Here is a 57,671-nt window from a genome sequence, read left to right on the forward strand (position 1 = left end):
ACCTCCTTGCCTGATGAAAAATATTCAAGGCAACCTTGGACCTGTTATTTATTTTTATGTTCCTAAAGTCATATTTTATATTCGTTGCAATTAATAAATTTATGGGGGAAGAGTTATGAGAAGATATTGGGATATTTTATTGGGAGGCTTATTAATTTTATATGTGATAGATGTGAACTTAATAAGCAGTACAAAAATTGCATTTAGCTATCCAGTTGTAGCTTTAGGTATTATTATTGTAGTATATCATTTTATTAAAGATAAGTTAGCTTTATTGAAAATATTTCAAACGGCTAAAGTGATTATATGTATTTTCCTCGTTTGCTTTTTAGGAATAGAAGTTGCAATAATAAGTTATCCAAAAAGCAATCTTCAAAACACTGATTACATTTTAGTGCTGGGGGCGGGACTTTCAAATGGAAAAACACCAAGTTTAATACTTCAAGGAAGGCTTGAGGCAGCAATAAAGTGCTTAAAGCAAAATGAAGATGCTTATATTGTTTTGTCTGGTGGAAAGGGAAATGATGAAGATTTGCCAGAAGCGCATGCTATGAGTATATATTTGCAAGATAGAGGAATAGATAAAAATAAAATACTAATTGAAGATAAATCTCAAAATACAAATGAAAACTTCAAGTTTTCTAAGGAGAAAATAGAAGAATTAAGTGGAAAAACATTGAATGAAATTAGTGTTAAAATAATTACAACAGATTTTCATGCTTTAAGAAGCAGTATTTTAGCTAAAAGAAATGGTTATGTAAAATTTGATAATTATTCAAGTACAACAGTATGGTATTTAATTCCTATAACCTATACGAGAGAAGCTTTTGCAATTGTGAAAAGCCTAATATTTGATAGATAACTATTCTATATATAAGTCTAATTTATAGTGTCCCTATCTTCATATGGATAAAATAATGTTAACTTGAAAGGATAAATATCAAAATGCGGATTAATAAATTATTTAGTAATTATGGAATTTGCTCTAGAAAGGAAACAAATAAATTAATAGAAGAAGCGCGGATTAAGGTAAATGGAAAAAACTGCGTTTTAGGTCAGTGGGTAGAGGAAAGTGATGAAATTCTTCTTGATGATAAACCAATTTTAAGAAGAGAAAAAGTATATATTGCACTTAATAAACCAGTTGATATTATGTGCACAGCTGAAAAGGTGCAAGGAAATATAATTGATTTTATGAATTATCCTGAATATATTTTTCCAGTTGGCAGATTGGATAAGGAATCTCAAGGACTTATAATTATGACTAACGACGGAGAATTAGCTAATGTAATTCTAGAGGCTGATAATATGCATGAGAAAGAATATCTTGTACAAGTTGATAGAAGTTTTGATGAAAAGTTTCTTGAAGTAATGGCTTCAGGAGTTGAAATAGCAGGAGAACAAAGTTCAGGTGTTAAAAGAATATCAGATACATTAGGCATATATAAAAATTCTAAGGAATTTTCAAGTCGCAAGTCTAGGATAAAGGATTGTGAAACCGTTCCTTTAAAAGAGTTAAGTATAATAAAAGAAGATAAAAAAACTAAGATAATGACTAGAGCCTGCAAGGTAAATAGGGTTAATAAAGATACATTTAAAATAGTTCTAACTCAGGGGCTAAATAGGCAGATTCGTAAAATGTGTGGTGCTTTAGGATATAAAGTAATAAAGCTTGAGAGAATTAGAATTATGAATATTACTATAGATAATATAGAGATTGGTAAATGGAGATATCTTAAAAAGGATGAACTTGTAAGACTTAAAAGTGAATTTAAAGTTATTGGAGAATGAGTACTTAAAAATGAATTGTATATAAGATCATATCATGTGAGTTTATATTAAACTCAATATTGAAATGAGTATAGCCCTATGAGATAATTATTTAAATATTAACATACGAGGAGAGATAAGATGAATAGAGAGTATATTAATGCAAATAAAGCAGCTGAAAAGTATAACTTATTTTTAAAGGTTGTTACATCAGTAAAAAACTTTGATTCATATAATAGCTTTTTTAATATATATGATATGAATGAGGAACCGTGCAGAAGAATTGCAGTTCTTACTAAGAATAAAGAATTAGAAGAGGTTTATGACGAAGAACCTAATATTACAATTAGTGAATGCAGAATAGTTGATGAAATTCTATGGATTAAGGATTATTCTTTACTTACTAATCCAGAAAAAATAGACTTATCAAATTTGCTCGTAGATAAGACTTTAGTCGAGGAATTATTATGAAAATAAAAAAGAGATTAACAATTTCAAATATTCTTATGCTAATTGTTCCAGTGGTTATTATTTTTATTATCGCAGGTATAATGAATATACCATTTTCAGCAGCATATGAAAGAAAATTTGAAAGCGATAGAGAAGTGGATCAAAACCCATATTTCATTCAACAGAATCTAAGACCAGATATGAGAAAAATTCAAAATAAAGATGATATTCAAAATTTGACACAAAACTTACAGAAATTTCTTGAGCCTAAAGGATATCATTTAATAATTACATATGATGGAACAATAATGTCATCTAATATTACTGACAAAGACCAAGAAGCACTTTCAAACATTGGTGATAATATGATTTTTCAATCTAATTCGTTAGTATTAGAAATGAATTCAACATCATTAGTTAAAAACAGTTTTAAAAAAGATGATAAAATTGTAAATATTATAGCAATAAATTCTGATTACAAACCAATAAGGTTTGATATGAAAAGTGAAATGTCAACATTTGTAATCAGCTATATTATTATCGTTATTATTATATCATTAATAGTTGTAACCATAACTAACATCATATTATCAAGTAAAATTTATAAAAAGCTGATTATACCTTTAGAGCTTTTAAGCTATGGAGCTGAACAAATTAAAAACGGAAATTTAGATTTTGAAATGAATTACGATAGTGATGATGAGTTTAAACAAGTCTGCGGCGATTTTGATGAAATGAGAATGCGTTTAAAGGATTCTATTGATATGCAGCTAAAATATGAAGAAAATAGAAAAGAGTTAGTTGTAGGGATATCACATGATTTGCGTACTCCATTGACTGCAATTAAAGGTTATGTTGAAGGACTTAGGGATGGAGTAGCAAATACACCAGAAAAGCAAAAAAAATATTTAGATACTATTTATACTAAAGCTTGTGATATGGATGGATTAGTTGATAGTTTATTCTTATTTTCTAAATTAGATACAGGGCAGTTTCCGTTTAAATTTAACATAGTGAGTATTAATGGGCATATAAAGAAGTTTTACGAATGTGCTAAGGAAGAATTTCTAGGCTTAGATGTAGAAATATTCTTTGACAGTACATGTGATGATTCAACTATGATAAAGCTTGATCCTCAAGAAATTAACAGAGTTCTTTTAAATATATTGAATAATAGTGTAAAATATAATAAAAATAGAAAGGTTAAAATTCAAATATATTTATATGAAAAAGAAAATTTAGTGGTATTAGAGATAAGTGACAATGGCATAGGCGTACCAGAAGAAGATCTTTCAAAGTTGTTTCTGAGGTTTTACAGAGGTGATTCCTCACGTACAAAACCTAATGAAGGAAGTGGACTTGGACTGGCTATATCTAAGCATATTATTGAGGCACATAGCGGGAAAATTATGGCTTACAATAGGAACGGACTTACAATAAAAATAACTTTCCCTAAGAATTATAGTAATCGTAATTAGGATTTAACTAAATTAGCTCAGAAATGAGATTAAGAGACAATCAAATAAATAACAATAAGTAAGGAAAGATATAGATATGTATATTGTAAATTAATTCTATGGTTTGGAGGAAAATAAGTGAAAAAGATACTAATTATAGAAGACGATGAAAGTATTGCTGAGTTGGAAAGGGATTATCTTGAGATAAGTGGATTTAAAACTGAAATATCTCAAAATGGATATGAAGGTCTTGAACTTGCATTAAGTGAGGAGTTTGATTTAATTTTATTAGATGTTATGCTTCCAGGTAAAGATGGGTTTAGAATTTGTCAAGAAGTAAGGGATGTTAAGGAGATACCTATCTTAATGGTAACTGCAAAAAAAGAGGATATTTATAAAATACAAGGATTGGGAATTGGAGCAGATGATTATATTGTAAAGCCATTTAGTCCAAGTGAACTTGTGGCAAGAGTAAATGCTCATATATCGCGATATGAAAGGCTCACAACCATGGAGAAAAGTGTTAAAAATGAGAAAAGTTCGATAATAATCGGAAGAATTAAGATTTTATTAAAAGCAAGAAGAGTTTATGTTGGAGAAGAAGAGGTTAAATTAGCCAATAAGGAATTTGAGTTATTAATGTTTCTAGCGTCAAATCCTAATATTGTGTTTTCAAAAGATACATTACTAGATAGAATTTGGGGAGAAGAATCCTTAGGTGATAGCTCAACTGTTACTGTACACATAAACAGAATAAGAGAAAAGATTGAACTAGATAGTAGTAATCCTGAATACATAGAAACTGTATGGGGAGCAGGGTATAGATTTAATATGTAAAACTTTTACAAAGTAGAAACTATATTTATAACTTATATTTTTTAATTAAAATAGCTATAAATATAGTTTTTTTAATCAAGAATTCATAATTACTTGTAAAAATAGATCATGGAATTTAAGAAGAATCTAATCATAGTTATAAATCATTAATTTAAAAATCCATAGTTGATAGTAAAAATAAAAATTTAACATAAATTTAACATAAGTTTATACATTGTTTATATTTGTTTTAGAGTAAAGTTAGATTTGTTAGATATACTAAAATTGTAATTAAGTAGCTGATTGTCTATAATAAATTAATGTTGTAAAAAATATTTTAAAAATAACAGGAGGGAAGACTTTGAAGAGAGTACTAATAAGTTTTTTTGTAGCAATGGTTTTAATGGGAAGCAATATACCGAGTGCAAATGCAGCTGAAAGCATTAATTCAAATACAGTTAGTAATACCAGTAGTTCAAGTACAGCTGAGGATGCGAACACGATTAAAATATCACTAGTTAATATACAGGATATCATTCTTGAATATAATCAGCAGGCTAAGATATATGATAATACTAGAGATAATACAAAGTTATCTTATGATATTGCTAAAGATAAGTATGATACGGAAGAATCTGATTACAATACTGCAGTAGATAATTATAATACTGAATTATCTGATTATAATACTGCACTGGCTAAATATAATGAAGATCCAGCTAATAATGCTAAGCCAACAGCACCAACAGCTGTTGATAAAACTGCACTAAACACCGCAAAAGATTCGCTAGATTCGGCTAGGAATGACTTGAGAAAAGCTAATATTACTTATAATAACAGCTTGCAGAATTTAGTTAAAACAGCACAAAGTGATTACATATCGTATGTATTAGGGGATTTGCCTAACAAAGAGTACAATACTGCTAATGTAGACTTATTAAAAAAACAAGCAGATATTGCAAAGGTACAGTATGATAGTGGATTCTTATCAAAGAACGATTATACAACTGCACAGCTAAATTATACTACAGCACTTAATGCTTCCAGTAAAACAAACGATGCGGAAGAAAATGATAAAACAAAATTACTTTATGATTTAGGATTATCATCAGGAGAAAATGTTACTTTTGATACAAACTTAGATCAGGATCTTAACGATGTATCTACAATAAATTATAATAATGACTTGACAGAAATGTTCAATAATAATTTAACTTTACAAAGTGACAATATTTCGCTTGAACAAGCATCTGATGATAAAGATAATTATGAAGATGATAATGACGATAGTAGTGATGAGTATGATAATAAGGATGAACAATATGATAACTCATTGAAAAATGAACAGTCCCAGTTAGTATTAGATAAAAATAATGCAGAAAAAGATTTTAAAACAAAGTATGATGCCCTTATGAATTCATATGCTGCCATGAAAAACGGTGCTAATAGCTTAAGTCAGCAGAAAGATCAATATAATGTTAAAGTAATCCAATATAATTATGGATTTGCATCACAACAGGATGTTAATACAGCTAATGTTGATTCCATAAAAGAATCTCAAAGCTATCAAAGTGATAAATCCGCATTTTATCAGGCTTATTTAAGTTATATTGAAGCGAAAGAAGGGTATTAAAATTGAAGCTATTAAATAAGATAAAATTAGGCAATAATAAAAAAATTGCCAATAAAGAAGTAACAACAAAAAAGTTCTTTAATAAGAAAATAATAAGTATAATATGCATAGTGCTAGTGGTTGTCGTTGGAGGCGGGATTTTTTATAAACTCAAGTTTTCTAAACCTAAGACAACTCAGGCTAAAGTTAAGTATACGACTTTGGAAAAAACAAAAATTGAAACAACTATTAGTTCTTCAGGAGCTATAAAAAGTGGACAGGGTACAAATATATATTCAAATTTAGAATATAATGTTGCAAGTATTAATGTAAAAGTTGGAGATACAGTAAAAAAAGGAGATGTTCTTGCGACAATAGATACATCCGAATTAGAGGAACAAATTGCTGAAGGACAGCAGACTCTTGATGCAAATAAAGCCAAAAATGCGGCATCACTAGCACAAGCGCAAAAAAATTATGATAATGCAAAGTATCTATATGATAATAATTTAAATACAGATATAGTGAGTGCACAAACTAATCTTAATAAAGCCAAGCTTACACTTGATAATGATACTAAGGTTTATGAATATGACAAGGTAATGCTTCAAAATGGAAATATGTCTCAGCATGATGTTGATACTGCTGGAACAACCGTAGATAATGATCAAAAAGCTTATAATCAGGCTCAAGTTGCTGTACAAGCTGCGCAAGCTTCAGCTGAAAAAGAAATAGAAAATGATAAAACAGCATTAGATAGTGCTCAGGCTGCTGCAAATGATCAAACTTCTGAATTAGCATTAGAAGATAAGAAAAAGAAACTTCAAGATGCACAAGTAGTTGCAACAGTAGATGGTACAATAACAAATGTAAACTGTGAGGTCGGTGTTCAGGCAGCAGGAGCATTATTTGTAATACAAGATTTAAGTAATTTAATCGTTGATGCAGATGTTGATGAAACAGATATTAATCAAATAGCTGTTGGGCAAAAAGCAGAATTAAGTACAGATGCATCAGGTAGTGAAGTTATTCAAGGAGCTGTTACAATTGCAGAACCAGTTTCTACAGCTGCAAGTCAGAGTACTAGTTATAGTAATAGTAGCAGCGGTAGTAGCAGTAGCAGCAGTAAGAGTAGCAGTAGTAGTAGCAGTGATTCTACAAGTAGTGATGTGACATTTAAAGTGGAAATTCAGCTTTCAGGCCAAAGTGATAAGGTCAAAGTAGGTATGAATTCAACAATAAAGATTATTACAAACGAAAAAGATGATGTTTACTCAGTACCATATGGAGCAGTAGTAACTCAAAAGGGACAAAATTTCGTGTATGCAGCTGTAAAACAAGGAAATCAATATGTTGTTAAGGAAATTCCAGTAACTAAAGGCTTGGAATCGGATACTAATGTTGCAATTGATGGAGCAGATCTTACTGATGGTATGATTATACTTAGTGAACCAGCAAGTTATACAGTAGGGAGTACAGTAATGATAAGTAAATAGGGAGGTGAGTTTTTGAGTAAAAACGTAATAGAGATGAAAAATATTATAAAAAGTTTCTATATAGGAACTCCAAATCAGTTAAATATTTTAAAGGGACTGGATATTACTGTAAAAGAAGGCGAGTTTGTATCGATTATTGGAACGTCAGGTTCAGGTAAAAGTACATTGATGAATATTATAGGTGCACTTGATAGGGCAACATCTGGAGAATATATATTAGATAGTACTAATATTAATGATATATCAGATGATGGTTTATCAGAAGTAAGGAATAAGAAAATAGGCTTTGTATTTCAAACCTATAACTTAATACCAAGAAGTACAGCTTTGTCTAATGTTGAATTACCAATGCTTTATAAAGGTGCAGGTAAAAAGGAACGGAGAGAGCGTGCAGAAGAACTTTTGGAGCTTGTTGGAATGAAAGAGAGAATGACCCATCAACCTAGTGAATTATCAGGAGGGCAAAAGCAAAGAGTTGCAATAGCTCGTGCGCTTGTAAACAATCCTAGTATAATACTTGCAGACGAACCTACTGGAGCTCTTGATTCAGCTACTGGAAGGATGGTTATGGATTTATTTCATAAAATTCATGAAGAAGAAGGAAAAACAATAGTACTTATAACCCACAATAATGAACTTGCTGAAGAGACAGAAAGAATTATAACTTTAAGAGATGGAAACATAACATCGGTAGAGCAAAATGAAAAGTATTATAGAAGATACCAAAAAGAGGAAAAAGGATGTTTATAAAAGAAAATATTATGCTTGCAATAGCAGGCCTTAAAGCTAATAAAATGCGTGCATTACTTACTATGCTTGGAATAATAATAGGTATAGCATCAGTAATTGGCGTTGTTACGGTGGGGAATACAATGACTTCTTCTGTAGAAAGTTCCATGGCTTCAATGGGTGCTACAAACATTACAGTTAATGTTCAAGAAAAAAGTTCAGCAGATAAGGCAATAGCATTGGCTAAAAAGAATCTAACTGATGCAAAAAATTCAAGTGTGGCTTCAGGTTCAACTGATAATTCAAGAAGTAACAGGCAACAAGGTAATGGAAATGGAAGGCAAAATGGCGGCGGTCAAAATGGCGGTGGTGCCCCAGGTGGCGGTGCTGCTGGAATGTTTGGCGGCGGTGGAATGCCAGGAGGCGGGAGACCAGGCGGAGGCGGCGGCGGTAGAATGGGAAGCTCAAGTAGCTCCCAAAAGGATACTGACCTTATGACTATGAATCAGATAAATGAGTTAGAAGATAATTTTAGTGATAAGATAAGTGCTATAAGTCTATCTGAAAATGGTGATTCTGGTAAAGTTAAAAGTGAAACATCCTATGCAAATATAAGTACAATTGGTACAAATGTAGGATATCAAGAGGTTAAAGATATTACAATTACTGAGGGAAGATATCTTAATCAAAATGATATTGATAATGCAAAAAATGTTGCAGTAGTTTCAGATAAATTAGTAACAAAAATATTTGGTGATGGCGTTAATCCTATAGGGCAGCAAATAAAAGTTTACACATCAAGCAACATTTTCACATACTATGTGGTTGGTGTATATAAATATCAAGCATCTGGTTCAAGTAGAACAACGTCAGATGAAAATTTATCTACAAGTTTATATATTCCTATAACTGTAGAAAAGAAAACAGCAACGAATAAAAATTATCAAATGTTTCAAGTAGAACCTAAAGATAATGTAGATGTTGCAGCATTCACAACTGAGTTATCAACATATTTAGCGAATCTCTATTCTAAAAATATAAATTTTGTAGCTCAGGCAAGTAATATGGAAAGTATGCTTGAATCAAGGACATCAATGATGAATACAGTTGCAATTGCTATATCTGGAATAGCAGGAATATCACTTGTAGTTGGTGGAATTGGAGTAATGAATATAATGCTTGTATCAGTTACAGAAAGAACAAGAGAAATAGGAACAAGAAAAGCCCTTGGGGCTAAAGGCAGCCATATAAAGATGCAATTTATAGTTGAGTCTGTTATAATATGCTCCATAGGTGGTATTTTAGGAATAGCTCTTGGGCTGGGGGCAGGTACAGTAGGATCAAAGGCAATGGGATATTCAATGTCAATATCACCGATAGTAATTTTAATAAGTTTTTCATTTTCAATGTTTATTGGTGTATTCTTTGGATATTATCCAGCCAAAAAGGCAGCAGAACTTGATCCGATAGAAGCACTTAGATATGAATAAAATTCAGTAAATAAAAAACACTTTCTTTTAGTAATTCACTATAAGAAAGTGTTTTTTACTATATGATATATAGTAAATAGCTATATAAATGATTCGAGTATTCCTAGAAGTATTAAAATTACTCCAGAAATTAGATGAGAATATTTTCGGAGCAATCTAAAAGAAAGCCATCTAAAGCAATATGAACCTAGGCATATTGAAATAATAGAAATTAGAAAATAAAAGAGTAAACTTAAATTAATGTTTACACCTGTCAAACCTCCAGCAAAAAATGTTAATGCATTATTTAATGAAAAGGCTACGCAGAGATTAAGACATTCTTTTATATCTATATGATTTGATTTATCTGCATCGACAACTATAGGATTATCCAATATATTTTTGTATCCAAATGGATTTTCGTAAAAATAGGAGGTATCATATCCAATGCGTTTTTTTTCTATTCTTATATATTCAATTATAAATGAAACTCCAATAAAGCATAATAAAACGGCACCAAATATATCAGCTAATTGAGGACCAAAGAAAGGTAGAAATAATTTACCAATGTGCATAGAGATAAATGCAGAAATTGAGGTTAAAATTGAAAGTAAAATTATAGTTGATTTTGGTAAATTAATTTTTTTAATCCCATAAGATAAAGAAGCTGATAATGGTTCTAGATTTGAAGATATAGCTAGTAAAAGTGGTGATATGAAAATCATATGGAACTCCTAAAAATTGATTTAATATAGTATATTCTCTTCCATTAAAAAGGATTGCGAATTGATAAAATTTCAAAAAAATATATCAAAATACTATATAATCAATTATAAATAGGGAGTATTACACATGATGCATATGTCAGAATACGTCGTATATTTAATTATGAGATATAATGGCGGGATGAATCATTTATTTTATTCAGCGATTTGATTATTCCATTTTTTAAAATTAATAAAGTTAATTACTATTACAAGTATAAGCATAAATAGAAAAACATAAATAGAGTACTTTGCACTTATGCCTAAGAAAGTATATAAAAGGATGACAGGAGTATCGGCTAACAATATTGTTATAATATATTTTAATAAAGTGATTTCAGCAAGCACTGAAAAGAAACAAACTATATCACTAGGTACTACAGGAGAAGAAACGCCTAAAGCTAAAATTTGTACATTGTTCTTTTTTATCATAGTATATATTTTAGGATGCTTTTCTATTATTTTGTTTTGGTAACTCATACCAAATGTGAGTTTTGCAAAGAAAAATAATAAAATTTCACTAATCAAATTAGCAGTTGCAGTAAGTAGAAAAGCTTCAAATGGATTAAATAGAACACCACCAATAATTATAAAAACAGTACATGGAATAAGGGTAAAGATTCTAAGTGATGCTATTATGAGAAATAATATTACGCTATATTCACTGTATGTATTTAAAAAGTTTATAACTTTATCAACTCCATCAACATATAATTTATATTTAAAAAATAAAAATAGAATTGCAACCCAAAATATTAAAACAATAATTTTAAATAATTTATCCATTACGCACCTCATTGTATATCATCAGTCAAAGATAGATATTATAATTTGACTATTAAAATTCCTAATATATATTATACCAATAAAGCTTACTTATATGTCAATAATTATGAACATTTTATGCATATTGGAAGAAAACCATATAGTAAATTTAATATATGATTAAATTTACATTCAAGCCAATATTTATGATATAATTATTGAGAAATATACACATAAAGGGCGAGGTGTGTATATATATTTTATAGCATATATAAGATAGCAGCTTTTTAATGTATGAAAGAAGGATTGGGGGAATTGTTTTGCAAAAAGAAACACCAGTTACACTTTGTGCAGAGTTTATTTAAAGCTTAGGCTTATAACTTGGCATAAAGTCATTAATTATAAAAATTATGGCCTAATATTTTAAAATAAATTCTGCACCCTTAGATTAAAAAATTTCTAAGGAGTAGAATTAATATGAAGTATATAAGTGCAGAAAATATATTGCCTAAAGAATTAATTGAAAAAATACAAAGGTATTGTCAGGGAAAATATATTTATATCCCAAGAGAAGAAGGACATAGACGTAAATGGGGAACAATATCAGGATCCAAGAAGGAACTCGAAATTAGAAATAATGAAATTAAAGTAAAGTTTAAGCTGGGAGAGAGTAAAGAAGCTTTAGCTGAAGAATATTGTTTGTCAATTTCAAGCATAAAAAAAATAGTATATTAAAATTAGATACTTGCAAAAAGTGATGCTGGTTTTAGATAACTAGCACCATTTTTTTATATAAATGTTTGAATTTTAGCTAAAGAGTAGTATAGGTTATTTCGACATATATATTATGAAAATACAAATGAATTGTTAAAAGTGATAAAATTAATGTAGAATTATAGTAAATATAGTATAGAGAGAGTTGGTGGAATATTGAAGAAGATATCGTTGTTATTGCCTTTGGCACTGTGTATAAATTTATTAAGCTGCAGCAGTCAGCAAACAGCAAGCAAAACTAGTCAAAATCAAAGTACAAGTGCTCCAAGGCAGATAAGCGTAAACAGTAGTAGTAATAATAGTGCGGCCACTAATGGCAGTGCTGCTTCCAATTTAGATAAAGATGCCTTTAAAAATGGATATACACCTTTTTCATTAAAGAACTCAGCAATGTATACAAGTTTGTTTCAGGTGAATGGGACTACAACGGTTTTTCCAAATTGGGATGATAATAATAATCTCTCAATTATAAAAGAACCATATCCCAAAGATGTAGTTAACACATCTAATGTTAGTGATTTTTATAATTATCCAGTAAATTCATTGGCAGTTGTAAATAATATAGCTTATTTTTCTGATGCTAATAATAAAAGTACTTTGTCATCAATCGACTTATCTAATAGAGCATATAAGCCTAATTTAAGCTTAGGAGAAGTATATAATATAATAGCAGCAGGTAGTATAATATATTTTGTGGATCCAAGGGATGGAAATAAGCTCCACGCATTTGATACAACCAATAATATAGATAAAATTATTTCTACTGATAATATTGGGAACTATTTAGTGGATGAAGATACTATTCTTTATGAAAATAAAAGTGATAATTCAACTTTATATAAGATAAGTATTGATGGTACACAAAAACAAAAGCTGTCAAATTTCTCTGTAAATAGCTTTGGTCCTTATTCAGGACAAATATTAGCTATAAATTCTGCAGATAACAATAATTTGTATTCAATAAATCTAACTGATTTATCGACAAAAAGATTGGCAGTAATGGATGGAGAAGATATGAAGATTATTAATGGAACAATATATTTTATAAATGTAAGCAATAACAGGCATCTTTCTAAAATGGCTGTAGATTTAACGAAATCAACTCCAAGTGTGAATTTTACAGATATTTCTGAATACGAGATAAATGAATATTATCCAACTAGCAAAGGTATCTTTGCACGAAAAGGAGTTAATGTCAATAATGGATATATGTTCTTACCAGCATAAATATATTTTTATGTATAGTGAAAGTGGCGTATTAAAGTAAGTTTCATAGTGATGATATCGGTAAAATATCATCACTTTTTTATGCTTTAAACAAGATCATGTATCTTTAAATAGGATAAAAAATAAGGTGGAATAATTTTTGGGCTTGAATAGATATAAGAAAAAAATATATAGTAAAGTTAATGCTAATGGAAATAAGAAAGGTTATAGTTTAACGTAGCAACTAATAACTTTAGATTTGGTTATACTGGACTAGTATTTCTTAAAAGATTGAAGTATTAAGTAAATTGCAAAAAGAATAGGAAAAATAAGTATGAAAGCCTAGGGGGAAATTATGAATATTTGTATAGAAACAGAAAGACTTATATTAAGAAAGTTTAATATTGATGATGCGGTAAAGCTGCAAGAAATATGTAGTGAGCAATACATATTAAAATGGATGCCAGACTGGGGAGTTTCAATGGAAGTCAGAAAAGAGTGGCTGAAGGCGTTGATTGATCAATATAAGAGCATAGATAAAGAAAATATAAGAGTATGTCTTGCTGTAACTCTTAAAGATAATGGAAGATTAATAGGGATGATAGCGATACAAAATAAGGAAGAAGTTAATAATGAGATTGAGCTCGCATATTTCATAACAGAAAATTTGAGTAATAAAGGATATATTACAGAAGCTTCCAAAGCCATAACTATATGGGCACTGAATAATTTTCAGCTAGATTATATAATGGCAATAATAGAACCAGATAATTTTCAATCTCAAAGGGTAATTGAAAAATGCGGGTTCATAAAACAAGGAACAAAATATGTTGTAAATACTGGGGAAGAATATGAAAAATCTTATTATTATTATAGATTATATAATAAATGTTGATAATCTCTAATGAAAGTATTGACATTATAATAAAACAAACATATACTAATCCTATAGGAAAAAACGAAAATTAAATAACTTATCAAGAGTGGTGGAGGGACTGGCCCCGTGAAACCCGGCAACCGATTATAAAATACAAATAATTAGGTGCCAAATCCTGCAGTTTAGGCTGAAAGATAAGAGAGTAAATTTTTATGCGATGAAGCACTAGAGTTTAATCTCTAGTGCTTTATTTTTAATAAGCTTTAGGCGCAAAATAATAAACATAGTATAGAATGAAGTATTTTACATAAATTTCAATCTATTATTTACTTTCATGCATTCAATCTTTATTTTGCTGTTAATGTGAAATGGAGATTTTTATATAAAAATATATGTGACTATTTTGATAAGAATTATTAAAGTATAGAAATAAATAAAAATGGAGGAAAGAATATGCCAGAATTAAGCAATAGGTTAGATTGGTTTTCAGAATCTATAATAAGAAAAATGACAAGAATAGCCAATAAATATGGAGCAATAAATCTTTCACAAGGATTTCCAGACTTTGATCCACCAAAAGAAATATTAGATGGGTTAAAGGAAGTTTCAGATAAAGGACCTCACCAATATTCAATTACATGGGGAGCACAAAACTTTAGAGAGAAATTAGCATTAAAACAAGAAAAGTTCATGGGAATTAAGATAAATCCTGAGGAAAATGTACTGGTGACCTGTGGAAGCACAGAAGCAATGATGTGCGCAATGATGAGTGTATGCAATCCAGGTGATAAGGTTATAGTATTTTCACCATTTTATGAAAATTATACTGCGGACACGATTCTATCAGGTTCAAAACCTATATATGTTGAACTAAAGCCGCCAGCCTTTAAATTTGATAAAGAAGAATTAAGAAATGCCTTTAAGCAAAAACCAAAGGCACTTATACTTTGTAATCCATCAAATCCTACAGGTAAGGTATTTACTGAAGACGAGCTTTTATATATAGGAAGTCTTGCTAAAGAATATGATACTTTTGTAATTACTGATGAGGTTTATGAGCACATAATATTTAAGCCATACAAGCATACCTATTTAGCAGCGCTGGACGGAATGTTTGAAAGAACTATATCCTGCAGCTCTTTATCAAAAACATATTCAATTACAGGCTGGAGGCTTGGATATATTATAGCCAGTAAAGCAGTAATAGAAAATTGTAAGAAAGTTCATGACTTTTTAACAGTAGGAGCAGCAGCACCTCTTCAAGAAGCGGCTATTAAGGGATTAGAATTTGGAGAAGAGTATTATGAAATGCTAAATGAACTTTATGAAAAGAAGAAAAAATTATTTTTAAGTGGATTAGATGAAATAGGGCTTAAGTATTATGAACCTCAAGGAGCATACTATGTCATGGTTGATATATCTGAATTTGGATATGAGGACGACTATGAATTCTGCAAATGGCTGGCAAAAGAAATTGGAGTAGCAGCAGTTCCAGGCTCAAGCTTCTTCAGAGAGAAGGTAAATAATTATATAAGATTTCATTTTGCTAAGAAGGAAGAAACTTTAAAAGAAGCTCTTAAGAGACTTGAAAAACTTAAGGAATATAAAAAATAAATAGTTAATTACACCAATGATAAAAGCTATAGTTACAATACATTGGGGATTAAATACAATAACAATAAATTTCAGGGGGAATAAAAAATGAAGATTTTAAAAAAGTTAGCAGCACTAGTTGTTTTAGGAACAATAGGAGCAAGCTTAGCTGCTTGCGGAAGTAGTAAAGAAAGTGCAAAAACAGATAGCAAAGAAGGAAATAAGAATATTGTAGTAGGTGTTTGCCCAGGACCTTATGGGGATATGGTTAAGGAAGCGTTAGCTCCAGCGCTCAAAGCTAAGGGATATACAGTTACAACTAAGGAATTTAGTGATTACATTCAACCGGATAAAGCATTAGATAACAAGGAAATAGATGCAAATTTGTTTCAACATACTGAGTATTTAAAAAAATTCAGCGCAGATAATAATTTGAATATTTCACCAGTAATAGTTGTACCAACTCTTGGAATGGGGATATTCTCAAATACAATAACTTCTTTAGATCAATTAAAGGATGGAGCAAAAGTAGCAATACCAAATGATGCATCAAACTTAGCAAGAGCCTTAAAATTATTAAAAGACAATGGAGTTATTAAATTAAAGGATAATATTGATGAAACAAAAGCAACTGAAAAAGATGTTGCTGAAAATCCTAAAAATATCAAATTTACTCCAATTGAAGGAGCGCAGCTTGCAAGAAGCATAGATAGTGTTGATGCTGCAGCAATTCCTGGGAATTTTGCTTTTGCCTCTAAATTTGATTATTCTAAAGCTTTAGCTGTTGAAAAATTATCAGAAAACTATAAAAATGTAATAGCAGTAAGAACTGATGATTTAGATAAAGATCTTGGAAAAGATTTAAAAGAAGCTGTAGAATCTAAAGAATTTAAAGAAGCTATAGAAAACGGAGAATTTAAAGATTTCAGTAAGCCAGAGTGGTGGAAATAATACTGACTGTTAATTATAAAGGAAAATATATGACTTGATATATTTTCCTTATTCAGTGATTTAAATAGGTGGTGAAAGTGATGATTGAATTAAGAAATATAAATGTAGATTTTAAGTTAAAAGGAAACTTAGTAAGTGCCGTAAAGAATGTAAACTTAAAAATTAATAAAGGTGAAGTTTTTGGAATAGTTGGATTAAGCGGAGCTGGAAAGAGTACTTTGGTTAGAGTCATTAATTTATTGCAAAAGCCATCTTCAGGAGAAGTTTTTGTTGATGGAAGAGATATTACAAAATTAAGCAGAGTGCAGCTTAGAAAGACAAGACTTAAAATAGGTATGATATTTCAGCATTTTAATTTAATAAGCGGAAAAACAATTTATGAAAATATAGAATTTGTATTAAAAGCAGATAACTATCCTAAGGAAAAGAGAAGAGAGAGGATTTACGAACTTTTAGAGCTTGTAAATTTAAAAGATAAGGCTGAAGCTTATCCATCTAATGTAAGCGGAGGGCAGAAGCAGAGGGTCGGAATTGCAAGAGCTATTGCTAATAATCCTGAAATATTACTTTGTGATGAAGCAACCTCAGCTTTAGACTTGGAAAATACAGAAGAGATACTCAAACTTTTAAAGGACATAAAAGATAAAACAGGAATAACAATAGTATTCATAACTCATGAAATGGAGGTGGCTAAGAAATTATTTGACAGAGTAGCGGTAATGAGTGAAGGAGAAATTGTTGAAATTAATGATGTATATTCGATTTTTTCAGAACCTAAGCATGATGTGACTAAATCTTTGATAAATAGAAATTCTAATTTAGATGTACCGAAAGAGATATTACGATCAATAGATAAAGGTGAAGTTATCAGAGTTTATTACAAGGGAGCGAATAGTTTAAAACCAATTATTTCAGAAGCAGCTAAGAATTTTAAGACGGATATAAGTATTATTCACGGAAAGATAGAGTATATCAGCGGAAAACCAATTGGAACTTTAATTATTAACTTGACAGGAGATAAAGAAGAAATATCTAGAGCAAGAAAATACATTAATGAAAATGTAATAAAAACTGAAAGAATTGTTAATGAACATCTGGAGGTGATATAAAATATGGATTCTACAATTGATATCTTAAAAAGTGAACTTGGGCAAGCTGTTTTAGATTCCGGAAAAATGATTGGAATAGCAATTATTATATCTTTAATTATTGGAGGAGCTTTAGGACTTATATTATATTTAACTTCCAGCAGATTGTTTTTTAAAAACAAATTAGTTAATTATATCGCAGGTTTTATTATAAATGTAATTCGTTCGCTCCCATTCATAATATTATTAGTGTTACTACTTCCGCTGACTAAAGTGATAGTTGGAACTAATATTGGACCTGAAGCAGCAACTGTTCCTATAACAATTGCAGCAATTGCATTTTTTGCTAGGTTATCAGAGGGTGCTTTTAGTGAAGTTGATAATGGAGTTATAGAAGCTGCAATTTCTTCTGGAGCAAGTATGCGTCTTATTATATTTGATGTGCTTATAGTGGAAGCACTTCCAAGCTTAATAAGAGGGATTACAGTAAATCTAGTTAGTTTAATAGGATATTCAGCTATGGCTGGAATTGTTGGAGGCGGCGGTATAGGTGATTTAGCTATACGATATGGATATTATAGATATGAAACAGGAGTAATGATTGTAACTGTGATTATATTATTAATATTGGTGCAGGTAATTCAGCTTACGGGAGATGCTCTTGCCAATAAATTATCTAGAAAATAGCTATCTCATTTTGTGTATTTAAGCATTAAATTGAACTAGTAGGAGGCAGAAATATGGATTATTCAGATTTAAAAAATATAATTAAAGATAAAGAAAGAATTATATTTGGAAATGAAATAGATAAAAAATACTTAACGGATGGACTTAATTTAGATTATGGGGATGCAGATGCTTTGGTTTTTGCAGAAAACACTAAAGAAATAGCAGAAGTAATTAAATTTGCAAATGAAAATTCAATTCCAGTTACACCTAGAGGTGCAGGCTCTTGTCTTACAGGCGCAACTATACCAAATAAAAAGGGAATAATTTTAGATTTATCAAAAATGAATAAAATACTGGAGATAGATGAAGAAAATCTCCTTGTAACTGTGGAGCCAGGAGTCTTATTGAAGGAAGTTCAGAAGTATGTTGAAGAAAAAGGCTTATTTTATCCTCCAGATCCAGGTGAAAAAGCATCAACTATTGGTGGAAATATAAGCACTAATGCTGGTGGAATGAGAGCTGTAAAATATGGAGTAACCCGTGACTATGTACGTGAATTAGAGGTAGTTACAGGAAATGGTGAGCTTATAACTGTTGGAAGCAAGACTATAAAAAATAGCTCTGGTTTAGATGTAAAGAATTTAATCATTGGTTCTGAAGGAACGTTAGGAGTTATAACAAAAGCTGTCTTAAAACTTATACCCAAACCTAAACACACGGTCAGTATATTAATATCATTTGATAGCTTAGAATACGGTATAAACAGTGTGAGCAGGATAATAAAATCTAGCGCTAACCCAACAGCAATAGAATTTATGGAAAGAAATATTGTTCAAAATTCAGAGCGGTATTTAAATTTAAAATTGCCTTCAGGTAGAGGAAATGCTTATTTAATTCTCACATTTGATGGCGAAGAGGATGAAATAGTATCCAATTATACAAAGGCAAAGGAAGCAGCAATAAACAGCGGAGCTTTAGAATTTTAAATAGCGATGAAGCCATAGACACGTGGGAAATAAGAGGTGCTTTAGCAAGTTCAGTTATGGAATTTAATGAACAGCTTCCTATCGATATAGTTGTTCCTATAGATAAAACAACTGAATTCGTAGATTTTACTAGTAAATGTGGAGAAAAGCATGGACTTCAGGTTATCTATTTTGGACATGCTGGTGACGGAAATACCCATGTAAGTATAATAAGAAACGGTATGGGAGAGATGGAGTGGAAGAAAAAATCCCATGGGTTAGCTCTTGAACTTTATATAAAGAGTCACGAACTTAATGGTCTGCCATCAGGAGAGCATGGGATAGGAATTACTAAAAAGGAATATTTCAAGAAGGTCACAGGAGAAAAAGAATTAAGGTATATGCAGGAGATAAAAAAGATATTTGATAAGAATAATATCTTAAATCCAGAAAAAGTGTATTGTTAAGTTGTTATTTCATATAAGGATGTCATAAAATGATTATTAGTGATTTTAGCCATCCTTATATCGATGCAAAATGATTGTAATATTAATTTTGTAACTAGGATATAACAGATATATAAAGAAAATGTAATGAGATATATATTTAAAAATAATGTCTCATTGCATTTTTTTATTATATTTCTTACTTATAGCACAATAAAAACATAATTAGCGAATATGCATCTCTGAATTGCATGTATTTAAGATATAGAACCTTTATAAGAGCCATATAAGATCACATTGTCTATATCTCCAGATTGAATAGGTGGGCTTATAGCAATATTGTAAGTTTTATCTATAGAAAGTGAATTATTATTTAAGGAATTGTCATATTCATCAGATACATAATAATGATTTATCTGTCCACTTGAAGCACGGGTAACTTGTAAGTCTACAACTATATAATAAATTGATAGTGGAGCTACAACACCTGTGATATCTACTGCTCTGGCTATAGAAGCATTAGAAGGATATGGATTTGAACTACAATTGCAAGCCTTCTTACAAACTTTAAATAAAACCTCTTCAAGCTCACCTTTGCATATCTGTACATATTTATCACGACAATCATCTTGAAAGCAGTTATCATTATGATTTTTTTTACAATAATCATCTGGAGGATAATTATATTCATCGTTACGCTTTTTTTCGCAGTATTTGTTAGGAGAATAAGGTTCATAATTTATTACTATAAATGGAACAAGATAGTTGTCAGAACTTTTTACAGATCCAAAGCTCGTAAAGATATTGTTATTTCTTCCATATAATATTATGCCTTTATTTCTTAGACTGTTTTTTAACCATGATGAAACAATAGTTCTAATATTTACTGTTACAGATACATTAGTAGTTAACGGATAAAAATTTATTATAGTATAACGATCATAATCAGGAGGATTGTTATAAGTTGTATAAGGACTAAAATAATCATAAAGTGGACTTATGGAAATTTTTTCACGCACATCATTAAAAAAATTATCAGCCTTAAAAAGTATAAGTTTTGCACTTGAGATTATAACATTAGGAGGTATTAATGAAAAATCCCAAAATAAATAGCTATAATAGTTGTATTCACCATCAAAACCTATTTTTATCGTATCTTCATTAAAGCTTTTATTAGGATATTTATCTGTAGTTGTAAGGCTCTTAATTGCTGGAATTGTGATACTTTTCATTTTAACCTCCATTTCTCCGCAGTTGATTTTGATATAAATAGTAATGAAAATAAACATGAATAGCTTTTAGAAATAATCAATTTAAAAATAAGAAAACATAATGTCATGTCTTTTTTTATTATGTAATAGGGAATGGAGCCGTTAATGACTCCATGAAAATTATATTAATAATTTTTATTAATGCTTGAAACTATTGATAACTACTGTGGAAGTGACAGATTGAGTAGAGGTTAATTTGGGAGAAATAACTATTTGATAAGTCCCATTACCTGCCCACGCTGCAGCTGTCGATCTGCTAGGACTGGCTGCAATAGTGAATGTTTTATAAAAAGTTTCTTTAGCTCCGCCACGGGAAACAATAGCTTGAATTTCAATATAACCTGCATCGTTAGTTGCAGGGATAGTTCCAGTAGCATGAATTGATTGAAGTGTACTTATTTGAGGAGTATCAAAACTTGCCATTAATAACATCTCCTTTAATTGATTTTTTATATTTATTCGCATAGTATATTATATTACTGTTTATTTAAATAGTGATGCCATAAGATATATTTTAAAGTTGTGTAAAAAAGTAATTTGTTTTATGTTTGTGATTAAATTATTTTCTTCTATTAATTGTATTACATTAACAATAAAGTTATTAAAAAATGAGTTTAACCAAATTCAATAATAATTTGAGTTGCTAAGAAATAAAATATTATAAACAAAGTTTTGGATTGATTTTAATGGAAGGAAGCTTAGAAAAAATTGAAAAGCAATTAAAAAATGAGTTAATTAGTGATGATGAGAATTTAAAGGAAGATGTTTCTAGTGTAAGAAGTTACAAATTAAAGTTGGTGTTTTTTGTAAAGAAAGGCTTAGATAGTTTTTTAGGTGATATTATTAAAGGCTTATCTCAAGAATATGAAGTGCAAAAAATTATAACAACAGAATATAAACAAATTGACGAAGGCATGAAATGGGCAGATATTTGTTGGTTTGAATGGTGTGATGAATTGATATCTTATGGAAGCAGATTAGAGATTGCAAAGGAAAAGAAAATTATATGCAGGCTCCATAGATATGAAGCTTTAACTGAAAATCCTATAAATGTAGAGTGGAGAAATGTAGAAAAACTAATAATAGTGATACCTCACTTAAAAAACTTTCTACTATCATTAATCCCAGATATAGAAGACAAAGTTGATATTGTAACTATAGTAAATGGTGTAAATCTAGATAAGTATAAAATGGTTGAAAGAAGAGCTGGATTTAATATAGCTTATGTTGGTTGGATTCACTCAAGAAAAAATCCAGTATTACTATTGCAAATAATCAATGAATTAGTAAAGATGGATAAAAGATATAAGTTATATATAGCAGGTGAATTTCAAGATTTACTAATAAAATTATATTGGTATGATCAAATAAATAAGTTAGGCATTGAAAAAAATATAATTTTTGAGGGATGGCAGGAGGATGTAAGCACATGGCTAGAGGATAAAAATTATATTTTATCTACCAGTATTCATGAAAGTTTTGGCTATGGTATTGCAGAAGCTATGTCTAAGGGATTAAAACCTATAATTCACAATTTTTTATTTGCAGAAGAAATATGGGATGAGAAATTTATGTTTAATTCTATAAGTGAAGCTGTTGAAATGATTTGTGATAAAAACTACAATTCTAGTGAATATAGGTTGTTTATTGAAAATAAATATTCGCTTGATGAGCAATTAGGAAAAATTAAAGATTTATTGATTAACTTACCTGAAAAAAGGCATAAAGAAAATTTATATCTTAATTATGTAATAGATATGTTTAATAGATTTATACCATATTCATCAAAGGATTTAGATGATTTTAATTTTGATGAATATCATATAAGTATAGGTAAAAGAGAAATTATTATAGATAATGTTTATTTGATTGAATTTATTGTGAGAAATAAATTTAACAAACAGTTGATTATTACCAATATAATATACGATATGAATACGAATAAAGTGATTTTTCCAGCTTACATTTTAAAAAGTAAAAATTTTAATAAAATTAGTGAGTTATTAAATTTATTAAAAGTCATAAAAACTGATTTATCAAGCAACATTGAAGGATATATTTTTGATAGCGAAATATTAGAGGAGATTGAGAAAAATAAACTTGCATACATTTGGGAAAGAGGTATACCTGCAAGCCAGTTTATGCCTGCTTTAGGCTGGCTAAGAATAGTTGAACGATACAACTTTGCAACAAACTTTATTAAAAATTCTGATATGGTTTTAGAAGCGGCATCAGGTTTTGGATATGGTGCTGCTTATATTCATGATAAGTGCAAGAAGGTTTATGCCTTGGATTTGATGGAAGAAAATATAGAATTCGGTCAATGTTCATACAATTTTAATAATATTAATTGGATAAAAGGGGATGTTACTAAATTGCCTTTTGAAGATAATAAATTTGATGTATATATATCTTTTGAGACTTTGGAACATCTTTCATTGAATTTGGTAGAGAAGTATTTTAAAGAAGCAGTTAGAGTTTTAAAGGAGAATGGTATTATGATAATATCAACTCCAAATAAAGAAGGAAGAAAAAATATAAATAATCCATTCCATATTAAGGAGTATAATTTTTGTGAGTTTAATGAATTGTTAAAAAAGTACTTTTCAAATATATATTACTACTCAGCGATTAATTATAAAATAGAAAGCGGAGTGCGGGACAATGCAGTAAATATGGTTTCTGTTTGTTCAAATAGTACTATTAAAGTTGATACTAATGCTTTACCCAATAACGGTGATAAAGTGATTTAATTCAAATAAAATTCGCAAGTTTCATTTTGTACATGAAACACAAGGTAAAGAATTCAAAGTAAAGAGAATATTGAATTGCTATAATTTATAAAAAGCTAAGGGGAACTTTAGCTTTTTTGATGGAAATATATTAAATATATAGAAGTAATCCTTAAATTTCAGCAATAACCTATCATTTGGCTGATGTATGAAGTTATTCACATTTTTATATATTAAGCATATTATATCAAAGATATTAGTGTATGGGTTTAAAAGAGGGGAATTAATGAAAAATCAAGTAAGCCTATGTATGATAGTGAAAGATGAAGAGGAATACTTACCAAAGTGTTTAGATAGTATTAATGATATAGTAGATGAAATTGTTATAGTTGATACAGGTTCTGCTGATAAAACAGTAGAGATTGCAAAGAATTTTGGGGCTAAAGTTTATTATTTTAAGTGGAACAATAATTTCAGTGAAGCTAGAAATGAATCTTTAAAATATGCTACTAAAGATTGGATATTTATATTAGATGCAGATGATGAATTGACAATGGAATCTAAGGAAAACTTTAAAATGTTGATAAATAGTGAGCTGGATGAAAAAGCAATTTATCATTTTGAGACATTAAGTTATTATGGAAGTAGTATAGAAAAAGATAATATTGCCGTAAATTTAAATCCACGGCTATTTAAAAACAATCGCGGTATTCACTATGAGGGCGAAGTGCATAATCAGTTAATTAGTTCAGAAGGCGACTATAACGCAGTCTGTAAAGAAATAAAAATATATCATTATGGATATATTGATAAAAGAATTGCATCTAAAGATAAAAGAAATAGAAATATATATATATTAAATGAGCAAATTAAAAAAAATCCGAATAACGGTTTTGCTTATTTTAACTTGGGAAATGAATATGGTGCATTAGATGATATGAATAAAGCACTAGAATATTATTACAAAGCTTATGAAAGCTTTAATCCAAGAACAGGATATAGTTCGTTATTGATATTAAGAATAATCATTTCAAATTTGAGACTAAAACATTATGATGAGGCCTTGAAATTTGTGGATATTGGAATTTTTCATTATCCAGAATGTACAGATTTTTATTTTTACCAAGCTCTTATTTTAAAAGAACTTGATAGGGCGACTCTTCAAATAAAAGCATTGGAAAAATGTATTGAGCTTGGGGAACCGCCTTCTGAATTGAAATTTATATTTGGAACGTGGAGTTACAGAGCGTATTATGAATTAGGCAAAATTTATATGAAATATAAAGATTATTACACTGCTTATGATTATTATGTTGACGCTTTAAAATTTAAACCTGATTACATTGAACCTTTATATGATATAGCTTTGGTGTTAAAAGCACAAAATTTACCGCTACAAGAAATTAAAAAAATAATAGAAAAATTCTTTCCGGAAAATAAGAAGATTTATTATGGAAACATTGCTGACTTATTTTATTATATTGGTTATTATAATATAGCATTAGAATATATAAAAAAGTATGAAGATACAGTAAATATTACTGAAAAGACTACTATATTAAAATCAAAATGTCTTATGAAAAATGGAGAGTTTAAAGAATATATTAATATAAATACTATAGATGAAAATAGTTCATATTATACAGTTTTTTCTATGTACAAAGTTTTATGTTTTATATTACTAAATAAATATGAAAATGCATTAGCTATAGTAAAAAATTTTAAAGAAGATAATTTATGTGATTATGATAAAAGGTATCTCAGAGTATATTCAGAGCTTATAAAACTATTTACAAAGGAATCAACAGGTATATTATCAAGCGATGAAAATGATAAAGAATATATGAATATAATTTTAGAAATTATAGAAATACTGCTTATAAATAAGAAATTTAATGAGTTGACAGTAGGCGTTAATTTATTGAATGTAGTAGATACTAGATATGCATTACTTTATTTGGGAAAATTATACTATAGATATGGATATATTGATCTCGCTAAAAAGGAAATATTAAGATCAATAAAAGAAGTTGATATATATGATGCGGAAGGTCTAGACATATTAAAATATTAAAACTTATTAACCTTATAAACTTTTAAATTGTATTTCTAACTTGTAAGTATGATAGAGATTTTTTTAAAGTTAAGGATTATATTAGGAGAAAGAGATTAAGGAAACTTAGTCTTTTTTTTGTATGCAAATCAAAAGCATGTGTTAATAATTGAAAGTGTATAAATAAAAATAATCAGGATATATATTTAAAATGCTTCAAGCTATTGTCAAAGTTAATAATATTTGATTCGCTAATAGAAATTATGGAGATGTGTATACTAGAATTGATAAATTATTTTTATTTATAAGTTTTTATGCAAAAAATAAGATTTTAAGTGAAAATTATTGACGTGGAAGAAATAATAAGGTATTATCATATTACTTCCTAGGAAGTAATATGGAAGGGGAAATTAATATGGATATAGATAATGAAATTATATTATCACTTAAAAAAATACAAGAAAATAATGAAATAGTTGTTCCGGATATTAAAAATCCACTTAGTTTTTCTCAAGTTCATTGTATTGCGGCTATAGAGTATATTGAAGATGCAAATATAACGAAGTTAGCACATGAATTAAAGATGACAACAGGTGCTATAACAAAGATGTGCAGGAAGCTATTTAATGAAGGTTACGTTACGAAGTACAAAAATGAAGGCAATAATAAAGAAGTATATTATGTTTTAACTGAGCTGGGATTAAATGTGTGTGAAATTCATAAAAAAATTCATGAACAGTCATATAATAAGAAAAAAAATATTATAGCTCAGTATAGTGATAAAGAAAAAGCTATTATATTAAAGTTTCTAAGTGATATAGATTCAATGATAAGTGATACAGTTTCAGAAATTACAGAATTATATTAGATGCTATAATAAAGCCTAATGAGATATATAGGAGGAAGTTTTATGAGTAATACTACTATTGCTGGTTATATTTGGGGGATATTTTGGATTTATTGGATGTTAGCAGCTATAAGGACTAGATCAAAGGTAAAAAAAGAATCAAGTGGTCAGAAAAGTATAATAAGAGGACTACATTTATTACTTGTGATAATTTCTTATTTCCTAACATTTGTTGAATTTAAAGAAGTATTTTTATGGAAAACAATATTACCTTCTCATAAATATGCAGGGTATATAGGAATTATAATTTTGGTATTATCACTTTTATTTGCTATATGGGCTAGAGTGGTATTAGGAAGAAATTGGAGTGGAGCAATTCAAAAGGTAGAAGGGCAAAGACTGGTTCGCAGCGGCCCATATAAATATATAAGAAATCCTATTTATACAGGAGTCGTATGTGGATTTTTAGGAAACTTTATCGCAATTGGAAATTTAGCATCTCTTATTGGATTTTGCATTATGTTAGTCATCTATATTATAAAAATAAAAAGAGAACAGACATTTTTAGTGGAAGAATTTGGTGAAGAATATAAAAAATACATAAAAGAATCATGGGCTTTAATTCCGTATATATTTTAAAAGATTCTTTTTTGTAAAAGAGTATATATGCTTTATATTAAAAAATTATAAAATACTAAAAGATAAAGTCTGGAGATGAAAAGAATGTCAATGATTTATATTATATCAATTGTTATTGTATTAAAGCTTTTTAGAATATTTAATGGAAAGAGTAAACAAATTAAATTTCCTAATTTATGGTTATTTCCTATATTGTTTTTGCTAATGATTATTGAAGATTACGCAAAAGGATTAAGTTTTTCAGTAAATGAATTTTTAGTCGTTATCATTTTGATCATTATTGGTTTATGTGTTGGAATAATTCGTGGAAGAACATTAAAATATCATAAAGATGAAATTAGTGGAGAAGTTTATTATAAAGAATCGTATTTAAGCCTTGGAGTATACATCTTTCTTATTTTTATAAAATGGTTTCTGAAATACGTTGGAGGAGATGCAATTAAATTTATAGGTACTGGATTAATTGTCTTTGGATGCGCATCTATGATAGGAAGAAGTCTATGGCTATCATATAAGTATTTACAGATTTCGAGAGAGAGTAGATAGTTATTTCAATAGTGCAGCATATATATATTAAACATAAAAAAATTATAATAATAAATTTAAGGCTCGCATAATTCTTGAAAAAATTTTGTGAGGATATGTTTTGTATTTCCAAAGTATATTAATGTATAATATACTAAAAAGGCACAATCAAAAAATGTATTAATAGTTTATTTCTCTATTTTATAATTATTTAATAGAAAATATATTTGGGAGCTTTGATTCATTTTTTGTGCCTAAGAAGTAGAATTAACTAGGGGGCAGTTAAATGAGCAAATATTGGAATGATAAAGTAAAAGAAATAGAACCTTATGTGCCTGGGGAGCAGCCTAAGGATAAAAAGTACATAAAGTTAAATACTAATGAGAACCCATATCCGCCATCAAGAAAAGTTATTGAAGCCATAAAAAATGCAGTTAATGATGATTTAAAACTTTATCCAGATCCAACCTGTAGTGACCTTATAAGTGAAATTGCGAAGTATTATGGTCTAAATAAAGATGAAGTCTTTATTGGGAATGGTTCAGATGAAGTATTAGCTTTTTCATTTATGACGTTTTTTTCTAAAGATAAGCAAATTTTGTTTCCAGATATAAGTTATTCTTTTTATCCAGTCTATGCAGAGCTTTTAAACTTAGATTATAAGCTGGTAAAATTGGATGAAGAGTTTAATATTCCTTTAGATGAATTAAAAAAACAAAATGGTGGTGTAATAATACCAAATCCTAACGCACCTACAGGAAAATATATAGATGTGGAGGAGTTAAAAAAGTTAATTGAAGCTAATAATGAAAGTGTAGTTATTATTGATGAAGCGTATGTAGATTTTGGTGGAGAATCTATGGTTAAATATATAAAGGATTATAATAATTTGTTAGTTATTCAAACCTTATCAAAATCACGTTCATTAGCTGGACTTAGAGTTGGATTTGCATTAGGGCATAAAGATTTAATTGAAGGCTTAAATAGAATAAAGAACAGTATAAATTCTTACACAATAGATAGATTAGCTTTAGCAGGTGCTAAGGCGGCAATACAAGATAATGAATATTTTAAAGAAATAACAAAGAAAATAATAAATACAAGAGAAAAAACATGTATCGAGCTGAAAAAATTAAATTTTAATGTTTTAGAATCAAAAGCAAATTTTGTTTTTGCAAGACATTCCGAAGTTTCAGGTAAGTATCTATACGAAACTTTAAAAGATAACGGAATATTAGTAAGGTATTTCAATAAAAATAGAATAGATAATTTTTTGAGAATAACCATAGGTACAGATGAAGAAATGGAAAAGCTAATTGAGAAGCTTAAATTAATATTGGATAACAAGTAGAAAATTTGAAAATAAGCACATGAAAATAAATAACAGGTCCAAAGCTGCCATGGATATTTTTCATCAGTTAAAGAGACAAGTTGCTATCATAGCAGGTCTATTGGGGCGATTTGCCGATGTATGCTAGCAAATGGACGCGTTATTTATTTAGTTTTGCATAAGTTATACAGTCTTAAGAATTAGATTCTTTTGATTGTATAACTTATTTTTTGCGTGAAAATAAATAATTATAATTTTTGAAAAACTTGCAGCTAGTAATAATTGTGGTAGACTAGAATGGTGGAATATGGAGAATATTAAGATATAAATAGAATCTATATCTTAATGGAAAATATCCACAAGCCTGTACTATAAATTTTAATTTTGAAAGAGAGATGGATTTTATGAATTTAGATATTAATAAAGAGTATGTTTTAAAAACAGCCAAGGAAATATTGGAATATGATAGCCCCACAGGCTTTTGCTTTGAGATAATGGACAAAATAAAGGATATTGCAGAAAAACTTGGATATGATTTTGAAACCAATAATAAGGGCTGCGGAATAATCACTGTAAAGGGTAAATCAGAAGATATGGTAGTAGGCTTATCTGCACATGTGGATACTCTAGGAACCATGGTTAGATCGATAACTTCTAATGGAAAATTGAAATTCACAGTACTTGGAGGGCCAATAGTTCCAACCTTAGATGGAGAATATTGCACCATTAGAACGAGAGAAGGGAAAAAATATACAGGTACATTTTTAAGCACAAGTCCAGCTGCACATGTATTTGATGACAGTTCAAGTAAAAAAAGAGATCCTAAGAATATGGAAATAAGAATTGATGAAAATGTTTGTTCAAAAGAAGATGTACAGAAATTAGGAATATGTCCTGGAGATTTCGTTTTTATAGACCCTAAGACTACAATCACAGATAATGGATTTATTAAATCTAGATTTATTGATGATAAAGGTAGTGTATCATGTCTTATAGGATTATTAGAGTTATTTAGCAGGGAAAAAATAGTTCCTAAATACACAACTAAAATATTAATTTCTACGTATGAGGAAGTTGGCCATGGAGCATCTTATATACCAAGTGATATAACAGAGATGATTTCAGTTGATATGGGTTGCATTGGAGAAGATTTAAGCTGTACGGAATACGATGTATCAATTTGTGCTAAAGATTCTGGTGGGCCATACGATTATAATATGGTAACAAGCTTAGTTAATTTAGCAAAAGAAAATGAATTAAAATACGCTGTAGATATTTATCCTTTTTATGGCTCAGATGTTGGAGCTGCATTAAAGGGTGGAAATAATATTCGTGGCGCATTAATAGGACCAGGAGTTAGCGCATCTCATGGTATGGAAAGAACTCACTATAGTGCTTTTGAAAATACAATAAAATTATTATATTTATATTTAACAATCTAAACATGAAATAGCAAAGTTAATTGTTAATATGGATGAAGTGGAAAATTTAGAAATTTAATTGATGATGTGATGAGTGAATTGAATTATGAGGTAGATGAATTGAAAAAAGATCCTAAAGATGTGGCTTTAGAATTTCTACAGAATAATAAACTAATATAAAATTAGAAGTTATATCATATAATGAAAAATGATTTTACAGTATTCGAGTTATACATGTAAAATCATTTTTTATTATTATTAACTATTTAGGAAAATTTATATATTACGATAAATATATGTATGAAATATTATAATTTTGTTTTTTTAAGAATTGACTTTATCTAGATTATGAAGAAAAAATTAAGAATTTTCATAAAAGGCCATAAATTTAAAAAGATTATTGTATAATTTTATAGTTGGTTAAATAATGTAAACTGACTTAAAATATTAGGGATTACAATTATTTGAATTTAAATGTACAAAATGGTATAATTTATACGCAAAAAGAAAAGGGGAGACGATTAGATGCGACGTAATAAGATAAAAAATTTAGCGATTCTGGCAGCAGTTTTATGTGTAACTAGTGTTCCAGTGATTGCTCATGCACAAGATAGTAGAATTAATGGTGAAGTAAGCGAACAAAGTGCAGTGAAAATTGAAGATAATTGGCTTACCGAGGAAGTTGCTAAGCAGTTAAATAAAAATGTGAGGTATCTTACCGAGCAGGATTTATTAAGTATAAAAAAGATTGACTTAAGATACGAGAAAATAGATGATACGATACCTGATGAGATTAAATTATTAAAAAACTTGGAATATTTAGATTTGAATTATTGCAGGCTAAGTGGTAATATACCAGAAGAATTGGGAGATTTACCGAAATTAACTCATTTAGATTTAGGGGATAATAAGTTAGAAGAATTGCCTGATAATATAAAACAGAAAATTGTTAAAAATAATTATACTTATTGCGATGTTGAAGGAAATAAGTTTCTACTTGATGAAGGCTGGTATTATTTGAAAGGTAAATTGACTTATTTGGATAGAAACGGGAAAAGACCTTCGGCTGGCGAGCAGACAATAGATGGAAAAGCATATGAATTTACTGAAGATGGAAGTGTAAGACAAGGTTGGGAAACTGATAAAGATGGTAATAAATCATATTATGACATGCAAAATGGTATTGTTAAAAGTAATTGGAAGCTGATAGATGGAAAATGGTATTATTTTAATGAGAATGGAATTATGCAAAAGGGATTGCAAACTATAAAAGGTGTTAAATTTTACTTAGATAATAATGGAGCAATGCTTACAGGATGGCAATTGATAGATGGAAAATGGTATTATTTTACTGATGCAGGTGGAATGGAAAATGGCTGGTTATCTTTAGGTGGAAAAACTTACTACTTGGATGCTAATACAGGTGCGATGGCAAGTGGAGATACGACTATAGAAGGTAAAAAATATAGATTTAACAGCGATGGGTCATTAATGAACAATGTATGGATTGATGATTATACTTATGTTCAACCTAATGGTCAAACTGTAAATACTTACTCTAATTATTCACATTCTAATACAAATTATCAATTGTTTAAATATATGACTAATGTAAATAATCAATTGAGTGTTGATAGTGCAGCAGTAGCATTACATGATGGGAATACAAGCAATAATTGTGTATATTTTGCTTCCGAAGCATTAAGAAGAGTTGGTGTAAATATTCCTCAAGCTACATGTAATACATATCAATTTGAAAACTTATTAAAAAGCTTAGGATTTGTATATAGCTATGATTTCTCACAAATTAAGCCAGGAGATATCGTGTTTACAAATAACTATTCTCATGTTTACACATTTATGTGCTGGGATAAAGATGGATATGCTTATATTGTAGATAATCAAAGGACAAGCTTTGGCAACCAAGTTCTTCATAAAAGATTAGTGCTTCAAGATACTGCAACTACAGATAGAGCAACGCATTTCTTCTATTATCCATATTAATAAGGTGGAGCTGTGATTTAAGCTTTAAATTAAAAATAAGAGTTTATTTTATACTAGGACAAGCATAAATTAGTATATACTTTTATTATAGACTTGTTAGAAAACCAATTGAAAGCATTCGTAATTAATAATTACTTATTAATTACGGATGCTTTTTCAATTATTATTGTAAATAAATTTTATTCATATATATTAATAAAAAATAGTATAAATAAAAGTGTGAAGACAATTTAAATAAATATGAAAAGGAGAATGTTAAATGAAAGTTCAAGTAGATATATTCTCTGGCTTTTTGGGTGCTGGAAAAACAATGCTTATTAAAAAGCTGCTAAGTGAAAAAGCTTATGGAAAAAATACAATAATTATAGAAAATGAATTTGGCGAAGTGGGTATAGATGGAGATGTCTTAAGAGAAAGTAACATTCAAGTAAAAGAAATTAATTCTGGGTGTATATGCTGTCAGGTATCTGGAAATTTTGGAGAAGCAGTGTTGGAAGTGATTGATAAATATTCTCCTAACAACATAATAATTGAGCCTTCAGGAGTTGCGAAATTAAGTGAAATATTAAAAATACTTAGTGAAGCGAGATTTGAATCTAAAATAGGGATTAGAAACATTTTTACTTTGATTGATATCAGAAATTATGATATGTATTTAAAGAATTTTAAGGAATTCTATGAAAATCAGATAAAAAAAGCTAACAAAATTGTTTTAAGTAGAAGTCAGTTAATTGATGATAAAAAGATTAGAGAAACAATTGAATCTTTAAAAAAATATAATTCGAAGGCAGAAATAATATATAAGCCGTGGGAAAAAGTAAATGCTGAAGAATTTTTGAAGATAAATGATGTGAGGAAAGAATCAGAATTAGGATTTATAAAATCAGAATCGAAAAAGATTTTAAGAAGGGAAAGTGGACACAAGGCTAAAGAGGTTTTTGAAAGTTATCCAATAAATATTATAGAAAGAATTAGTGTAAAGGAGATAGAAAAAAAATTTGAGTTTATAGCACGTAATGAGAAGTTTGGAAATGTGATAAGAGCAAAAGGATTTATAAAAGGAGAAGATGGAGTTTATTATCAATTTGACTATGTTCCAAATGAGTTTAAAAGTAGAGAAGTCAGATGGGCTGATAAAAATATTATATCAATAATTGGGAGTAAATTAGATAGAAAGAGATTATTTGAACTATTTAACTAGATTGATTATATAAGTTTCTCGTAATATTATACTTAATCAAAAAGATAAAGGGTGGTGAATTAATGAAAATACATATTGAGATTGTAACAGGTTTTCTAGGAGCAGGAAAAACTTCTTTTATTAATTCTTTTTTGAAGGAGAGCCAAGTGGAAGATGAAAAAGTTTTGGTTTTTCAATTGGAAGAGGGAGAAAGAAGTATTAAGCAATATAATGATTTAATAAAAGTAAAAACAATAAAAAATCTTAGTAATCTTAAAGAGGAAATGATTTTTCTGATTAAAGAATTCAATCCTAATAGAGTAATTGTTGAGTATAATGGCACTTATAATTTAAAAGAATTATTTGATATGTTAAATGAAAAAATTTATAGGGAATGTAGCAAAATCACTACAATATTTTTTGTTGCAGATGGCAGAAATTTGAAGCAATATATTGATAACGTTGGAAGCTTCGTTGTTCCATTTATACAATATGCCAATATGATAGTTGTTAATAATATAGACAATTGCAATAAAAAAATATTGGAGGAAGGATTTAAAAAGATAAAAGAACTTAACTCAAAAGCATTTCTACTTAAAGTTAATAATAAGTATATTTTAAACTCGGTGCTTAGAGAATCTAAAATGATAGATAATGGTTATTTAAAAAGAGTAAAAATTAAAATAGCAAATTCTAAATTAAGTTTTTAATAGGGAATATAAAAATTGAGGAGGCAATAAAAAGAAATATGAATATTTCTAGAAGTAGAACTTTTACTTTTATGATTATGATTGCAGCAATATTATTATGGCATATTTATAAGAAGTATGGGATAAATTTGTATATAGAGGAAGTTGGAGATTTTGCAAGTATATTCACAAGTATTGTTCTTGAAGCAATCCCCTTTATTATTTTAGGCTCATTGGTTTCAGCAATAATTCAAACCTGTATATCAGAAGAATTAATAGCTCGGATAATACCAAAAACAAGTATCTGGGGATATTTTGGAGCAGCTTTAATAGGTCTTATATTCCCCGTTTGTGAATGTGGGATTGTACCTGTAACAAGAAGACTTATGAAAAAGGGATTACCAGTTGGATTTGGAGTGACATTTATGCTTGCGGTGCCCATAATTAATCCTGTTGTAATAATGTCTACTTATTATGCATTTTATGATAAACAAGCTATGGTTATTCTTAGAATAACAGGAGGCTTTGCAGCTGCTATTTTAATAGGTATAATAGTAAACGCACTTGAAAAAGATAAGCAATCATTAATTAGAGACTTTTTGGATAATGGAAATTATTGCAATTGCGGATGTGATAATTTGTATTCAGGCAATCAAAATAAATTACTTTCTATAATTGAACATGCAAATAGAGAATTTTTAGATATAATGGGATATCTAATTTTTGGCGCTTTTATTTCAAGTGTATTTCAAGTTGTTATAGCATATGGGAGAATTAATTTTATCTCTGATAATAAAATTTTCGGAATAATTGTTATGATGCTCTTGGGATTTTTTTTATCTCTATGTTCAGAAGCAGATGCATTTGTGGGGAGGAGCTTTTTAGGTAATTATTCATTTAGTGGGGTATTGGCTTTTTTAATTTTAGGGCCAATGCTTGATTTGAAAAATCTCATAATGATTCTTGGTGCCTTCAAAAAGAGTTTTGTTATTAAGTTTAGTGTAGTAACAGTGTGTATTGTATTTTTAATTTCATTTTTGTTTATGATGTGCGGAATATAAGATACAGATTATAATAATTAAATTCCAAATACAAGAATGGAGGCAGAACAATAAATGAAAAGATTTAACTTTGATGAATTTTTATGGTTTATAGTTTTAATATTATTAGATGGATTTATTTTTGGCTTAATATTCACTAAAAAAATAAACTTTTATATAGGTAATAATATGGTTAAGTATATCTATATAGCAATAGGAATGATAAGTGTTATTAGCATTTTTCAAATAAAAAATATATTTACATGTAAGGGAAGTAGCAAACTTAAAATTAAAGTGCTTCCAATTATAATAGCATTAATACTAGGAAGTATATCTTTGAGTAATCTAAAGACATTCAAACATGCTGAATTAGGGAAGGAAGTTACAGAAAATAATGTCGGCATAATGGATAGAGAGTATCTATATAAACATGAATTTTCTTATGACAGTTTAAGCAAAAATGATATAGAAAAAATAAGTAATAGCATATATGAAAATATAAAAGTTGATGATGATAATCCTATGTTACTTGAGGATATTAGAGAAAATCCTGAGAAATATGTTGGAAAAAGATTAGAAATTCACGGTTTTGTATGCAAGGAAAATTATTTGAATGAGAAGCAATTTATAATAGGAAAAATTGTAATGACGTGCTGTGCAGCTGATTCAAAAATTATTGGAATAATAGGTGAGTATGATAAAGTTGATGATTTAAATGAAAATGACAATGTAAAAGTTATAGGAGTAATTGGTAGTTCAGAAGTAAAAGATGACAATAATATAATTCATAATATACCAGTTGTAAAAATAATAGAAATTGAAAAGGAGAATTTAGGTCACTAAAAAGCAACAATTTTCAGTGACCTAAAATACTTAATATAATTAACTTATTTTGATGTATTATTTAAGATAATGTCTGCATATGAAATTTTTCCCTGAACTTGATTGTCTGAAACTACGTTGATTTTATACGTATCAAATTTATTATCCCATTCCATACCAGCAGGTGAAAGAGTATCAGGGTCTCCAGCATTAATTCCGAGTAAATTTAAAATATTTGCTCCGTCAGCTGGAAATTTCATATCTGTTTTAGGTGTTATTTTGATTTCATTGCATTTTGAATTTAAATAAGTGACTTCAAAAGTATAATTGTCTTTTTCGTATGTAGACTTAGAATCATCTTCACTTACAGGCTTACCTAGAATTTTTTCTATATCAGCTTTACTTTTATCTTTAAAATCAGCGATTGTTGCAATTTGTTTTATCTCAACTGTTGGCTTATTATTTTCACCTACTATCTTAGAATCCTTAGAAGTATCTTTAGGTGATTGCTCTTCTGTCACCGACGGTTGTTTATCTGAATCTGATGGTGCTTTAGTTTTACCACAAGAAATTAGTGCTGTTGAACTAATAATTGCAATTAATAATAGACTAATAATCTTCTTTTTCATTATATTGTCCCTCCAATATGTTGTTTAAGATTACGATTACTATTCAAGTAGGAAGAATAGTATCGCTTATTGAATAATTATAACAGTATTTTTTTTAGTAGCTGTTTATTTAAGAAAGTTGTAATAAAGATATAATATTTATTACAATAATTTTACGGAAAGTACACTAATAATCAATAAAGGATATATTCACCATGTAGCCAATTATTAGTAAAGAAAAAATGTACAATAATAAATCAATTTTATTATCGTACATTAACAAATATATTATGCATCCTTTTTTAAAAAACTATATTGTGCTGAATATAGTTTGTGATAGTAGCCTTGATTTGCAAGGAGTTCATCGTGGGTTCCAGCTTCGACTATTTTACCATGAGAGAGAACGAAGATTTTATCACAATCACGTATAGTAGAAAGCCTATGCGCTATTACGATAGAAGTTCTTCCATCCATAAGTTTTTTAATACCAGCTTGAACTAATAACTCAGTTTCGGTATCAATATTTGCTGTTGCTTCATCTAAGATTAATATTCTAGGATCTGCAATTAATGCTCTTGCGAAAGCTATTAGCTGTCTTTGACCAAGAGAAAGCCTAGAACCTCTTTCATTTACATCTGTATCATAGCCATCTTCAAGTTTTTCAATAAATTCATGAGCATTGACAGCTTTAGCAGCCTGAATTACTTCTGCGTCAGTAGCATTTAATTTTCCATAACGTATATTTTCCTTTATTGAAGTTGAAAACAAAAATGAATCCTGAAGCATTATACCCATCTGACTTCTTAAACTTTCAACAGTAACACTTTTTATATCAATGCCATCAATCTTTACAGTACCCAAAGTTGGGTCGTAAAATCTGCTTATTAAATTGGTTATTGTAGTTTTACCTGCACCTGTTTCTCCAACTAAAGCAACTTTTTCTCCGGCTTTTAGATTAAAGCAAGTATCTTTTAAGACAGCACCCTCTCCTTTAGAATAAGAGAAAGTAACGTGATCAAATTCAATATTTCCTTTAATTTTAGGCAGGATATTAGACGAAGCTGAATCTATCATATCACTTTTTGTATCTAAAATATCAAATATTCTTTCTCCGGCAGACATACTAGTTACAAAAGCATTATAAAATGAAGAAAGATTTATTATTGGCCTCCAAAGCATTTCCATATACATAAAAAACGCTATTAAAGTACCGAGAGTAAGGTTATCTCTTGAAGTTAATATAAATCCAGAGACGACCAAGATTATAATACTTATACCACGAAATAAATCTAGAAATGGCCAGAAAAAGTCTTGAGTGTATACTGCTGTCATAAAACCATCAGCATGTTTACCTATATGGCTATCAAATATTCCTTTAGTATATAGTTTTTTACTAAAGCCTTGAATTACCTTCATACCAGATAAAGACTCATGAGTGTATCCAATTAAGGAAGATCTGTTTTCTCTAAAAAGTTTCCACTTATCATGAGCTTTGATTTCGATAAAAAACATAACAAAGGTTAAGAATGGTATTGTAATTAAGCAAATGGCACCAAGGGGCATATTTAAAATAAGCATCATACAAACTACTAAAATAATAGTAAATATATTTGGAGTTAAATTTACAATGCTATTATTTAATAGGTTTTGAAGTGCATTTACATCACCAACAACCCTAGAGATAATTTTCCCAACAGGTCTATTGTCAAAGAAATTAAAGCTTAAGGTTTGAATATGAGTGTATAGACTATGTCTTATATCAACCAATATCTGATTAGTTATTTTAGACATAGAAGTTGTTCTTATTCTAGATAAAATCATAGATATTACATTAATAAATATTAGGCAAGTACCTATATATAACAATCCTTTGATGTTTTTTTCTTTTACAAAAGTATCAATAGAGACTTTCATTAAATAAGGCGTTAAGGTATTGCAAGCCATGACAATAAGCAGAAGCAGTATAACAAAAGCAACTTTCAGCTTGTAGGGTTTTACATAAGATAATAATCTTTTTATAATTTCTATTTTAGAAGATTCGTTTGTAATATCATTCATATTAATTCGCCTCCAGTTCAAGTGTATTAAAGTCTTGAAATTGGTGGGAATAAACACTATAATATTTCCCTTTAGCATTAATTAAACTGTCATGATTACCTTTTTCAACGACTTTACCGTCTTTCATAAATAAAATAATATCAGCATTCTTTACTGCAGATATTCTATGCGCAATTATAAAGGTTGTTGTAGTCTTTGTTTTATTATTTTTTAGATTTTGAAGTACTTTGAACTCAGTTTCCATGTCAAGAGCAGAAGTTGAATCATCAAGAATAAGAATTGGCGATTTTCTAATCATTGCCCTTGATATAGACAATCTTTGTTTTTGGCCGCCTGATAATCCAAGACCTCTCTCACCTATAATAGTATCAAAACCTTCAGGCATTTCTTCAATAAAAGAATAAGCGCAACTGTCTTTAACTGCTTTTAGTAATTCCTTTTCAGATTTATTGCTGCCAAAATCAATATTATTTTTTATTGTATCAGAAAATAAAAATGTATCTTGAAAAACAATAGAAATATATGACCTTAAGGTTTCTAAGTTCCAATCTTTAACATTAACATTATCAACTAGTATTTCACCTTTGGTTACATCATAGTATCTTCCAATTAAAGAAATCAGGGTACTTTTCCCGCAGCCTGTGGTTCCCATTATAGCTACGCTGCTGCCAGCAGGGATATTTAAATTTATATCATGTAATACTTCAACATTATTATAAGAAAAGCTCACGTTTTTAAAAATTATATCTCCTTTAACTTTAGCTGGATTATAGCCATCTTCTTTGGAGACTATTTTTGATTTCCTATTCAATATATCTGAGATTTTTTCCATAGAAGCTTTATTTTGAGAAAGTAAATTTATAAGAGAACCTAAATTTCTCACACACCAAGAAAGATTAAAAATATAACTAGTAAATGCAACTAAGCTTCCTAAACTTAATTTACCCTGAATACATAAATATCCCCCAAACATTATCATTAAAATAGGAGCTGCGTTTGTTAAAAATTCAATTACAGGACCATAGGTACCGACTATTTTAGCCTGTTCAACATTTAAATCAAAGAACTTTTTATTTACCTTTAAAAATTTTGATATTTCATATTTTTCACGTGCAAAAGCTTTTACCAACCTAATTCCTGAGACATCCTGTTGAACAATAGAATTTATTTCAGCAGTTTGGTCACTGATCTTTGAATAAACAGTCCAAAACTTCTTGTCCATAATTGTTCCAATATAGGCTACTGGCAGTAATACGATTAAACATACGATTGTTAATGGAACATTTATGCTAAACATAATGATTGCAGATATTGAAAAAAGTATTATAGCTTCAATAAAAACTCTCATTCCAAAAGCTAAAGTATCCCAAACAATATCAACATCCTCAATTATTCTAGAAAGTAATTCGCCAGTATTGTTGCTGTCAAAAAAGGAAAATTCAAATGATTGAAATTTCAAATATAAATCTTGTCTGACCTTCTTGCAGACAATTAAGGCAAATTTATCAAACAGATATTCTTTTAAGTAACCTAAAACACCTTGGGTTAGAGAGAGTACAATTAAAATTATTATAAAAATAAATAAATCCTCTTTCATATCTCCAAGTATTATATTATCTACAAATATCTTTTGGAGATAAGGATAAGTACTATCTACACAAATGCATCCTATCATTGCAGTAATTGGAATGATTAGAAATTTCCAATGCCTGTTAATGTAAGTTTTAAATAATGTCATAAAGATTCCCCCTTTTATAAATATGAATTTTTTGAGCGCAAAAAAACACAGCCATTCAGAGCTGTGTTAAACGCAAAATAAAATATTGATAATAAAAAATAATATCAAATAATATGGATTTCACGAGGCTCCACAGATGAATAAATTAATATGTTTAATTTTACGAATTTATTAAATAATTTTATTATATTCATAGTTAAACCTCCTTTAATTTGTTATTTGAACATCATGTTGTAAATATACTATAAATTAACAAAAAAAACAAGAGAAAAATTAAATATATAATATTTAAGAGATAAAGGGAGAGATTTTAAAAATTTTTATAAGAATTTTATTTTGACTATTTAAAATATTATATGAAATTCAAAATAATTAATAAATGAGTATAAATTATCTAAGTTGATTATGATAAAATTATATATAATAAATCTATATATATTGAAATTTAATATTAACTGGTATAACTAAAATGTGAGGTGACTTATGAAAAATAAATTTGGTGGATATGTTATATTTTCAGATTTGGATGGAACATTATTGAATAATAACAAAAAAATTTCAAAGGAGAATATTGATGCGATTAATTACTTTATAAAAAATGGTGGAATGTTTTCAGTAGCAACAGGAAGAGTAATAGAGGCTACTGAAGAGTATATCTCCAGCATCAAAATGAATTTGCCGATAATAGTATATAATGGTGGACTTATTTATGATTATAACAATAAAAAAGTAATTATGGAGAAATTCATAGATGAAGAGCAAAAACAAGTTGTCAAAAGGCTATTAATAGATTACAAAAACATAGGGATAGAGATATATGCAAATAGAAAATTGTATGTTATAAAAGACTCTGGCCATTCAAAGAGACCTGCCACAAAAATGCTTGATATAATTTACAATGTTACAGAAGAAATATTCTTAAAAGAGTGGAATAAAGTATTGATTGTTGGAGAACCTAACATAATCAATGATGTTGAGGAAAGTTTTTATAATAAATATAATATAAAAGGTACTAGAAGCGGGAGAACCTCTTATGAAATTTTACCATTGAACGAATCGAAAGGACAAGCATTGAGAAATATAAAAGAGAGGTTTGATTTGAATTCTAAAAAGGTTATATGTGTAGGGGATAACATGAATGACTTAGAATTATTAAAGGAAGCTGACTTTTCATTTTGTCCTGAAAATGGATCAGATGAATTGAAAAAGCATGCGAATTTCATTGCTTCAAGTAATGAAGAACACGTGATAAAATATATCGTTGATTGGCTTGAGAATAATGCAATATAATAAAAAGATTTCTATCCTAATTCTTAGATAGAAATCTTTTTATTTAACTAATTATGAAATTTTGATTTGAAAACTTTATTATTGTAAGAATTACTTTTAACTTTAGGTGATTTTTGATCGGCTGTATAAGCATAATCTTCTAAGATACCGCCAAAGACCTTCTTTTGCTCAAATTGTATATTAAATTCCTTTTCATACTTCTTAATTATATTAAGTTGTTTTGCCGTAGCTAAACATATAGACGTTCCATGAGCGTTCCCTCTGGCAGTCCTGCCAGATCTATGTAAATATTCATTTAATTTCAATGGTAAATCTAAGTGGAATACATGGGTTACGCCATCAACATCAAGACCTCTTGCGGTAACATCTGATGAAACTAATATTTTAATTTTTCCATTTCTAAAACTTTCTATTGCAAGTTTTCTATCTTCTTTAGAGATCTTACCGGTCATAGCAAAGCAATCCTTACTGTGATAGTTTAATTTTACTGTTGTGAGCTCAATATCCTCATTATCATTAACAAAAATAATTGCTTTATCAGGATTAACAGCTACAAGAAGCTTTCTTAAGGTTTCAAATTTATCACGTCTTTCACATACAATAAACATATGCTTAATATTAGGGTTTATAGAAGGCTTGCTTTCAGTTTTTAAAATAATTGGATCTTTCATTAAAGATTTAGCAGTTTCTAAAGTTTCAGGCTTTATAGAAGCAGAAAATACCATAAGCTGTCTATCTTTCATAGTTGTTTTTATTATATTTTTAGTTATAGCATCTCTTTTAGGATCCAATAAATTATCTCCTTCATCTATAACAATAGTTTTAATAGTATGAGCAGTTATCTTCTTTTTTTGTATGAGATCAAGGATTCTTCCAGTTGATCCAACAATTATATGTGGCTTAATATCTTTTAACTTTTTTATCTGATTGTTTATATTAACATCTCCAATAATTGATAGAGATGTTAGAGGAACACCAGAGTTTTCAGCCAAAAGTTTGATTTGGTCTTCTATCTGTATTGCTAACTCGTGGGTTGGAGCCAAAATTATTCCCTGCATTTCTCTTTTAGCAGTGTCTATTTTATGAAAAAGTGGTATAAGGTATGCTAAGGTTTTCCCGCTTCCAGTAAATGCTTCACCAATTACATCCTTATTTTCAAGAGCTGGCATGATAGCTGAAGCTTGAATAGGTGTTGGAATAGTTATTCCCTGTTTTTTAAGACCTTCTATTATATTTGAATTTAAATTTAAATCAGTAAATGAAGTACTCATTAATTTCTCCTTTATAATTCGATTTTGTTTATAATAAAATGCATAAACTGTGCTTATGACAATCTGATATAAATCCAATAAAAACAGCCATTTAAAAATTTAAGTGGACTATATCTATGCATAATCAATTAATTATATCCTTATTGTCTTTATTTTTCTAGTTATATATTTTTATTCTTTTTTCTTAAGAGTATGTTTTAAAAATAGAGAAGAATGGTATAATAAGAAAGATTTATATAGATGAGGAGAATTTTAAGTAATGAATAGTGAATTTAGTGAGTTCAAAATAGGAGAAGAACTTTTGAAATCAATTGAAGGTCTTGGATATAAAAAGCCATCAGAAGTTCAAGAGAAAGTTATACCAGAGATTCTATTAAATAAAGATGTTATAGTTAAATCTCAGACAGGAAGCGGAAAGACAGCAGCTTTTGCTATTCCATTATGTGAAAAGATAGATTGGGATGAAAATAGCCCACAAGCATTGATTTTAACTCCAACCAGAGAGCTTGCTATTCAAGTAAATGAGGATATATCTAATATAGGAAGATTTAAAAGAATAAAAGCTGTTGCTGTATTTGGTAAGACACCAATATCAGAACAGGAAAGAAAATTAAAACAAAAAACTCATATTGTAGTCGGAACTCCAGGAAGGATTTTAGATCATATAGATAGAGGAAGTTTAAATGTAGAAAAAATTAAGTATTTTGTTATCGATGAAGCAGATGAAATGCTAAATATGGGATTTATAGGGCAAGTTGAAGGAATAATTAGAAGAATTCCAAAGAAAAAGGTCACTATGTTATTTTCAGCCACAATTCCAGAGGAAATAAAGGATTTGTGTGAAAAACATATGAGCAGGCCAGTGGATATAAGCATTAAAAGTCAAAAACTTATTACAACTAATATCGAACACAATTTGTACTATGTTGAGTATGAAAAAAAGTTAGAATCATTAGATAAAATATTAATATATGAAAAGCCTGAGACTGCAGTGATATTTGCTAAAACTAAAGAAAATGTAGATAAAGTTTTTGAATATTTAAAGTTAAAAGGATATTCAACAAATAAAATTCATGGTGGTATGCTGCAAAAAGATAGATTAAATACAATGGAAAACTTTAGACGTGGAGATTTTAGATTACTTGTTGCAACAGATTTAGCTTCAAGGGGAATTGATATTGAAGGAATTACTCATGTAATAAACTTTGATCTTCCAGTAGAAAAAGAAGCTTATGTACATAGAATAGGAAGAACAGGAAGAGCTGGAGCAAAGGGAAAAGCGATAAGTTTATGCATTGAAGGTAAGGATAGATTATTAAGTGATATAGAAGAATTTATTGGCTTTAAAATTCCAGTCTATGACTTATCTGAGTATGATAAAATAAAAATTGATGAAGGAATAGAACTGCTTAAAAGTAAACCTAAGAGGAAAAAAGAAAAAGCTAAAATTATAAATACTAATATAACTAAGATCTATTTAAGTGGTGGAAAGAAAAAGAAAATTCGCCCTGGTGATATTGTCGGTGCCATTTGTAACATAGAAGGGCTAAGTGCAGATGATATTGGAATTATTGATATACAGGAATCTGTATCTTATGTAGATATATTAAATGGAAAAGGTAATAAAGTTATTAAGGAATTAAAAGATATGACTATTAAAGGTAAAAAAATAAACGTTCAAAAAGCTAATAAATAAGGTGTTTATTAATACTTATAGAAGTAAAATAAATATGAGTTTAAGGCATAAGAAATAATATGCTTTTGGAGATGAATCATTCCAAACTGTTGAATTAAATTTCATTAAAGTGTATTATAAGTTTTGGAAAGATAAGTTATAAATAACAGTAAAATTAGAATGAAGTAACAATTTGTTATACATAATTTGCAATAATAAAGGTTGCGAAATCTAATTTTAACATGCAGTTTATAGGATGAACATTTAAATTCAGATTATTGTATTATAGTAATAGAATAATAGGTTTTGAATATGAAAATATGATAATTTAAAGAGGTGTATTACAAGAATGATTTTAGACAGAAATTCAAAATGTTGGTGTGGTAGTGGTTTGAAATATAAAAAATGCCATTTAGAATTTGATGAAAAAATAGAAAGTTATAGACGCAAAGGGCATATAGTACCGCCTAGAGATGTAATAAAGAGCCCTAAAGATATAGAAGGTATTAAAAAAAGCTGTAAAGTTAATGATGGTGTCTTAGATTTAGTGGCAAGTAAAATTAAAGCGGGCATGAGCACAGCAGAAATAGATAAAATAGTATATGATTATACAATTCAAAATGGTGCAATTCCGGCACCTTTAAATTTTGAAGGATTTCCAAAGAGTGTGTGTACATCAATTAATAATGAGGTGTGCCATGGGATTCCAGATGAAAGCATTATATTAAAAGACGGAGACATAATTAATGTTGATGTATCTACAATTTTAGATGGATATTATTCTGATGCATCTAGAATGTTTATGATTGGTGACGTTAGTGAAGAGGCAAAAAGATTGGTAACAGTGGCTAAAGAATGCATGATTAAGGGAATTGAGGCAATAAAGCCATGGGGATTTCTTGGTGATATTGGTTATGCCTGTGCTGAACATGCTCATAAAAACGGTTATACAATAGTTAGAGCTTTAGGAGGACATGGAGTTGGAAATCAATTTCATGAGGAACCATTTGTTCCACATGTGGGGGAAAAAGGAACTGGAATGCTGCTTGTACCAGGAATGGTCCTTACTGTAGAGCCAATGGTTAATCAAGGTGTTTATGATGTATATGTTGATGAAGAAAATGAATGGACAATTTATACAGATGATGATAAGCTATCAGCACAATGGGAACATACAGTACTGATCACTGAAGATGGTGTAGAAATTTTAGCTAAGTAGAGTTTAAATTACATTTACTATATTGGAAAATAGGATTGATAAATAATAATTAACTATCAATCCTATTTTCATTCAAAAAAGCAAAATTAATTTTTAGTGATGATTAAAGTTTGCATAATTGCGTCTATAATTAAAGATAATGTAAAACTTATAAATTTAGGTACATATAATTTTAATTGTTATAATATCTCACGTACCTTATGAAGCAATCTATTTAAGGAGTAATACGTTTATGAATAACTTAGCATATGAAGTTCTAGAAAAATATTATGGTTATAAGAACTTTAGAAAAGGTCAAGAAGTAATAATCGATAAAATAATTAAAGGAGAAGATGTACTTGCTATAATGCCAACAGGTGGTGGTAAGTCTATTTGTTACCAGATACCGGCACTTATTCTAGAAGGAATAACAATAGTAATATCTCCTCTCATATCTCTTATGAAGGACCAGGTAGATACTTTAAAAGAGATGGGAATTAAAGGGGCATTAATTAACAGTACTTTAAGTGCTGTAGAAGAAAATGAAGTGATTAAAAGTCTTGAAAATGGAGATATTAAAATTCTATATATAGCACCTGAAAGATTAGAATCTTTTGAGTTTTTAAATATTATTTCGAGATGTAATATTTCTCAGGTAGCTGTAGATGAAGCTCATTGTATTTCACAATGGGGACACGATTTTAGAAGTAGTTATAGAAAAATATCTCATTTTATCAGTTTGCTGAGTAATAGGCCTATAGTAACAGCTTTTACTGCAACTGCATCACAAGAAGTAAGGGAAGATATAATAAGTCTTCTTAGATTAAAAGCTCCTAATGTATTCATAACTGGTTTTGATAGAGAAAATTTAACTATAAATGTAATTAAAAGTGGGAGTAAGAAAGAGTATTTACAAAGTTATATTGAGAATAATAAAGAAGTTTCAGGAATTATATATGCTGCTACAAGAAAAGAAGTTGATAATTTATATGAAATTTTAAACTCTAAAGGATATAATGTCACTTCATACCATGCAGGATTATCAGAAAAAATAAGAAAAGAAAATCAAGAGAACTTTATTTATGATAAAGCAAACATAATGATTGCAACTAATGCATTTGGGATGGGGATTGATAAGCCTAATATTAGGTATGTAGTTCATTATAATATGCCTAGAAATATAGAAAGCTATTATCAGGAAATCGGAAGAGCAGGAAGAGATGGAGAACAAAGTGAGTGCACACTATTGTTTTCACCTCAAGATGTTCAAGTTCAAAAGTATTTAATTGAAAATTCCATAGAAGATTTTGAAAGAAAAAATAATCAATATAGAAAACTTCAGCAAATGATGGATTTTGTGTATAGCAATGATTGTTATAGAAAATATATTTTAGAGTATTTTGGAGAAACATATGATAGACAATGTGATAAATGCAGTAATTGTTTGAGTGAAGGTGAACTTGTTGATAAGACTGTAGAAGCACAGAAAGTACTTTCTTGTATATATAGGATGAAACACAAATTTGGAATTGGAATGCTTGTTGATGTGCTTAGAGGTTCTAAGAATAAAAAGGTTTTACAATTTCACTTTGATGAACTTTCAACTTATGGATTAATGAAGGAATATTCAACTGAAGAACTTAAAACTTTTATTAACACATTAATTTCACATGGATTTATAAATGTTATTGAAGGAACATATCCGGTGTTAAGTTTAAATGAAAGATCTAGAAATGTTTTGACATCCCAGGAAAAAGTAGAACTAAAGGAATTTAAAGTAGAAAAGAAAGTCAGAGAAGATAATGAATTATTTGAAACTCTTAGGGCAATAAGACAAGAATTAGCTAGGGAAAATGGGGTCCCACCATATATTGTATTTGGGGATGTTACTCTAAAAGAAATGGCTATAAATTACCCAGTAACGAGAGAGAAGATGCTTAAAATTTCAGGTGTAGGTGAAGTTAAGTATAATAAATATGGAAAAGCCTTTGAAGATGCCATAATAAAATTTATAGAAGAACATAATATAGAAGTACCTGAGCAGAAAGAAACTGATGTAAACTCTGACTTAAAAGGCAAAGAAGATCTTAAGCTTGAAGTAAAAACAGATTTAGAATTATATAATATTTTGAATAATATAAGAAAAGAACTTGCGAAGAAAGAGAATGTATTACCTCAAGCTATTCTAACAATGAATACATTAAAAGAAATAAGTGGAAGATACCCGGACACATTAGAAAAACTAAAGGATATAAGTGGAATGGGACCTAAGAAAATAAGTGAATATGGTGAAAGACTTATAAGAGCAGTAAATGAATATTTATTAGAAAATAATAAAGAAATTCATTGGGTAGAGAGAAAAAGAAGAAAAGTCATATTAGATGGGGAAACAAGAGAAAGTAATCAAATAGCTATAGATATGCTTAAAGAAAAGATAAGTATTCATGACGTATCAGAAAAGATAGAGCTTTCAATTTCAACTATTCTGGGATACGTAACTGATTATATAAAAGAATATGGTGAAAATATTTTTACCATTGATTTAGATGAATTTTATAATAAGGAAGATGAAGCATTGATTATAAATGCTTGTGAGAAAAACGGATATGACAAAATAAATATTATAAAAAGAGAACTACCTTCATATATAAAATATGAGAGTATACGGTCAGTAATTTTAAAAAAGTATTTTATATAGAAAGGTTAAATTTCATAAAGAACTCATGAAAAGCCGCAAAACCTAAGAATATTAATAACTTTTATAAATATATTTAATAGTGAAATAAAAGTTTAATATTAAGAGGTGTATTAAGGTGGATCCATATGAAGCTTTAGGAATAGAAAGAACCGCTTCTGAAGAAGAGATAAAAAGTAAATTCAAAGAAGTTATTGAAGAATATGCTCACAATCAAGATAATACGTCAGAACAAAAAATTCAAACACTTAGAACAGCTTATGATTTAATTATTAATGAGGAACTATATAAAGAAATCAGAGCATTGATTGATAGTAATAATTTTTTAGATGCAGAAACAAAATTAAATATATTAAATAATACTAATTCTGCAGAATGGAATTACCTTAAAGGGTTTGTACTAGTTCAAAAAGGCTGGTATGAAAGTGGATTGAATTATTTGACAAAAGCTACACAATTGGAGCCAGATAATATTGAATATTTGAGCGGATTAAATAAATTACAGACAAGGTTTATTGATTATATCAAAAAATATTCTCAAAAAAATGTGCAGCCTAATTCCAACAATGTGAATGCTTGCGGTGGAAACAATAATGGTAGTAGTGGAGGAACATGTTAAAAGAGTTACGAGTGACGAATGGCAAGTAATAAATCAAATTTTGGAATAGTTTATCTAGAATGATTTATAAAGAATTTGATTGATATAATAAAAGAATTATGCTATACTAAAAAAGCAGTTGGTACGTAAAGTGCTAATGTGGAGCTTAGAGTGTCCTTCGCCGGTCTCTAAGCTCCTTTTGTTATATTCATAGTTATAAAATTCTGGATAATCAATTAAAAAATACGATATATCTTCAGATAAAGATATTCATATTAATCATATTATAAATCTAATATGGAATATAATTATGATATGTGAAAATTTATCATTTTAATTAAAAATAAGCTAATACATGATATAATATTAAATAGAAGTTTTTATAGTTAAATATTATAATTAAAATATATATATTGCAATTAGTTTTATACATTTTACATCTAGATATTTACTTAGCCTATAAGCCTTCCAAATGTAAATTTATTATTGCAACATATATATTTTAAATAAGGTTTGAAAATATATGGATTTTATAATTTATAAATTATTTATAAGACTAAGGTGAATATAGTTATTTGCAATGTTTAATTTTATGGACAAACTAAATATTATAATTGTTCATTTATATTAAATAAAGTTGTTAAATTTAGACTATATAATAAAGTCTTTCTTTTATTCAATAAAAAGTACCAAAAAATATAATTTATATTGTATATATTAATGACCGGAGAAGGGAGCGTAGATATGCTCGAATGTGTTTTAGTAGATTTAAATGTTGATAAGAACACAGATGTAAATGAACTTATTAAAAAGCATATGCCTTTTATAATAAAAAGCATTTCGGATGTTACAGGAAGATATGTATCATGTGAAAATGATGAGGAATTAAGTGTTGGTCTGCTTGGTTTCCACGAGGCAATTGAAAGATATGATAATGAGAAGGGACATTTTCTATCTTATGCAAAGCTCGTTATAGGAAGTAGAATCAAGAATTATTTAAAGGGTGAAAATAGACATCAGCATTCATCGTTAGATGAATTAGTGGATAAGGGTTTAGACATTAAAGATGAATATTTTGAACCTAAAGAGGATAATAGTATCCTTATAGAAGAGATCAATAAACTAAAAATTGAAATAAGTTCATTTGGATTTACGTTTGAAGACTTAGTTAATGAAGCTCCTAAGCAACAAGCAACAAGCAACGAGGAAAAATGCAATTATCTTATCAGAAGAGATAAGTAAGGAAGAAGAATTTACTTCTTTTATGTATCTAAAAAAACGATTGCCAATAAAGAGAATCGTTCTGAAATTTTCTGTAACAGAAAAGGTAATAAAAAGAAGTAAGAAATTTATAATTTCTGTAGTAATAATAATTGATAAAAGACTCAATGCTTTAAGGAATTGGATAAGGAAGTAGGTGAAAAAATGAATAAGGGAATAATAATGGAGGTAAAGAAAAATTATGCTATTGCTTTAAATGACCATGGTGTAATGGACAAAATAATTTTTAAAGAAAACATGAAAATCGGACAAAAAATATTTTATTTCGAGGACGATATTATAAATAGTACTAGTAATAGGCATAGATATAATAATTTTATAAAAACATTAGGATCAATTGCAGCAGTATTTTTAATTGTATTCACCTTCTTTCATACGATGAAACCCCAGGAAGCATATGCAGTTGTTAGTTTGGATATTAATCCAAGTATACAAATTGAAGCGGACAACAAGCTTAACATCATTAAGGTAGAGGGCGTTAATGATGATGGAAAAAATATTGATTTTAGCGATATTAAGGATATTTCTCTTGAGAGTGGAATGCAAAAAATAAAGGATAAACTTGAAGAGAAGAATTATTTAAATACTAATAAAGATGTACTAGTTGGTTATGCATTTGTTAATAATGAAGACAATAGTAAATATGAAGAAGATCTTATAGGTACAATTGATTCAACTTTTGATCAACAGGATGTAGTCTATGTTAAAGGTGATAAAGAAGCAGTTGATGAAGCCAAAACAAAAAACATAAGTTTAGGCAGATATGAAGCAGCTCTTAAAGTTGAAGATCAAGGTATAAAGAATAATATTGATAAAGCACCAGTTAAGGAAATTACTGCAAGTATACGAGATAACGCTGAAGATCAACAATGGAATTCAGAAGATCAAAAAAATAATACTCAAGATCCAAATGTTAATTCAGAAGTCAATAGTGACAAGCAAGTGATAGAAAGACCTAATTTAGATGCAGCTTCTGATAATACAGAATCAAATGTAGATTCTGTAAAGGGGGATAAGGATAATACTAATACCAATAAACCTGAAAAAAACAATACTATTATAGAAGTACAGCCAGATTCTCCAGTACAAAATGGTTCAAACACCAATACTGAAAATAGTAGTAGTGGTAACACAGGTAGTTCAACAACGCCACCAAAAGATAATAGTATTGATGTGCTGCCAAACAATGGAACCACTCCAAATAGTACTGCTTCAGGTAAAAATGAAAATGCATCAGGTCAAGTGATAACACAAGATCAATCAAAAAAATAGTGAATTTTAAGGATTTAAATACTAAAATGAATGTTTTCTATAGTCCTTATATAAAATAGGTTTATCAAAATGATAAACCTATTTTTTATACCAATATATAAAGTTCTATCTGTATAGCCCAGTAAACTAAATTGTTTTAGATAAAATTAAGGACGAGAAAAGATTTTTATAGTATACTTACTTTAGTATTATTAATGAAAAATTGGGGAGATTAGAAATGATAAAAGATTATTTGCAAGATAATATATTAATATTTGATGGAGCCATGGGAACATATTATTCGGAGTTAACGGGGAATGATATTTCTTACTGTGAATTTGCCAATTTAGATGACCGAGATACAATAAAAAAAATACATAAAGAATATATTAATGCTGGTGCAAAATTAATAAGAACGAATACTTTTTCAGCTAATACACATGATCTTGGAGTATCATATGAAACGTTAAAAAATATAATTAAATCTGGAATAGATATAGCAAAGGAGGTTACTCAAAACACCTCGGTTTTTATAGGAGCAAGTATTGGTCCTATAAAAGAAGACAATATAGATGAATCTCAAGAGGATATACTAAAGGAATATAAATATATAGTAGACTGCTTCTTAAATAATAATATAAATATTTTTGTATTTGAAACTTTTAGTAATTATAAATATTTAAAAGAAATATCTGAATATATAAAAGGAAAGGATTCTAAGAGTTTTATATTAACGCAATTTGCAGTAAAACCAGATGGCTTCACAAGAGATGGAATTAGCGCTAGTAAATTAATTAAGAAAGTTAAAGAGATTAAAATAATTGATTCATATGGATTCAATTGTGGATCCGGACCTACTCATGTGGCTGAATTTATCAGAACAATAGATATAGAAAATGATATTGTTTCAGCTATTCCAAATGCTGGGTATCCGGAAATAATTCATGAGAGAACTGTTTATCCTAACAATCCAGTATACTTTGCTAATAAAGTTAATGCAATGACGACGCTTGGAGTATCTATAATAGGTGGATGTTGCGGAACAAATCCAAATTATATTAAGGAATTAGTCGCATTAATTAAAAATAATTCAAATGAAATTAATTCGTATAGCAAGAAAGAAGAAATAAAAGAATATAAAGAAAAAACAGAAAATACATTCAAAGATAAACTTGATAAAAATGAATTTGCCATTGCAATAGAATTATCAGCGCCTATTAACACTGATATATCCAAGCTTATGGCAGGAGCTAAAATATGTAAAGAAAATAACATTGATTTAGTAACAATTCCAGATTCGCCAATGTCAAAGGTAAGAGCTGATTCGACGATTATAGCATCTAAAATAAAGAGAGAAATAGGAATTGAAGTTATGCCGCATATATGCTGCAGAGATAGGAATACAAACGCTATAAGGTCTAGTTTAATAGGTTCACATATTGAAAACATAAGGAATATACTAGCAATTACAGGAGATCCTATATCTGATGCAAATAAGATTGAAACTAAAAGTGTGTTTAACTTAAATTCATTTAGACTCATGAAACTAATAAATGATATGAATGAAGATTTATTTAAAGAAGATAACATTTATATAGGTGGTGCTTTGAATTTAAATGTGTTAAATAAAGATGTTGAATTTAACCGCATGTTAAAAAAAATAGATAATGGAGCAAAATTCTTTTTGACACAGCCTATATATGAAGATAATGCTATTGAATTTCTAAGTAAAATAAAGGCAAAAACTAATGTGAAAATTTTAGCTGGACTTCTTCCAATTGTAAGTTATAGAAATGCAGTGTTTTTAAATAATGAGCTTCCAGGAGTTAAAATTCCTGAAAGATATATGAAGATGTTCTCAGAAGACATGAGTAAGGAAGAAGCACAAGAAATTGGTATTAATATTGCTGTAGAGATTGGAAATAAACTAAAGGGAGTTTCGGATGGATTGTATTTCATAACTCCGTTTAATAGAGTAAATATGTTAATTGATATAGTAAAACAGCTTCAATTAAGTTAATAATATATTTTACGACAAGAGGGATTTTTATGAGAATAGGTCTTATAAGACATTTTAAAGTTAATTACCATAAAAAGTTTTTTATGACCTCAAAAGAATTCAAAGAATGGGAAGAAAATTATAATAAAAGTGATGTTATAAAAAATGACGTAGAGCTCAAGGGTATAAAATGGGATAAATGTTATTCTAGTACTCTTATAAGGGCATTGATTACAGCACAGCACGTCTATAAAGAAGATATAGTTACAAATGATTTGATTCGAGAAACTATAATTGATCCTGTATTTAAAAGTGATTTAAAACTACCTTATTGGTTTTGGGCGGTTAGCGGAAGAATTGCTTGGTACTTTAATCATAAATCACAAGAAGAAAATAGAACAATAACAAGAAAAAAGGCTAGACAATTTGTTGATTTATTACAAGAAGAGGCAATAAAAGAGGGATCAGAGAATATTTTGGTTGTTACACACGGCTTCTTCATGTATAGTCTCCAAAAAGAACTAAAAAAAAGAGGGTTTTCAGGGAAGTTAATATATAGCCCTAAAAATGGAATATTATATTTATACAAGAAATTTAATTAAATTGTATCTTTTTATATTTTCTATGTCTAAAACTAAATTAATATGAAAAAATATGCTATCATTTTATTGGAAAAGGATAGCATATTTTATTATAAGTAGTTGAAATAAAGGATAATTTAAGTTACTATATACTATACTGAGTATAAAAAATAAAAAGGAGATTTTTATATATGGAAAATAAGAAATTTTTAGTAGATGAAGCAAATAGATGTTTATTGTGTAAAAATCCAAGATGTACGGCAAACTGCCCCATTAATACGCCTATACCTGAAATTATAAGTCTTTATAAAGAAGGAAAAGTTAAAGAGGCTGGGGAAATATTATTTAATAACAATCCTCTTTCGGTAGTTTGTTCATTAGTATGTCCTCATGAAGACCAATGTAAAGGAAATTGTGTAAGAGGAATTAAAGGAGAACCAATAAGCTTTCATGACATAGAGGATGAAATATCAAAAAAATACATAGAGGAGACACATTTTGAAAATGTAGAGAAAGATAAAGATAGAATTGCTATAATAGGCGGTGGTCCAGCTGGAATAACTATTGCATTTATTTTAGCAAGAAAAGGATATGACATTACTATATTTGATGCTCATGGTCAGATTGGTGGAGTACTTAGATACGGTATACCAGAATATAGATTACCTAAGAAATTAATATATACAATAGAAGAAAGACTTGTTGAACTTGGTGTAAAAATTAGACCTAATACACTTATTGGTCCTGTTATTACATTAGATAGATTATTTGAAGATGGATATAAGGCTGCATTTATTGGAACTGGAGTATGGAACCCTAAAACATTGGATATTAAGGGAGAAACTCTTGGTAATGTACATTATGCTATAGATTATTTGAAATCACCAGAATTCTATAGATTAGGAGATAATGTAGCTATAATAGGAGCTGGAAATGTTGCTATGGATGCAGCTAGAAGTGCTAAAAGATATGGAGCTAAAAATGTAACTATACTTTATAGGAAAGGCTTTGAGGAAATGCCTGCTACAAAGCAGGAAATAAGAGAAGCTAAGGAAGATGGTATTAAGTTTGAATTACTTAGAGCTCCGATTGAAATAAAAGAAAATGGAATAAAATTAGCTGTTACAGAAAATGTGACTGATTCAGAAGGAAGAGTTAAAACAAAAATAATAGAAGGGAAAGAAGAATTTTTTGACTGTGATTCAGTAATTATTGCAGTAAGTCAAAATCCTAGAGCAAATATAGTATCTAATACAACAGAACTAAATACTAACAAATGGGGATTACTAATTACTGATGATAAAGGAAATACAACTAAAAAGGGAACATTTGCCTCTGGAGATGTAGTTACTGGAGCAAAAACAGTCGTAGAAGCAGTAGTCCAAGCAAAAATAGTAGCAGAGACTATTGAGGAATATTGCAAAAATAATTAGAATTAATGCTTGATATATTATTAAAAAATAATTCAAATTAGAAAAATAATTAATATTAATGTAAGATAGAAATTAAATATTTTTATATATCTGAGTTATTATGGTAAAATATACTTATACAATTATGACAGGGGAGTATAGAGAGATGAGTGTAACGATAAAAGATATAGCCAAAATAGCAAATGTTTCGCACACAACAGTATCCCGAGCGCTTAATAACAGTCCATATATAAATGAGGATACTAAAATTAAAATTAAGACTTTGGCAAAGGAATTGAATTATGTGCCGAATTACAATGCAAAAAGTCTGGTTTTATTAAAATCATATGTTATAGGTGTTTTCTTTTCATCAATAGGAAATGGTACGTCTGACACATTCTTCCATGAAATTGTTAAAGGTATCAGTAAAGTAATGGATAAAGAATATAATCTAGTTATTAGAGGAATTGACGATTATGCTAATTCATATCCAATTGATAATAAAAACTTTGATGGAATAATAGTAGTAAGCCAAAGAAAAGATGATGATAAATTCATTGAAAATATTATTGAAAAAGGTATACCTACTGTAGTTATAAACAGATACATAGAAAATAATCAATTGGTAAACATTATGTCTAATGATACGAAAGGATCGTATGATGCAGTTACTTATTTTATAGAAAATAATCACCAAAAAATTGCTTTGATCGAAGGAAATAAGGAATTTGAATCTAGTGAGTACAGACGAAAAGGATATATAAAAGCACTAGAGGATCATAATATTCCAATTAAAGATGAATATATTATGAGTGGCAGATATGATATGAAAAGCGGGTATATAAATATGACAAAGCTGCTAGAGTTAAAAGATAGACCGACTGCGGTATTTTGTTCTAATGATGATATTGCGGTGGGGGCTATGAAAGCTATAGATGAAGAAGGATTAAGTGTTCCTAATGATATATCTATTATAGGATTTGATGATAGTAACTTTTGTAACTATGTTACTCCAACATTGTCGAGTGTAAAAAAGGATTCATTAACAATGAGTGAATATGGTGGCATAAACCTATTAAATTTAATAAGCAATAAAGAAGCAAATAAGACTAAGGTGTATATTGAATCTAAACTTATTATAAGGAATTCGGTTAAGAAATTATAAAAAATTATTACAATAATTAGCTAATGAAATGGCTAATTATTGTAAACTTTGGTTAAACGTTAACAAAAGGTATTGCATTATTAAGTCATAAAGACTATAATATAAATTGTAAATGTACGATTTGTGCATTTTTGTTCACGTTAACATCTTCTGATAATATTTTTTGTTAACGTGAACAAGGATTTCTATATTATTATTTAGTTTTTATTTATATTAATTAAGTAATCAAATAACCACTTGATATATAGAAGGATTAAATATTATTAAGTGGGTTTTGATAATATATTAAAAATTAAGTTTGGAGGAGAAAGGAATGAAACTAAATAAATCATTATTCAAAGAGTTTAAGACTTATCCAGAAAAAGTTTTACAATTTGGAGAAGGAAATTTTCTAAGAGCCT

46 protein-coding genes, 3 pseudogenes and 1 riboswitch (1 of these 50 running past the window's edge) are annotated in these 57,671 nt (G+C 28.6%); of the genes and pseudogenes, 41 read left to right on the forward strand and 8 right to left on the reverse strand.

Translation table 11 applies throughout. The features are described from left to right. Positions 1-115: 115 nt before the first annotated feature. From CLOBL_RS11280 to CLOBL_RS11320, 9 genes are all read left to right on the forward strand, one after another. Entirely contained in the window at positions 116-862 is a 747-nt protein-coding gene (locus CLOBL_RS11280; protein WP_077859121.1) for a YdcF family protein, read from the forward strand. A gap of 83 nt (positions 863-945) precedes the next feature. Next, positions 946-1,791 (forward strand): pseudouridine synthase, encoded by an 846-nt coding sequence (locus CLOBL_RS11285; RefSeq protein WP_077859122.1) that lies wholly within the window; start codon positions 946-948, stop codon positions 1,789-1,791. A 120-nt stretch (positions 1,792-1,911) separates the two neighbouring features. Continuing rightward, positions 1,912-2,241: a hypothetical protein gene (locus CLOBL_RS11290; RefSeq protein ID WP_077859123.1), complete on the forward strand. Its 330-nt coding sequence runs from the start codon at positions 1,912-1,914 to the stop codon at positions 2,239-2,241. Next, positions 2,238-3,698 (forward strand): HAMP domain-containing sensor histidine kinase, encoded by a 1,461-nt coding sequence (locus tag CLOBL_RS11295; RefSeq protein ID WP_077859124.1) that lies wholly within the window; start codon positions 2,238-2,240, stop codon positions 3,696-3,698. Before CLOBL_RS11290 ends, CLOBL_RS11295 begins: the two co-directional genes overlap by 4 nt. A 117-nt stretch (positions 3,699-3,815) precedes the next feature. Next, complete coding sequence (locus CLOBL_RS11300) at positions 3,816-4,514, forward strand: response regulator transcription factor (RefSeq protein WP_077859125.1); 699 nt, start codon at positions 3,816-3,818, stop codon at positions 4,512-4,514. Between the two features lie 340 nt (positions 4,515-4,854). Then, entirely contained in the window at positions 4,855-6,126 is a 1,272-nt protein-coding gene (locus CLOBL_RS11305; RefSeq protein WP_077859126.1) for a hypothetical protein, read from the forward strand. A 2-nt stretch (positions 6,127-6,128) separates the two neighbouring features. Then, positions 6,129-7,601: an efflux RND transporter periplasmic adaptor subunit gene (locus tag CLOBL_RS11310; protein WP_077859127.1), complete on the forward strand. Its 1,473-nt coding sequence runs from the start codon at positions 6,129-6,131 to the stop codon at positions 7,599-7,601. A 12-nt stretch (positions 7,602-7,613) separates the two neighbouring features. Then, positions 7,614-8,351 carry an ABC transporter ATP-binding protein gene (locus CLOBL_RS11315; protein ID WP_077859128.1) on the forward strand — a complete coding sequence of 246 codons (738 nt, stop codon included), beginning with the start codon at positions 7,614-7,616 and terminating at the stop codon, positions 8,349-8,351. Continuing rightward, positions 8,342-9,820, forward strand: a complete 1,479-nt coding sequence (locus CLOBL_RS11320; protein WP_077859129.1) for an ABC transporter permease — start codon at positions 8,342-8,344, stop codon at positions 9,818-9,820. The genes CLOBL_RS11315 and CLOBL_RS11320 overlap by 10 nt, the downstream gene beginning before the upstream one ends. An 80-nt stretch (positions 9,821-9,900) precedes the next feature. On the opposite strand, the gene CLOBL_RS11325 is transcribed toward CLOBL_RS11320, so the two are convergent. Together CLOBL_RS11325 and CLOBL_RS11330 are read right to left on the reverse strand one after the other, a co-directional pair. After that, positions 9,901-10,524: a hypothetical protein gene (locus CLOBL_RS11325; RefSeq protein WP_077859130.1), complete on the reverse strand. Its 624-nt coding sequence runs from the start codon at positions 10,522-10,524 to the stop codon at positions 9,901-9,903. A 195-nt stretch (positions 10,525-10,719) separates the two neighbouring features. Then, complete coding sequence (locus CLOBL_RS11330) at positions 10,720-11,349, reverse strand: VTT domain-containing protein (protein WP_077859131.1); 630 nt, start codon at positions 11,347-11,349, stop codon at positions 10,720-10,722. Positions 11,350-11,805: 456 nt separating this feature from the next. Here CLOBL_RS11330 and CLOBL_RS11335 point away from each other — a divergent pair, with 456 nt between their 5' ends. The 8 genes and pseudogenes from CLOBL_RS11335 to CLOBL_RS11370 all read left to right on the forward strand — a co-directional run bounded on the left by CLOBL_RS11335 (position 11,806) and on the right by CLOBL_RS11370 (position 19,918). Further along, positions 11,806-12,063, forward strand: a complete 258-nt coding sequence (locus tag CLOBL_RS11335; RefSeq protein ID WP_009170841.1) for a CD3324 family protein — start codon at positions 11,806-11,808, stop codon at positions 12,061-12,063. Between the two features lie 195 nt (positions 12,064-12,258). Then, on the forward strand, positions 12,259-13,329 hold the full coding sequence (locus CLOBL_RS11340) for a DUF5050 domain-containing protein (RefSeq protein WP_242953826.1): 1,071 nt from the start codon (positions 12,259-12,261) through the stop codon (positions 13,327-13,329). 334 nt (positions 13,330-13,663) lie between these two features. Continuing rightward, a complete protein-coding gene (locus CLOBL_RS11345; protein WP_077859132.1) occupies positions 13,664-14,203 on the forward strand; it encodes a GNAT family N-acetyltransferase in 540 nt (179 codons plus the stop codon). A gap of 76 nt (positions 14,204-14,279) precedes the next feature. Continuing rightward, positions 14,280-14,386: riboswitch (SAM riboswitch) on the forward strand. 252 nt (positions 14,387-14,638) lie between these two features. Further along, positions 14,639-15,799: a pyridoxal phosphate-dependent aminotransferase gene (locus CLOBL_RS11350; RefSeq protein ID WP_077859133.1), complete on the forward strand. Its 1,161-nt coding sequence runs from the start codon at positions 14,639-14,641 to the stop codon at positions 15,797-15,799. Between the two features lie 87 nt (positions 15,800-15,886). Further along, the gene (locus CLOBL_RS11355; RefSeq protein ID WP_077859134.1) at positions 15,887-16,729 is read left to right on the forward strand and encodes a MetQ/NlpA family ABC transporter substrate-binding protein; all 843 of its coding nucleotides are present in this window, start codon (positions 15,887-15,889) and stop codon (positions 16,727-16,729) included. A gap of 80 nt (positions 16,730-16,809) precedes the next feature. Beyond that, complete coding sequence (locus tag CLOBL_RS11360) at positions 16,810-17,838, forward strand: ATP-binding cassette domain-containing protein (protein ID WP_077859135.1); 1,029 nt, start codon at positions 16,810-16,812, stop codon at positions 17,836-17,838. 3 nt (positions 17,839-17,841) lie between these two features. Continuing rightward, positions 17,842-18,504 (forward strand): methionine ABC transporter permease, encoded by a 663-nt coding sequence (locus CLOBL_RS11365; RefSeq protein ID WP_077859136.1) that lies wholly within the window; start codon positions 17,842-17,844, stop codon positions 18,502-18,504. Positions 18,505-18,557: 53 nt separating this feature from the next. Beyond that, positions 18,558-19,918: pseudogene (locus tag CLOBL_RS11370) on the forward strand (FAD-binding oxidoreductase). A gap of 236 nt (positions 19,919-20,154) precedes the next feature. Here the strand turns inward: CLOBL_RS11370 and CLOBL_RS11375 are convergent. Beyond that, positions 20,155-21,129, reverse strand: a complete 975-nt coding sequence (locus tag CLOBL_RS11375; protein ID WP_077859137.1) for a DNRLRE domain-containing protein — start codon at positions 21,127-21,129, stop codon at positions 20,155-20,157. Between the two features lie 177 nt (positions 21,130-21,306). Next, complete coding sequence (locus CLOBL_RS11380; protein ID WP_242953827.1) at positions 21,307-21,633, reverse strand: hypothetical protein; 327 nt, start codon at positions 21,631-21,633, stop codon at positions 21,307-21,309. 221 nt (positions 21,634-21,854) lie between these two features. Between CLOBL_RS11380 and CLOBL_RS11385 the strand changes: the two genes are divergently transcribed. From CLOBL_RS11385 to CLOBL_RS11440, 12 genes are all read left to right on the forward strand, one after another. Then, entirely contained in the window at positions 21,855-23,921 is a 2,067-nt protein-coding gene (locus CLOBL_RS11385; protein WP_077859139.1) for a methyltransferase domain-containing protein, read from the forward strand. A 265-nt stretch (positions 23,922-24,186) separates the two neighbouring features. Next, on the forward strand, positions 24,187-25,974 hold the full coding sequence (locus CLOBL_RS11390) for a glycosyltransferase (RefSeq protein ID WP_077859140.1): 1,788 nt from the start codon (positions 24,187-24,189) through the stop codon (positions 25,972-25,974). Between the two features lie 394 nt (positions 25,975-26,368). Next, positions 26,369-26,821 (forward strand): MarR family transcriptional regulator, encoded by a 453-nt coding sequence (locus CLOBL_RS11395; protein WP_077859162.1) that lies wholly within the window; start codon positions 26,369-26,371, stop codon positions 26,819-26,821. Positions 26,822-26,863: 42 nt separating this feature from the next. Continuing rightward, positions 26,864-27,439 carry an isoprenylcysteine carboxylmethyltransferase family protein gene (locus tag CLOBL_RS11400; RefSeq protein WP_077859141.1) on the forward strand — a complete coding sequence of 192 codons (576 nt, stop codon included), beginning with the start codon at positions 26,864-26,866 and terminating at the stop codon, positions 27,437-27,439. Between the two features lie 84 nt (positions 27,440-27,523). Beyond that, entirely contained in the window at positions 27,524-27,985 is a 462-nt protein-coding gene (locus CLOBL_RS11405) for a DUF1453 domain-containing protein (protein WP_242953828.1), read from the forward strand. A gap of 265 nt (positions 27,986-28,250) precedes the next feature. Continuing rightward, positions 28,251-29,315 (forward strand): histidinol-phosphate transaminase, encoded by a 1,065-nt coding sequence (hisC, locus tag CLOBL_RS11410; protein WP_077859142.1) that lies wholly within the window; start codon positions 28,251-28,253, stop codon positions 29,313-29,315. 383 nt (positions 29,316-29,698) lie between these two features. Beyond that, positions 29,699-30,736 carry a M42 family metallopeptidase gene (locus CLOBL_RS11415; protein WP_077859143.1) on the forward strand — a complete coding sequence of 346 codons (1,038 nt, stop codon included), beginning with the start codon at positions 29,699-29,701 and terminating at the stop codon, positions 30,734-30,736. 504 nt (positions 30,737-31,240) lie between these two features. Next, complete coding sequence (locus CLOBL_RS11420; protein WP_077859144.1) at positions 31,241-32,719, forward strand: leucine-rich repeat domain-containing protein; 1,479 nt, start codon at positions 31,241-31,243, stop codon at positions 32,717-32,719. A 259-nt stretch (positions 32,720-32,978) separates the two neighbouring features. Continuing rightward, positions 32,979-33,920 (forward strand): GTP-binding protein, encoded by a 942-nt coding sequence (locus tag CLOBL_RS11425; RefSeq protein ID WP_077859145.1) that lies wholly within the window; start codon positions 32,979-32,981, stop codon positions 33,918-33,920. A 62-nt stretch (positions 33,921-33,982) separates the two neighbouring features. Beyond that, positions 33,983-34,609 (forward strand): GTP-binding protein, encoded by a 627-nt coding sequence (locus CLOBL_RS11430; protein WP_077859146.1) that lies wholly within the window; start codon positions 33,983-33,985, stop codon positions 34,607-34,609. A 38-nt stretch (positions 34,610-34,647) separates the two neighbouring features. After that, a complete protein-coding gene (locus CLOBL_RS11435; protein WP_077859147.1) occupies positions 34,648-35,649 on the forward strand; it encodes a permease in 1,002 nt (333 codons plus the stop codon). 54 nt (positions 35,650-35,703) lie between these two features. Then, complete coding sequence (locus CLOBL_RS11440) at positions 35,704-36,471, forward strand: hypothetical protein (RefSeq protein WP_077859148.1); 768 nt, start codon at positions 35,704-35,706, stop codon at positions 36,469-36,471. Positions 36,472-36,515: 44 nt separating this feature from the next. Here the strand turns inward: CLOBL_RS11440 and CLOBL_RS11445 are convergent, their stop codons facing one another. The 3 genes from CLOBL_RS11445 to CLOBL_RS11455 all read right to left on the reverse strand — a co-directional run bounded on the left by CLOBL_RS11445 (position 36,516) and on the right by CLOBL_RS11455 (position 40,854). Further along, positions 36,516-37,079, reverse strand: a complete 564-nt coding sequence (locus CLOBL_RS11445; protein WP_077859149.1) for a hypothetical protein — start codon at positions 37,077-37,079, stop codon at positions 36,516-36,518. A gap of 267 nt (positions 37,080-37,346) precedes the next feature. Beyond that, on the reverse strand, positions 37,347-39,116 hold the full coding sequence (locus tag CLOBL_RS11450; protein WP_077859150.1) for an ABC transporter ATP-binding protein: 1,770 nt from the start codon (positions 39,114-39,116) through the stop codon (positions 37,347-37,349). Position 39,117: 1 nt separating this feature from the next. Then, positions 39,118-40,854 (reverse strand): ABC transporter ATP-binding protein, encoded by a 1,737-nt coding sequence (locus tag CLOBL_RS11455; protein WP_077859151.1) that lies wholly within the window; start codon positions 40,852-40,854, stop codon positions 39,118-39,120. 483 nt (positions 40,855-41,337) lie between these two features. Here CLOBL_RS11455 and CLOBL_RS11460 point away from each other — a divergent pair, with 483 nt between their 5' ends. Beyond that, positions 41,338-42,144 carry a Cof-type HAD-IIB family hydrolase gene (locus tag CLOBL_RS11460; RefSeq protein ID WP_077859152.1) on the forward strand — a complete coding sequence of 269 codons (807 nt, stop codon included), beginning with the start codon at positions 41,338-41,340 and terminating at the stop codon, positions 42,142-42,144. A 47-nt stretch (positions 42,145-42,191) separates the two neighbouring features. Here the strand turns inward: CLOBL_RS11460 and CLOBL_RS11465 are convergent, their stop codons facing one another. Continuing rightward, the gene (locus CLOBL_RS11465; protein WP_077859153.1) at positions 42,192-43,415 is read right to left on the reverse strand and encodes a DEAD/DEAH box helicase; all 1,224 of its coding nucleotides are present in this window, start codon (positions 43,413-43,415) and stop codon (positions 42,192-42,194) included. A 259-nt stretch (positions 43,416-43,674) separates the two neighbouring features. On the opposite strand from CLOBL_RS11465, the gene CLOBL_RS11470 reads away from it, so the two are divergent. From CLOBL_RS11470 to CLOBL_RS11520, 11 genes and pseudogenes are all read left to right on the forward strand, one after another. Then, entirely contained in the window at positions 43,675-45,111 is a 1,437-nt protein-coding gene (locus CLOBL_RS11470; protein WP_077859154.1) for a DEAD/DEAH box helicase, read from the forward strand. 328 nt (positions 45,112-45,439) lie between these two features. Continuing rightward, positions 45,440-46,309, forward strand: coding sequence for a methionyl aminopeptidase (locus tag CLOBL_RS11475; protein WP_009170812.1), 870 nt, complete (start codon positions 45,440-45,442; stop codon positions 46,307-46,309). A gap of 232 nt (positions 46,310-46,541) precedes the next feature. Continuing rightward, a complete protein-coding gene (recQ, locus tag CLOBL_RS11480) occupies positions 46,542-48,986 on the forward strand; it encodes a DNA helicase RecQ (protein WP_077859155.1) in 2,445 nt (814 codons plus the stop codon). A 115-nt stretch (positions 48,987-49,101) separates the two neighbouring features. Beyond that, entirely contained in the window at positions 49,102-49,602 is a 501-nt protein-coding gene (locus CLOBL_RS11485; protein WP_009170810.1) for a DnaJ domain-containing protein, read from the forward strand. A gap of 723 nt (positions 49,603-50,325) precedes the next feature. Then, positions 50,326-50,998: pseudogene (gene sigI, locus CLOBL_RS11490) on the forward strand (RNA polymerase sigma factor SigI). Between the two features lie 8 nt (positions 50,999-51,006). Further along, positions 51,007-52,134 (forward strand): anti-sigma factor domain-containing protein, encoded by a 1,128-nt coding sequence (locus CLOBL_RS11495; RefSeq protein WP_077859156.1) that lies wholly within the window; start codon positions 51,007-51,009, stop codon positions 52,132-52,134. Positions 52,135-52,351: 217 nt separating this feature from the next. Then, a complete protein-coding gene (locus CLOBL_RS11500; RefSeq protein WP_077859157.1) occupies positions 52,352-54,133 on the forward strand; it encodes a bifunctional homocysteine S-methyltransferase/methylenetetrahydrofolate reductase in 1,782 nt (593 codons plus the stop codon). A gap of 29 nt (positions 54,134-54,162) precedes the next feature. Beyond that, complete coding sequence (locus tag CLOBL_RS11505; protein ID WP_077859158.1) at positions 54,163-54,714, forward strand: histidine phosphatase family protein; 552 nt, start codon at positions 54,163-54,165, stop codon at positions 54,712-54,714. Between the two features lie 170 nt (positions 54,715-54,884). Continuing rightward, the gene (locus CLOBL_RS11510) at positions 54,885-56,126 is read left to right on the forward strand and encodes an NAD(P)-dependent oxidoreductase (protein WP_077859159.1); all 1,242 of its coding nucleotides are present in this window, start codon (positions 54,885-54,887) and stop codon (positions 56,124-56,126) included. A 145-nt stretch (positions 56,127-56,271) separates the two neighbouring features. Continuing rightward, on the forward strand, positions 56,272-57,270 hold the full coding sequence (locus tag CLOBL_RS11515; protein ID WP_077859160.1) for a LacI family DNA-binding transcriptional regulator: 999 nt from the start codon (positions 56,272-56,274) through the stop codon (positions 57,268-57,270). Positions 57,271-57,583: 313 nt separating this feature from the next. Next, positions 57,584-57,671 (forward strand): annotated as a pseudogene (locus CLOBL_RS11520) (tagaturonate reductase) (its annotated part continues 180 nt past the right edge of the window); the annotation flags it as partial.

The sequence above is a fragment of the Clostridium sp. BL-8 genome (assembly GCF_002006495.1).
In the GTDB taxonomy this organism is placed as follows: domain Bacteria; phylum Bacillota; class Clostridia; order Clostridiales; family Clostridiaceae; genus Clostridium.

Coding starts and splice junctions, on each gene's coding strand:
- CLOBL_RS11335 (WP_009170841.1), top strand. CDS start 11,806: ATGAAGTATATAAGTGCAGAAAATATATTGCCTAAAGAATTAATTGAA.
- CLOBL_RS11470 (WP_077859154.1), top strand. CDS start 43,675: ATGAATAGTGAATTTAGTGAGTTCAAAATAGGAGAAGAACTTTTGAAA.
- CLOBL_RS11405 (WP_242953828.1), top strand. CDS start 27,524: ATGTCAATGATTTATATTATATCAATTGTTATTGTATTAAAGCTTTTT.
- CLOBL_RS11380 (WP_242953827.1), bottom strand. CDS start 21,633: ATGCGAATAAATATAAAAAATCAATTAAAGGAGATGTTATTAATGGCA.
- CLOBL_RS11495 (WP_077859156.1), top strand. CDS start 51,007: ATGAATAAGGGAATAATAATGGAGGTAAAGAAAAATTATGCTATTGCT.
- CLOBL_RS11445 (WP_077859149.1), bottom strand. CDS start 37,079: ATGAAAAAGAAGATTATTAGTCTATTATTAATTGCAATTATTAGTTCA.
- CLOBL_RS11325 (WP_077859130.1), bottom strand. CDS start 10,524: ATGATTTTCATATCACCACTTTTACTAGCTATATCTTCAAATCTAGAA.
- CLOBL_RS11400 (WP_077859141.1), top strand. CDS start 26,864: ATGAGTAATACTACTATTGCTGGTTATATTTGGGGGATATTTTGGATT.
- CLOBL_RS11375 (WP_077859137.1), bottom strand. CDS start 21,129: ATGAAAAGTATCACAATTCCAGCAATTAAGAGCCTTACAACTACAGAT.
- CLOBL_RS11505 (WP_077859158.1), top strand. CDS start 54,163: ATGAGAATAGGTCTTATAAGACATTTTAAAGTTAATTACCATAAAAAG.
- CLOBL_RS11455 (WP_077859151.1), bottom strand. CDS start 40,854: ATGACATTATTTAAAACTTACATTAACAGGCATTGGAAATTTCTAATC.
- CLOBL_RS11430 (WP_077859146.1), top strand. CDS start 33,983: ATGAAAATACATATTGAGATTGTAACAGGTTTTCTAGGAGCAGGAAAA.
- CLOBL_RS11465 (WP_077859153.1), bottom strand. CDS start 43,415: ATGAGTACTTCATTTACTGATTTAAATTTAAATTCAAATATAATAGAA.
- CLOBL_RS11365 (WP_077859136.1), top strand. CDS start 17,842: ATGGATTCTACAATTGATATCTTAAAAAGTGAACTTGGGCAAGCTGTT.
- CLOBL_RS11475 (WP_009170812.1), top strand. CDS start 45,440: ATGATTTTAGACAGAAATTCAAAATGTTGGTGTGGTAGTGGTTTGAAA.
- CLOBL_RS11285 (WP_077859122.1), top strand. CDS start 946: ATGCGGATTAATAAATTATTTAGTAATTATGGAATTTGCTCTAGAAAG.
- CLOBL_RS11295 (WP_077859124.1), top strand. CDS start 2,238: ATGAAAATAAAAAAGAGATTAACAATTTCAAATATTCTTATGCTAATT.
- CLOBL_RS11360 (WP_077859135.1), top strand. CDS start 16,810: ATGATTGAATTAAGAAATATAAATGTAGATTTTAAGTTAAAAGGAAAC.
- CLOBL_RS11355 (WP_077859134.1), top strand. CDS start 15,887: ATGAAGATTTTAAAAAAGTTAGCAGCACTAGTTGTTTTAGGAACAATA.
- CLOBL_RS11500 (WP_077859157.1), top strand. CDS start 52,352: ATGATAAAAGATTATTTGCAAGATAATATATTAATATTTGATGGAGCC.
- CLOBL_RS11450 (WP_077859150.1), bottom strand. CDS start 39,116: ATGAATGATATTACAAACGAATCTTCTAAAATAGAAATTATAAAAAGA.
- CLOBL_RS11510 (WP_077859159.1), top strand. CDS start 54,885: ATGGAAAATAAGAAATTTTTAGTAGATGAAGCAAATAGATGTTTATTG.
- CLOBL_RS11435 (WP_077859147.1), top strand. CDS start 34,648: ATGAATATTTCTAGAAGTAGAACTTTTACTTTTATGATTATGATTGCA.
- CLOBL_RS11330 (WP_077859131.1), bottom strand. CDS start 11,349: ATGGATAAATTATTTAAAATTATTGTTTTAATATTTTGGGTTGCAATT.
- CLOBL_RS11395 (WP_077859162.1), top strand. CDS start 26,369: ATGGATATAGATAATGAAATTATATTATCACTTAAAAAAATACAAGAA.
- recQ (WP_077859155.1), top strand. CDS start 46,542: ATGAATAACTTAGCATATGAAGTTCTAGAAAAATATTATGGTTATAAG.
- CLOBL_RS11460 (WP_077859152.1), top strand. CDS start 41,338: ATGAAAAATAAATTTGGTGGATATGTTATATTTTCAGATTTGGATGGA.
- CLOBL_RS11440 (WP_077859148.1), top strand. CDS start 35,704: ATGAAAAGATTTAACTTTGATGAATTTTTATGGTTTATAGTTTTAATA.
- CLOBL_RS11350 (WP_077859133.1), top strand. CDS start 14,639: ATGCCAGAATTAAGCAATAGGTTAGATTGGTTTTCAGAATCTATAATA.
- CLOBL_RS11385 (WP_077859139.1), top strand. CDS start 21,855: ATGGAAGGAAGCTTAGAAAAAATTGAAAAGCAATTAAAAAATGAGTTA.
- CLOBL_RS11415 (WP_077859143.1), top strand. CDS start 29,699: ATGAATTTAGATATTAATAAAGAGTATGTTTTAAAAACAGCCAAGGAA.
- CLOBL_RS11290 (WP_077859123.1), top strand. CDS start 1,912: ATGAATAGAGAGTATATTAATGCAAATAAAGCAGCTGAAAAGTATAAC.
- CLOBL_RS11390 (WP_077859140.1), top strand. CDS start 24,187: ATGAAAAATCAAGTAAGCCTATGTATGATAGTGAAAGATGAAGAGGAA.
- CLOBL_RS11345 (WP_077859132.1), top strand. CDS start 13,664: ATGAATATTTGTATAGAAACAGAAAGACTTATATTAAGAAAGTTTAAT.
- CLOBL_RS11280 (WP_077859121.1), top strand. CDS start 116: ATGAGAAGATATTGGGATATTTTATTGGGAGGCTTATTAATTTTATAT.
- CLOBL_RS11320 (WP_077859129.1), top strand. CDS start 8,342: ATGTTTATAAAAGAAAATATTATGCTTGCAATAGCAGGCCTTAAAGCT.
- CLOBL_RS11420 (WP_077859144.1), top strand. CDS start 31,241: ATGCGACGTAATAAGATAAAAAATTTAGCGATTCTGGCAGCAGTTTTA.
- hisC (WP_077859142.1), top strand. CDS start 28,251: ATGAGCAAATATTGGAATGATAAAGTAAAAGAAATAGAACCTTATGTG.
- CLOBL_RS11425 (WP_077859145.1), top strand. CDS start 32,979: ATGAAAGTTCAAGTAGATATATTCTCTGGCTTTTTGGGTGCTGGAAAA.
- CLOBL_RS11515 (WP_077859160.1), top strand. CDS start 56,272: ATGAGTGTAACGATAAAAGATATAGCCAAAATAGCAAATGTTTCGCAC.